The following is a 57,671-nucleotide window of genomic DNA, read 5'->3' as shown; positions in this document are numbered from 1 at the left end:
ACGCGCCAATGTCGCGTTGCTGTGAGCCTACATGGAACGAAATACCATGAGGTTGTAACCCAAGCTCTTTTGCCAATACCAGTAAGTCGTAAGCCATTTCATTTTGGCAACCAAACTTACGTGATAACGGCCAATCGGCCGTGTGTGTGCCTTCAGTTAAAATACGCACATACACTTTTGCACCAGGTGCTTCTTCGGCAATCATACGTAAATCGGCTTCTGAGTCAGAGGCAAACATACGCACGCCTTGCTCGTAAAAAGAACGCACATCTGCGCGCTTTTTAATGGTATTACCGTAACTGACGCGATCGGTCGATACGCCAATAGAAGTCACCATTTCAAGCTCATATATTGACGCGATATCAAAGTTCGAACCTTTGTCACGCAGCAATGTTAAAATTTCTTTGGCTGGATTTGCCTTAACCGCATAGTAAACATTTGCGAAAGGAAAATTATTAACCATGTCATCGTATTGTTTCGCAATGATTTGGGTGTCAATGACTACAAACGGCGTTGGCTTATCTTTAGCAAATGCCTCAATGCGGTCAAACGTGTCCTTGTCATAATAGTCTGCAACATCAATCGATTGAAATTGGCTCATTAGGCCAGTGCCTCCTGTTAGTTGGGCAATAAAGGGCATTTATAGGTTTGTAAAAACATGCGCAGTAAACGATATTTTTAACCTATACGCAACGAATTTATATGCAAAATCTCTACTTTTTTATTCCTGCACAAATATCATCAAAACTCAATAACCTATAATCTTGGTCAACAAAGTGGACTGTGAGTTCAATGACACATAAAAGTATAGACACTGTTTAAAAAAATGGTTTTTAAGCCAAGAAATATTTTCTCAACCCCATATTTTTACTGTGTTGTTATTACATTAACACAATCATGACATTTTCTGAGAATTCAATACAAAAATTGTCTGGTTAAATACAGAAAGTGCAACATAAAAAAGATTAAAGCATTGAATTGTAATAGTTAAATACTCGCCACTAGGTAGCAACATATTGACATAAGGTGAGTTAGCCATGGCAACAATGCCACAGCGACGAGCGAACTTGCTAAGGTAAAGCTTGTGACAATGGCTTCATTCTGAGCCTCTAATACCATTAATTTTTTTGTAGCATAACGATAGAAAATTAATATATACAGCTAATATTCAATCACTTACGAAAGTATCAATCGTTACAATCCCCGCTGCCATTCTTGTCGTAGTGGGACCATGCCTTGTAATGCATGTTCGATTTGCGCCATTAATGCGGGCTTATCTTTACCGAGAACCCCTTTTAACACTAAATAATTTGACGCATGATCAGAACGAAATATCGTGCTGTTTAAGCTTAAATGACTCAATAAAGTGTGCATCTCTGTCAATAAACCGCGTTGATCTGGCAGCACAAACTGGCCACCAAACGCCCTGTCCATGCGTTGGGTTCCTAACGGCAATGTCACCACTAATGTTGATAAATAGTCAGGTTGAGCGGCATTCATCAATTTTGCCGAGGCGATGGCGTGCTGCTCAGACAAGTTAACGCCTCCCAGCCCCATTAAAATCATCACCGACGATTTAATCCCGGCTTGCGATATTTTTTGTAATGCCGCTAATGAAGAAGAAAATGTCTCGCCCTTTTGAATTGTTTGTAGCACTTCATCATCACCGCTTTCGCAGCCAACATACACAATAGCTAACCCTAATTGCCTTAGCTCAGCTAATTGCGCAACGGTTTTATTTGTTAAATTACGCGGCAAACAATAACTGCTAATCCGGGTGACTTGAGGTAAATGGGTATTGATGAGTTCGCAAATAGCTTTTAGTCGATTAAACGGCAAACTCATCGCATCGCCATCGGCCAAAAAGACACGTTTAAATGGGTAGCCAGAAGCTGCAGCGGCTAAGATATCCTGCTCAATTTTATCTAATTTCTGGGCTCTAAATTGCTTTTGCGGCTGAGTGTACATATCGCAAAAACTACACTGATTCCAACTACAGCCGTTTGTCACTTGTAAAATAAGTGACTGCCATTCTGAAGGCGGACGAAACACCGGTTCAATATAATCAAGCATGTCAGCATCCATTATTCTAACGATCGTTTAATTTGTTAACTCGTCTACAAAAATGCAGTTTTTTTATACTAAAAACGCATAAAAAACTTTCATTCGAAAGTTTTATTGCTATAGTCATTCTATCTAAAAAAGCAATACGTTATACACGAATACTCCAACCCAGTATTTAGGTAAACTGATTAAAGACTTTAGGTGTAAGAATAATGACTCAAGTTGCATATCAAATAAATGAACGTCGTAATAAAGGCACATTAAGCCACGATGAACATTGGGATTTGACCACCGCAGACCAAAAACTCGCACTCTATGACTTACACCGCTTTGGCTATCGCTTATTGTTTGTACGTCATTTACTGACAGGGCCTGTTGCAATTATTTGCCAACAAGATGATATCGCGGCCATTTATGCAGACGGTGAGGTTGACCTTCGCCCCAAAATCCATTTACGCGACATGCATTAATAAAAACCTACACCAAGGTAGGTTTTCTGACTTGTTCTAAACAACGCTCACTTACGTGTTAGCTTATATACGGCCTCGTTCAGCCAGGGCACTTGTTTATTCACGAAACGAGGATTGTCTGCCAGCACATCGACACATTCTAATAATTCCACATAAAAATACGGTGCTAAATGGGCTTGTATCCAATCAGGGCTAACCGCAAATGGCGGCCCTTGTAGGCTATCTTGTGGGTAGTCAAGGGTAATTAATAAGCCAGTCACATTTGCAGGGATTAATTGAGCAAGTGCAACTGCATATTGTTGGCGCATGGCTTCTGGCCACGCAATTAACGCTGCACGATCATAAAACCCGCCTATGGTCTTGGTTAAATCTTGGGGTAAGGTAAAAATATCGCCCTGATAAATATGCACCTCACCTGCGCGATACAGGCAATGCTCGCCACACTGTTCAACTTGATATGCTAAATCGTTGTCGATAAAAAAGTGCTCAACAGCCAGTGGATTTAATTCGCAACCTAACACTCGGTGACGCTGCTCAGCGAGATAGCACATATCAAGTGATTTACCGCATAAAGGCACAAACACATCGCTTTGTTCAGCTAAATCTAACTGCGACCAATATTTTACTAAAAATGGGTTAACTTGCTGTTGGTGAAATCCAATTTGTTGTAGTTGCCATTTTTCATGCCAAAAGCTAGGTTCCATACAGATCTCTTTTGTCTATTTACCAATATTGCAGGCTACTTTAAAGACTAAAAAAAACAGATGCAACTCATTGGCTCAACTTAGGCTTTTCCGTCTAGAGTTAATTGCACCTGCCTTAACCAGCGGCAATTTTCACACTGACACTTACGTCGCGACATATGGTGTGGACTTAAGTTTGAGTCAATAAAATCGACAGCAATAAGTAACTGCTGCTTAAGCTCATCAACTGATTTCATTTCTAGAGCAACCATTTCATCATTATGGTTTATCCACAGGCACTCTTCTCCCTGATGACACGTAATACATTCTACGTCGCTATGATTAAAAAAGACCGCATGGGGGCAATGAGTCACCTCCATCGATTGCAAAATACGGGCTCGAGGGAAAGTAAACAATTGAATAAGTTGTGCTTTATCAATATTAGGCATGGCAACCTCTGCTAAAAGCGTTATCTGAACTTAGGCTTAATACTACCTAGAGTTGATTGATTTTGATTTGATGTAGGTCAAGGTTTACATATCGTGATTTTTTAGCTAGGAAGCGCTTGCCGCACACAGGTAAATCAAGGTTTAATGGAGTGGTACATAACGAGGGATAACTTTGCAAACACCACAGCTACAGCATTTTTATATCAATGAAGAGCAATCCATTTACTTACTCAGTGCCAATGATGCGCGTAAGCACAAAGCATGGGTTCGTTTATGTAAACAACAGCTCAGTAAATTGGGATACCAACAAATAGAATTTATTGGTAAAGGTGCCTATGGCTTTGTGTTTGCTGGAGTAAACGAATATGGCCAGTCGCATGTGTTTAAGTTTTCACGCGTAAACTTACCCCAAAGCGTACAAGATAGGCTCGAAGAAGAAGCCTATATGTTGAGTCAGGTTAAACACCCTAATGTGCCCAGCGCGATAAAATTTGAACGTGTTGGCAAACAAGGCATTCTGGTCATGGAACGCGCAAAGGGAGAAGACCTTGATAAAATTTGCCAGCGCTTGGGTGCACTCCCGCCTGTAATGGTAGTGAGTATTGCTAGGCAATTAGCCAACATATTGTATTACCTGCGAAAGGGTAAACCTTTAGTGCACGGAGATATCAAGCCCTCTAACCTGGTATACGACATCGAAACAGACAAGCTGTCGTTAATTGATTGGGGCTCTGCGGTATTTGCCCAACGTGATGAGCATAATCGTGCTGTCGATGACAATGTCATGTCGTTATTATCAAGCGATCAACAACACACCAATGCCCGTATGGGCGATGTCTACTTTATTGGTGAAGAGCAACTGAGTGGCGCTTTATCAACCCCAAGGTTTGACGAACAAGGCGCTGCTGCCACGTTATATGCCTTAGCATCAGGACAAATTAGTCGTTTTGGCACTAAAGTCATCCCAGCTACCAGTATTGGCTTGCCTATAGAGCTCGCTAAAACATTAGACGCTATGCTGGGTGATGATGTAAAGCGGCGCAATTTGGCTGGCGATTATTTTTTAAAAAGCTGCCGTCACAGCCACAGGATGCACTTACCCATATTGCCAGAGCCGCCGTTAGTGCCTGATATTCCGGTATGGGCTCAACCAAGGTCAAAAACAGTAGAGACAGTAAGTTACAGCTCGCGTAAATCATTTTTAAAAGAGCACAATACTCAAGACCCCATCGCCAAAATGGATGATGTGCAGCTAGAAAAATACTATCGCAACTTTATGGCGGGTATGGCCGATACTGAAAAAGGATTTATTGCTGCGGTGGGGCGCTTAGCTCAATACCCTATTGTGGGTGGTTTGGTGATCCATTGGCAGGAGTCAGGGGTGTTTATTGACTCAAACTTGGCCATTTACGACCCAGACTGTAAAGCACCACTGACTTTAGCGGTGAACAATATGGTGACTATGGCGCGCGGCATTAAGCGTATTGGGGTATTTAAGGCCTGTTTCTTTAATGCCAAAGACACATTGCATTTAGAGCGTAAAAGCACCGAACATGAATACACGATTACGGGCGAGTTACAACTGCCGTTTGAAGTGGGTGATGTGCCCACATTAGAAGACAAATCGAGACTGCACTCATATTTTGAAGACGGCAAAGATCCTGAAGAAAACCTCGAATTACCAGCAGAAATCATGACCGAACTTGGCTGGTTAAACCAAATACACCACACTGGGTGCATTATTTTTGAAGCTTTACCTAACCATTTAAAAATTCACAGTTATTTGCGCTTACTCAATCCACGTAAACAAGCAGCATTTAGGGCTTGCCTTGACCGTATTATTTCTCATGCCAACAAAATTCAAGGCCATGGTATTTCGGGCTTTATGAAGCTACCTTACCGAAATACCCGTCAGTTTAGTCATCTCGATCGCAGGGCAGATCGTTTTTACCCTAAAAACCCTAAAGCGTTTGGCCAACCGGAACAATAACGGCCTAAATCGGTGAACCCGGTGGTATTGGGGCCGGTGTATTGATAAGCCTGAACTTAGGATGCATAACACCATGAACAATTCCCTTATGCAACCAATCGTAATGCGCCGATTGGTAATCGCTGCCACGATTACTACGTCGTTTTAGCTGTTTTACTATAAAGTCAAAACGCGCTACTAATTGAGCTTTTACCTCTGGCGCAGTGTTTGGTGCATGGTAAGCGGCTAACAGCGCATCGATAACCACGGCATTAACACGCATTTGTATCGCTAACTCTCGGCCGTTGGGCAAATCCTGATACACACTTTTACCCACCAGTTTGTCAATCAATGTGACTACAGACAACTGCGCACTGTCTTCCATATAAGCTTGGTTAACTCGATTTAATCGCTCAGGTGTGAGTATCAAAGTGGCAATGTGGCGACTCATCATTTCGGCCATAGTGACAGGATCAATCACAACACCTAGGTTCGATGTAAAACTTTCTCGGCTTTTACGATAATTGCCCGCTTTAGGGACTAATGACTCAATAACCTTAGGAGGGATTGCCAAACTACGACTTTGTAAACTCCCCAACAGGGCATCTAATGCGGCAACTTGCATGTTGGGCGGCACGTAACTCCACCTCACACCAGCCCCCACTTGCTGATAACTATATTCCGTACCACCAATCCATTTAGCGGCGGCTTCTAATTGATAGCGAGTGAGCAAATAAATAGGCACAAAAACATCTGCAAGCTCACCGTTTGGCTCACCAGGCAATAACGCATCTGAATTAAATTCGTTAATGGCCTTGAGGCGAACACTTTCTAAACGCAATAATTCCGCTACGGCATCGTTACCACGATCCCATAAACTGGCATAAACATGACTTGCACTGCCGCGACGAGAATCGGCTTCACCAATGTAGCGAAATCCCTGTGCCAATGCCGATGCCAATAACGACTCAGCTTGTGATGCCGAGCCATAACCATAAGCAATGGTGTATTTATCCCACTCCCCAATCCCTTCACGGTAGGGCTGGCTAATATCAATCCGCTGTCCTTCAATGCTGGCATAAGGATGAGGGTAATCCATCACTGAGGCATTATTATTGGTCGATGCGGCAAAATTGTGGTCTAAGCCTAGAGTATGACCTATCTCATGGGCAGATAATTGGCGAATACGTGCAAGCGACAAGGCCATCGAGGCCTCATTTGCGGCGGTGCGATCTGGCCAGCCAGCAGTTAATCCTCTTGCTATTAAGTGGTCTTGGCGCACTCTCAAACTACCCAGAGTCACGTTTCCCTTAATAATTTCTCCAGTGCGGGGATCGGTTAACGCTGCGCCATAAGACCACCCTCGTGTAGCGCGATGTACCCATTGAATCATGTTATAGCGCACATCTTGCGGATCGGCACCCTCTGGTAATAACGCCACTTTAAAGCCATCAATAAAACCGGCCGCAGTAAAGGCATCTTCCCACCAACGGGCACCGGCTAGTAATGCGCCTCTAATGGGTTCAGGCACGCCAGGGTCAAGATAATAAACAATGGGTTTAACGACTTTACTAGGGGCATCCCCTGGGACAATTTTTTGTAATCGATGCTTTAATAAGTGGCGTTGAACTAATGGCTGATCAACAGCCGTTGAATAGTCAATATAGTGATCAGATAAGTAACCACTCATTGGATGATAATTACGCGGCTCAAACCCCTCGTCAGGTAACTGAACAAAAGAGTAACGTACTCGCACAGATAAAAACTTTCCATCTGGGGTGACCTCGGCAACCTGGTCACCGGCTTTACTGGCAACAAATGTCAAATTAACATCGACATCTGCATTGCGCTCAAACGACTTAATCCCTTGAGGTAAAATAACAGATCGACTTGCATCCACATTATATTGCCCTTGTTTTGTCGCCAATAATACGTCTGATACACCGTGCATGTCGTTAATGACTAAATCATTTATCGCGACTATCGTTTGCTTACCTTCAATAACTTTACCGCGCCATAAAATCGACTCGGCAAACGCTTGGGTAACGGCTTGTTGCTCAGCGATATTTTTGCTTGAAGCTCGATAATCAGTATTAAGTTGTTTGAGAATGACATAAGGCCCATGTTGCTCAAACTGCACCATGCGTGTTCGTCCTAGTTGACCACGGTCTAAGCCGATATCATTAGACCCCACACCATGAGGTAAACTGGTAAACATTAAAAAAGGCTGATTGAGTTTATTGGCCTCAAGATACAACTGACCCGTTTTGGCATCATAATACAGGTTAACAAAACCTTCTGTGGCTTGTGCCTGTTTGATAATTTGCTGTGCCGGATCGCTGGCAGCAATCGCTGCGTCTAAATGGAAAATTGCCGGCACAATTGCCAACAAAAATGCCAGTAACATACTGCGACTGCTCATAAATCTCTCCCTGTCGTGAATATCCTAATAACTCAAATAATGCGACTAAAAGCGCACAATCAATCTACTGTTTATGGCTATTTTTATAAGCAATCCAATGCGATAACGTTTCAAATAACTCAGCTAACACTATCGGTTTAGTAATGTGCGCGTTCATTCCTGCCGCTAAACTTTTTTCACGATCGCCAGACATTGCATGCGCGGTCATGGCAATGATTGGCATTTGCTCTTTTGTGTAACGCTTACGCAGTGCTAATGAGGCCGTTAATCCATCCATCACTGGCATTTGAATATCCATTAACACGGCATCAAACGGCTTAGAATCAATAATATCGAGTGCAATTTGGCCATTATCGGCAATCACAACATCATAACCTGCACTTTTTAGCAGCTCTGAGGCCACTTGCTGATTAATAAAATTATCCTCAACTAACAATACCAAACCCGCCCCTTGATTCGGCTCATTATCTTCAATTGCTGGCATCACATTTAATTTAGGCTCAGTGGCAAACGCATTAATAATTTCATCAAATAAATCAGATGCTTTAAATGGTTTTTGCAATACAGCATACACACTATCTTTAGCGAGCTCAGCATCGAGAGGCTCCGCAGAATAAGCGGTCATCAGGATAATAATAGGTCGTTTAGCAATGACGCCATCACGCACCATTTCATCTAATCCTTTAATCACATCACTGCCACTGATCTCAGGCATCATCCAGTCAAGTAACAGTAAGTCGATTGGTTTCTTGCGCAAAATGGCTAATGCCTTTTCACCACTGTCGGCGGTGTCGACCCCAAAACTAAAGTCTTTCATTAGGGTTGAATACATCTGCAACGCGCTAGGGTTATCATCAACAACCAAGGTGCTTAGGTTGTTGAGTTGCTCTGGTACCACTAACGGCTCAATCACCTGCTCTTCTGCAATTTCAAAACTGATGGTAAAGCTAAAGGTACTGCCCACACCCACTTGAGATTCAACCTGCATAGTGCCGCCCATCATAGATACTAAATGTTTACTGATTGATAGCCCTAATCCGGTACCGCCATACTTACGCGTTGTGGAACCATCGGCTTGAGAAAATGCATCAAATAACATGGCTTGCTGATCTTTATCGATGCCAATTCCAGTATCACGCACCCAAAACTTCATGGTGATCCTGTCATCGCGCTCACCTACATCTTCGCACCCTAGCTCTACTTCACCTACCTGGGTAAATTTAACCGCATTAGACAGCAAGTTAACTAACACCTGGCCCAAACGCAGCGGGTCACCATTCAAAATCAATCCCGCGGTTACAGGTGCATACAGTAGCAGTTCAACGCCCTTTTCTTGAGCTTTAATCGCATTAATATCAATAACATGATCAAGCACTTTATCTAGCGGAAACGCGACACGCTCTAACTCTAACTTACCAGCTTCAATCTTCGAAAAGTCCAAAATATCGTTAATAATCCGCAATAATGACTGCGCCGAAAAACTCGCTTTATTAAGATAATCTTGCTGCTGCACCGTTAATGTTGTGCGCTGTGCAAGCTGGACCATACCAATAATGGCATTCATTGGTGTGCGAATTTCATGGCTCATGTTAGCCAAAAATTCACTTTTATACATATTGGCTAACTCAGCATCTTGCTTAGCTTCTAACAGGGCCACTTCGTTTTTCTTTTGTCGAGTAATATCTTTATGTGTACCCAAAATACGCTTACTGCGCCCGTGTTCACTAAACTCAACCGCACGCCCACGCGACAACACCCAAGAATATTTGCCATCTTTACCCAGCATTCTAAATTCAATTTCATAAGTGCCTTTGGGGTTATCCACATACTGACTGCGATAAACCTGCACACGTTCTCGATCATCTGGATGGAACAATTCATCAATCGACGCCAATAATGGTGGAAACTCATGTGCCTGATAGCCAAGCATCGAATAAAAAGCAGGATTACAAATGATTTGTTCTGAATCGATATACCAATCCCATAAACCATCTTCCACCGCATCCATTGCAAGGTGGTAACGCTGCTCAGACATACGTAATTGTTCAGCGGCATCATGTTCTTTGGTGATATCACGCCATACAGAAATTAACCCTAATAACTCACCTCGACGGTTATAAAAGGGTAATTTAAACGTGTCTAGCAAGACGGGCTTACCCTCAACATTGACTCGTTCTTGGTAACGTAATGAATGTTGCAGAGTCAATACTTCCCGGTCTTCTTCGCGAATACGCTCGCCCTGTTCAGGGCTAACCACCTCGGCGGAGGTTAAGCCAATAATTTCATTTTCGCTGTAGCCAAGCATGCGTTCAGCTGACTTATTGCACCCTAAGTATTTGCCTTCTTTATCTTTAAACACAATGGCTTCAGGGATTGAGTCAATAAGCGATCGAAGCAAGGCATATTCGCGCTCGCGTCGTTCTGTGGTTTCTCGTAAGCGTTGTGTTCGCCTTGCAACCAAATTATCCAAGCGCTTATTTTGCTCAGCGAGATGATGTGTATATTGGCGGTTTTCTTCAAAAATACGGCTCACCAAGGCAAACCAGGGCTCCCAGCCATGAGTTATTTTTTCAGGTGGTCTAATGGGCTCTTGTGAACAGGCTTCGAGATGAGTTAACAACCTTGATGCAGGGCTCACAAAAGCACGCCTTGTTTGCCAATGCACAATAGTGACCAGTAGGGATAATGCCAACACCACTAATAAAAAACTCAGCTGTAATTTGTCCCAGGAATCTTTGAACAATTCATCTTCATCTTGTAAATACAGCAACCGCCATGGCGCGTTATGTAAGGCAACAGAATGAATATAATAACCGTTACGTAATATGCCTTCGTGAGCATCAAATAATTCAGATTCAGACAACGAATGCAGCGCTGCAGGTATACGCTGACTAATGTGGTAAACCTTATTCATCTCGTTGGAGTCAAAATCACTGTGCGACAAAATATTGTTTTGCTGGTCGAGCAAAATCACTGTACCAGGCATTTTAAAATAGGTGCGAATTTGCTTGTCTAGTGACGACAATGTCATATCAAGGTTAATTGCCCCAATAAACTGATCTTGCAAATACACAGGCAGGCCAAGAGTGGTGATTAAACCTTGATGAGCAGAATCGATATAGGCTTCGCTCCAAAACACACTGCGCTGTGGGTTCATTGTTGGAGTTGATAACTGAAACTGTTTTTTATTCAGTAATTCATCCCTAAAACGCAGGTCATTATTTTCCCATGGGTAAAACGACATCATCCTGCGTTTAGAAATGTAATAAATAGATGAGGCTTTAGGGGCAGCTTCTTTTGCTACCGGAAACGATAACGACAATTCAAAGAGCATTTCGAGCTCTTGGTAAAAACTGTCAGACCGCTCGCTAAGCGAACCGGCACCGGTTATGCGCCCCATGTTAGTAAAAGGCTCATTGCTGTTCGCATAACGAGGTTCTAGGGTGAAATACTGGCCATCTTCGTTAAATCTTTCGTACTGCGGCAGTCTGTCTTTACGCACAAACTCCCCAAGGCGCAAATGATCAACCGCGACATCTCGTAAACTTTTAACCGCACGAATACTCGACTCCAACAGTAAATCGATTTGCAATACATGCCGGGCAACTTGCTCTTCTCGCTGCTGGATTTGTTGATCTTTTTGGCGTTCAAACATCATCCCAGCCGATAATAGGGCCATCACAATCACGCCAATATAGGTGTAAAACACCGCTTGGTTATAATTGCGTTGAATGGGAGATTTTAGTTGTAAATCTGGCTCAGTCGGTTTCATTAACAACCCTTGATACAGCGGAAAATGGTGCGCTGCCGAACGAATAACACCAAAAATAGGCAATAAAAAAATGAATCGTCATGATATCAGGAAGATAAGCTCAAGCACATGGATTAATGGCCTATTTACGACTTGTCCAACCTCAATAACGTTTATGTCATCATAGTGTAAAATACAAATAAAAATAAATAAGGTCACCAAAGTAACCTTATTTGAACAAGACTTAGGGGTCTGTTACTCCTAAGTGATGGGCTATAAATGCTCTTCAGCAAACTCTGCTAAACGTGAACGCACCACCCCATTTAAGTAAATGTTTGCACTTCCTTCAAAATCTTTAAAACGTTCCACTATGTAGGTTAAACCTGATGTTACGGCAGTAAGATAAGTTGAATCAATTTGCGCTAAGTTACCACTGCAAATCAGTTTGGTGCCCTCACCCATACGGGTGATCATGGTTTTAATTTGCGAGGCAGTTAAATTTTGGCATTCATCTAAAAGTACAACAGAATTTTGAATCGAACGCCCACGCATAAAGTTAATCGACTTAAATTGAATGTTGGCTTTTTCCATAATGTAATTCACACTGCCACTAGGGTTGACATCATTTTTATGCAAGACCTCAAGCGTGTCAGTAATTGCCGCTAACCATGGCGCCATTTTCTCTTCTTCGGTGCCGGGCAAAAAACCTATTGATTCTGCTATTTCTGGCGTGTTACGAGTCACGATCACCTTGTCATACAAGTTACGTTCTACCACTAGTTCAAGGGCTGCCGCCATGGCCAGTAAGGTTTTACCGCATCCAGCAGGGCCGGTTAAAATAACCAATTCGATGTCAGGGTCAAGCAAAGCATCGAGCGCCATACCTTGATAAATATTTTTAGGCTTAACCCCCCATGCTTCATGGTGCAGTAAACGATCGCGGCCGCGATCTATAATCTCTAGATGTTTATCTGTTTTACTGGCGACACGACCACAAAAGTCAGACCCTTCATCAATAAGATATTGGTTAAGGTAATAGTTTTCATGACCTAAGTGATCCAGTGGCACCTGATGCACAGTGTGTCGGCCTTTACGCTCTGTCGAGACTTTATCCACGTTTTGCCAAAAATCCCCCGAAAACTGATAAAAGCCTTTGGCCAAAAAGCGGATGTCATCAATCAGTTGGTCTGTTCGGTAGTCTTCAACACGCTCAATACCGGCACCTTTTGCCTTTAAGCGCATATTGATGTCTTTCGTCACCAGTACGACGGTTCGCGGAAAATGAATCTTTTGTAAATGCAGCGCGGTATTGATAATGCGGTTATCGTTATTATCGCCCGGTAAAGAGCCAATGATAAATTCGACTTGGTGATCAGGAAATATAGACAAATGACCAGAGACTTCAGTGTGTTCTTCGCGGGTGGGTAAGGCAACGCCTTTTAAAATTTGTTCCGGAGTGGTGGGGCCACCGAGTATATCTTCTAACGCCCTAATGGCGACCCGTGCATCGCGACTCACATCGCGTTTTCTATCTTTAATACTGTCGAGCTCTTCTAACACAGTCATCGGAATAATTACGTCATGTTCTTTAAACGAATATATCGCTAAAGGTTCATGCAGTAACACGTTGGTATCCAGTACAAACAACTTTTTGTCGTTTTGTTCCATGGCGCCTCCAGTGTGCTCTCAATTAATTGACATCAACTTATCTACCTAAACGCATAACATAAAAGGGATAATTTATTTCATTATTGAAAACAGGCCTTATGCATAGTCATGAACAATTCACATAACTCATAACGTGCCTAAAATGACTATGGCACCAGCTCAGTCATAACTCAATAAAATAATTATCAACTCCACACTATGACGTCAATGTGACACACAAATGTCAGTCTGTTGCAAAAACACCCAACTAATAGATAAATCGATGCTAGAATTTCAATCTGCATGGGTTTGGTTTAACATACGCCCCCTTTTTGTTTCCCCTGCTTCAAATAGAGAATAAAAGATGCCTTTTGCTTTAGGTCAACGCTGGATTAGTGATACCGAGTCGGAGCTCGGATTAGGAACCGTCGTTCAAATTGAAGGCCGCATGGTTACGCTGCTGTTCCCTGCCACTGGAGAAAACCGGATGTTTTCTCGCAGTGAAGCCCCCTTAACTCGGGTTATCTTTAACCCCGGTGACACTGTTGAAAGCGGTGAAGGCTGGAGTATCACCATTAACGAGGTTGAAGAAAAAAACCAACTGGTGATTTATCATGGTATTCACAGCGATACCCAAGAAAACGTTAGCCTACGCGAAACAATGCTCAGCCATAACATTCGTTTTAACAAACCACAAGATCGCTTGTTTGCTGGGCAAATTGATCGCTTAGAGCGTTTTGGTGTGCGTTACCAATGCCAGTTATTACGCCATAAATTAGCCACATCAGATTTATTAGGCCAACAAGGCCCGCGCGTGGGTTTGATTGCTCATCAGCAGTGGATTGCTCACGAAGTTGGCCGCCGTTATGCGCCGCGTGTATTGCTGGCCGATGAAGTGGGGTTAGGGAAAACCATTGAAGCAGGCTTAATTATTCATCAGCAACTATTAACCGGTCGCGCTGAGCGTATTTTAATTATTGTGCCAGACACACTGCGCCATCAGTGGTTAGTTGAAATGCTGCGCCGCTTTAACCTGCGTTTTTCAGTTTTTGACGAAGACCGCTGTGTTGAAGCTTATGCCGACAACGACAACCCGTTTTATACCGAGCAATTGATCATTTGCTCACTTGACCTACTGCGCAAGAAAAAGCGCCTAGAACAAGCCTTAGACGCTGACTGGGACTTAATGGTAGTTGACGAAGCCCATCACTTAGAATGGTCTGAAGACGCGCCAAGCCGTGCCTACCAAATCGTTGAAGCCTTGAGTGAAGTGGTGCCGGGGGTATTGCTACTCACCGCAACCCCCGATCAATTAGGCCATCAAAGTCACTTTGCGCGTTTACGTTTGCTCGATCCGGATCGCTTTTACGATTACGACGCATTTTTAGCAGAAGAGTCGAGCTACAAAGACGTTGCCGATGCCGCCGAAGCACTGAGCAAAAACGCTAAGCTGCCAGACAGTGCCATAAACAGCTTAACTGAATTACTCAGTGAGAAAGACATTGAGCCAAGCATTCGCTTAATTCAGGCCAAAGACGTTGATAGCGAGCTACAACAAGCGGCGCGCCAAGAGCTATTACAAGAATTGTTAGACCGTCACGGTACAGGCCGCGTGCTTTACCGTAACAGCCGTGCCTCGGTAAAGGGTTTCCCTAAGCGTTTATTTAACGCCTATCCACAAGACATGCCCGAGCAATACATTACCGCCGAGCGGGTTAATGCCATGATGGGCAGCGCAAAAACAGCTCAAGCAAAGGCTGTGCAAGCGTTAAGTCCAGAGAAGCTTTACCAGGCCTTTGAAAACGACAATGCCAGTTGGTGGAAGTTTGACCCAAGGGTCGATTGGCTAATCGATTTCTTAAAGTCGCATCGCAGTAAAAAAGTACTGATTATCGCCAGCCAAGCCGAAACGGCATTAAGCCTTGAGGAAGCCCTACGAACTCGCGAGGGGATTCAAGCCACCGTATTCCACGAAGGCATGTCCATTATTGAGCGTGATAAAGCCGGCGCTTATTTTGCCCAAGAAGAAGGCGGCGCACAGGCACTTATTTGCTCTGAAATCGGTTCTGAAGGGCGTAACTTCCAGTTTGCCAGCCATCTAGTGTTGTTTGATTTGCCGCTCAACCCAGACTTACTTGAGCAGCGTATCGGTCGTTTAGACCGGATTGGCCAGCAAAACGATATTCAAATCCATTTGCCTTACTTACGCGACACAGCGCAAGAACGTTTAATGCGTTGGTACCATGAAGGCCTTAATTCATTTGAATTAACCTGCCCCAGTGGCCATGTGTTATTTGGTGAATTTGCAGATGAACTCATCAACGTGCTCAGCAACGATGACGAAGACGCCATGGTGCAATTACTTAACCATACGCAACATCGTTATAAAGAGCTCAAACATGCCATGGAACAAGGCCGCGATAAACTGCTCGAAATCAACTCTCATGGTGGTGAGCGTGCCAATAGATTAGTTCAGCGCTTGTCAGACAGCGACAACGACACCCAATTAATTGGTTCGGTGATCCGTTTATGGGACATTATTGGTGTAGACCAAGAAGATCGCGGTGAAAACTCAATCATTTTGCGCCCTAGCGAGCACATGATGTTTCCAACCTATCCTGGCCTACATGAAGATGGCGTGACGGTCACCTTTGATCGAAATACCGCATTGTCGCGTGACGATATAGCCTTTATCTCGCAAGAACATCCTTTGGTGCAAACGGGCCTAGACTTAATTACAGGTTCAGAAACCGGCACGACAAGTGTGGCCATCCTTAAAAATAAAGCGCTGCCAGCAGGCACATTATTTTTAGAGTTGATCTACATGGCTGATGCATCGGCCCCTAAATCAACACAGCTGTACCGTTATTTGCCACCGACGCCTATCCGAGTATTGCTCGATAAAAACGGCCTCAACATGGCCGATAAAGTGGATTACGCCAGCTTTGACAAGCAACTTAGCGCAGTTAATCGACACATTGCCAGTAAGCTCGTCAATGCGTCACAACCAATACTGCATCCACTATTTGCTAAAGGTGAAGAACATGCCAAACAAGCACTTGGTGAATTAGTCACAGATGCGCGCGCTAAAATGACCCAACAATTAACTGGTGAGCTTGAACGACTTGAAGCCCTCAAAGCGGTTAACCCGAACATTCGCGAAGATGAGCTAGACTACATTCGCAACCAAATGGTCGAGCTAACCGAGTACATGGACAACAGCCAGTTACAACTTGATGCTATCCGCATGGTATTAGTGAGCCACGTTTAACCCCTAAAAACCAAGGGATAACATTTAGTACTTTGATAATGCCCTGTTTTCAGGGCATTATTGTTTTAAAATTTGCTATTTATACCATTGCACGTTAATAAGTGATGGTATTAGATTATTGGTTGCAGAGGTTTTTGTGCAAGTGAAACAGATTTGCCATATCGTCATTGTCATCTTAGGACTTTGGGCACAGGTTCCCACGGCGAGTGCACAAACCAAATACACTCACGTAAACAGCAATGAAATTAAGTTTATTACTGTTGATGGCAAGCAATCTGAAGTGCTGGTTCGTTCATGGCAGAGTAAAAAACAATTTGGCTCTGTGACAATTATTGGCCCATCGGACACGAGTGCTGATGCCAATGGCTTAGCCAGTTACCTGCGCACTCACATCAATCCTCGCGGCTGGGCCAGCATCAGTTTAACCCCAGCCAAAGGGCTGTATCGGCCAAACTATGCCACCCAACCTGAAGATATTAGCAAAGCAGGTAGCGAACAAATAACGCTAAGTACCAACAAAAGTACCCCTAAGTACACCTCAGAACAACTACTCGAATTACGTAACTTTCAACAAGCTGCGCTAAGCGAAGCAATCAATCAGCTCGGTTCAACAGTCGGCTTATTCCCAGGATCAAACATTCTCGTCGCCATAGATGACAGCGCAGGGATGGTGACCAACTTACTTTATGATAAGAAAATCCCCATGCCAGATGTATTTGTGGTGGTTAACCCGTACCGCGAATTTGAGTATTTAATTGATCCGCAAAGTCAGCGTAAGTCCATAGCAGAACAACTGGTCACTATGTCATTGCCCATTTTGGATATTCAATCACAAGACGCCCATCCAATTGCGATAGCAGAGGCTCCTACCCGGCTCAATTACAACCAAGTGAAGCCTCCACGCTATTATCGTCAATATCAAATGAGTTTAGATTTTAGCAACCCAAGTGGCTGGGAGGAGGCCCTCAATCAAATTGAAGGCTTTGCAAGAACGGTTATCGGAAGATAGTACGCCGTAATAAACCACGCGCCGCAATTACCACCAAGATTGTCTCGAACGGTACGGCTTGTCTGGCTGTTTGGTTTGCCGAATAGCCGCAATCACTCGATTTTTCCCAAGGAGTAAACGGATTTGGCTTAATGACTCACGTGCTAACAAGCTGCGGACCGACCCAGTCCAGCTTTGATTGATACTACGTTTAATCGCGGCATTAGCATCGGGAGAAGTCCGCATAATGTGATTGGCTAGCTCAAGGGCGGCGTCATAAGGTGTGTTGCTTATCTGGCTAATCAAACCCAACTCAAGCGCTTGTGTGGCATTTAAAATATCAGCCGTGTAGGTCAACATTAACGCTTTATCTTTTGGCATAATCTGCCGCAATGCAACTAACCCTGCCATGTCGGGAACAAGCCCCCACTTCGCTTCCATAATCGATAATTTACACTCAGGTGAAGCAATACGAATATCAGCACCCAGGGCGATTTGAGTGCCGCCGCCATAACAACAGCCCTCTAATACAGCAATCACTGGAATGGGCAAACGCTGCCAGCCTAAAGACACTCGTTGAGCCAAATTTGCATTACCCGGTAGCCACTTAAACAGTAGTTTTATCGCTTTACTGGGCGAATTAGCCACGCTTTTAACATCTAAACCAGAACAGAAATTCCCTTCAGCGCCAGATAAAATCACCGCATTAACACTTTTATCATTGCCCAGCCGTTTAATCACCTTGTCAATTGAGGTAAACATCTCATAACTGAGTGCATTTATTTTGCTCGGTCGGTTTAAACAAACATGCGCAATGCCATGTTCAATACTAAGCTTAACTAAGTCCTTTTCCATAAATGGTTTCCGCGTAGCTGGTCAGTCCAGTTTTAAGGTTAACATAAATGGACTATCTGTCGAATAGTAATAAGATTCATAGAGTATTATCACAATCGTTATGATTAACTGACGTAAACAGAGCAACTTGCATCAATCGCTCATTCAACTCCGATGAGTAACAAGTTAGCAACTGAGAACGACACCACACTTATGTTATAAAAATGTTTTTTTGATCATGGTTGTGTGTCCATTCTGTTAACAATTACGTATAATAAAAATTCAAAGACGTGATACTGTAAACGTCTTAATAATAACGATAACGCCTCGCACCGCTTGCGATAACTTTTAAGAGTGCTTTTTTGAAAGGCGAATTAAGGAATACATGCCACAATGACCATACCAATATTGATATGCGATGACTCTGCTTTAGCCAGAAAACAAATGGCACGAACCCTTCCCAAAGACTGGGACGTTGAAATTAGCTATGCCACAAACGGCGCAGAAGGCCTTGAGGTCATACGTGCAGGTAAAGGCGAAATTGTATTTCTTGACCTTAACATGCCAGTCATGGACGGATACGAAGTGCTTCAAGCCGTTCAAAAACAAGATCTCCCAGCTCTGATTATTGTGGTTTCAGGCGATATTCAAATTAAAGCTCACGAACGCGTTAAAGCGCTAGGTGCGCTCGACTTTATTCAAAAGCCAGTTAGTGCTGACGCCATCAGTAACATTTTACAAGAATACGGCATTCTCACCCTCACCCAAGGCAATAAAGCAGACGAAACTCCAATGGTTAAAGTTGATATGCGCGACGCATGTCAAGAAATCGCCAACGTGGCGATGGGCCGGGCTGCTGATTTATTAGCCAAATTACTTGATGTATTCGTATTGTTACCTATTCCTAATGTTAATGTTTTGGAAGTGAGTGAGCTGACAATGGCACTCAAAGCAACAGAGCAAAGTTCAACGGTATCTGGGCTTTGCCAGGGTTTTATTGGCGCTGGTATTGCGGGAGAAGCCCTGTTGCTATTTCATGATTCAAGCTTTGAAGACATGGCAAAATTAATGGGCTTAGAAAACCCAAATGATATGAATACCGAAATTGAAGTGATGATGGACACAGGTAATGTGCTCATTGGTGCCTTTTTAAATGGAGTCTCAGAGCAACTCGACATGAAATTTAGCCAGGCGCATCCAGTGGTTCTTGGCAGACACTGCAGTGTTAATGAGCTCATTCATGATAACTCCGAAAAATGGCAACGCACTTTAGCGATGGAAATCAATTACCGCATTGAAGATTATAATATTCAATGCGACTTACTCCTGTTATTTACAGAAGACTCAATCCCTACGCTTAACTACAAGCTCGGCTACTTACTCGACTAACGCTGGATAATCTTATTATGTCTAATGACCAAAGTGCGATGAATGAACTCCACTGGCTAATCGATATGGTGCAAACAATCGAGGTCGGTTTAGTTGTGCTCGATCGCGACTATAATATTCAGCTGTGGAATGGGTTTATGGAGAACCACAGTGGTGTGTCGCCCAACTCAATTAAAGGCGACAATCTGTTTGAAAAATTTCCAGAACTACCTGCTGACTGGCTAAAACAAAAAATGGAGTCGGTTTTTGTATTAAAAAATCGCACCTTTATCAGCTGGGAACAACGAGAGTATGTATTTAAGTTTAAAAATTATCGGCCGGTAACTGGGCGAGCTGATTTTATGTATCAAAACATCACTCTACTGCCATTGGCATCGCTCACAGGGCAAATCACTCATATCAGTATTATTGTTTATGATGTTACCGATATTGCAGTCAACAAATTGCAATTAAAGGCCGCCAACGAGCAATTAAAAGAACTCAGCCAAACCGATGGGTTAACTCAACTCCATAACCGCCGCCACTGGCAACTTTGTATGGAAAAAGAATTTGAGCGCCATTCGCGTTATGGCGACACATCATCACTTGTAATGATTGATATTGATAACTTTAAACAAGTTAACGACAAATATGGCCACCCTGCGGGTGATAAAGTCATTCAACATATCGCCTATCTTTTAAAACAATCCCTACGAGAAACAGATTGTGCAGGTCGATATGGTGGTGAAGAGTTTGCTGTCGTCTTATCACAGACAACCGCAGAAGAAGCACTACACTTTACCGAACGCTTAAGAAAACGCATTGAAGAGTCTGAAGTCACATTTGAAAACCGACTCATTAAAGTTACGGTGAGTTTGGGGATAAACGATCTGAGCTCAACATTCGAAAATAGCTCTGGCTGGCTATCAGGTGCAGATCAAGCCTTATATACTGCAAAGCAAGAGGGACGAAACAAAAGCGTGGTGTTTAAATAAATTCAGCTAAACTCAAGTTAAAAAATGGTAAAAAACACTTAATATCAAAGTATTAGCGTAAACTCTTTTCAAACTTGAATTTGTTTTGCTCAATAAGGTAAACAAGTAAGTAGTTGAACACTTTTATTATACCCTTACCCTAATTTCAGGCTAGTTAACCTCAACTCTGGATAAGAGATGTATTGATAACGATATAAATCAATAGATTGACTAAAATCCACTGTCAAGCTTGTGATTTGTTTTGCTAACAAGGCGAATTAACGCGTCAATAGCTAGCCTATTGCAAGTTAATTCAACGCAGTGAGGAAGGCAAAGGACTGCTTGAAAGGCGTTTGTTATCCAGAGCTGAGGTTAGTTAGCGCGCTTTTATCAAAAAAAATGCCCATCACCGATGGGCATTTTTTATCGCAATGGTAGAGATAGAGTCGAAAACGTTAACCTATCGTGTCATTAATGAAATGAATCATGACTGTCTTCATCATCTTCGTCGTCTTCATCTTCAATCTCGTCACCTACAAAATAAGTGCCCCAGCCGTCATAATCGACCTTTTGCTTTGCCGCAAGTTGAATTAATTGCTCACATGCTTTATCAAGTAACGATGCATCGAGTTTGTGGTAAGCGATGGCATCAAAACAAAAAATCACCGACCCATCATCAAGTTCCATCTCTTCGGCATCATTCACTTCAAAGCCGAGCTTGAACGCATCCACAGCGGCCTTTTCTAAACGATCAAAATTTGTCGCCGAAAAGTGATGTTCAATTGTATATTCCGCATCAGGCTCTGAACCATCAGCAAGTAAGGCATCAACAATTTCGCGGTTTTCAGCAAATTGCTCTTTTAACTGACGCTCAACAGACATGGATTACTCCGTTAATAAACACATATAAATTTTAGCCAATTATACCCAAACTCACCTAAGTTGCGAACTTATCAACGCAGTTTAGTGTTTCACAGTTTGATTCAAAGCCAATGCTTCTTTGTTTAACTCAACTAGCCTTGCTGACATAGTCTCATGCACTTTAGCACTAAACGCTTTAACATCATTTTTGGTTAATCCTTCTGTCGGCATGGGTGCCAGCATTTCAACAATGACCACGCCATTATCCCACCGATTTAACTTAATGTGGTTCTGACAAGACGCTAACACTGGCACTACCGGCACCTGAGCTGCAATAGCCGTATGAAATGCTCCCACTTTAAATGGCAACAATCCACGACCACGTGACCGTGTACCCTCAGGAAAAATCCACACAGACAGTAAACGGGTTTTCATTTTCTCAATGGTTTTTGCCATGGTATCAAATGCACTGTGACGATTTTTTCGGTCAATTAAAATATTGCCAGATAACCAGTAAATCTGTCCAAATAACGGCATCCACACCAAGCTTTTCTTACCTAAACTCACCGTCGCCTTAGGCACTGCAGAGGTATGAGTAAATAAATCAAAGTTGTTTTGATGGTTTGCTAAATAAATACACGGTTGTGGAGTGTCACTGATTGCGTTGACCCGAGTGATGACCTTAATACCCAACACAGGAGCAACAGAGGAGAAAATTTTAGCGATTACGTGTACGTTATCACGATGCATTGGTCGTATAAGGCAAAAAACAATTGCAAATACAAAGGCTAAAAATAATAGCACGGCGAGAATAATTGAACGAGCGATTAGCAGCACAGCATACTCCTGCAAAATAATTGGCGACAGTATAACGATGCAGGACTGGGGACTCAATTCTTTTGTTTACATATGTACGCTGAAATATTCTGCCCTGCTATACAGGGCAGAATAACACGCGTTATGTGACAGCCATGCGACATCCTTTGCCAAGTGCAATATCGCAATGACTAATACCTAATACCCGTGCAGTAAGCTTAAGCGGTTTTGGGGCCCAATTTAAGCAATTGCCTAAACACTAATGCACTGATCGCCAACGTGGCAACAATCGCGGCGCCGCTAGGCAAATCATAGTTAGCAGACAATAATAAGCCTGTAACATAGCCGACAATACCAACAACATAAGCCCAAACGAGTTTATTTCGACCTACATATTTGTTTAAAGCCAACGCCGGTAAAATAAGGGTGCTGAATACTAAATACACCCCTACAAGCTCTACCGATAAGGTAATGACTAACGCAAATAAAAAGTAAAAACCCGCACCGTCGAGTATGTTCGGTTTAAGCGCGATTAACGCCAAAATCACCACAGATACGAGCGCCGGTATCATCAACTGCGACCAACTTACCCACAAAATCTGCCCAGACATAAGCTGTTTTAACAACTCAGCGCCGTGAGGATCATTTGCCAGCAACAGCATTGCAGCCACTGCACTCAAGACATAAAAGCAGCCAATCATTGCTTCAAGCTCACCAGTCAACCGCTTAGCCATCCAAGCAATCACGCCCGCCCCCGCAAGTGCAAACAGGGCCGGCATCCACATGTGAACAAAGGGCAAGTCTTCAACATCATGATCAATGTGAGACACGATAGCCCCTAATGCCGCTATTTGCGCGATGGCCAAGTCGATAAAAATAATACCGCGCTTTAGCACTTGTTGGCCCAATAACACATGGGTTGAAAGTACCAACAAACCGGCTGCTAATGCAGGTAATAGTATCGACAGTAGCTCAACATCAAGCATGACCTTATTTCACCCCATTGAGTAGGGATAACAAGCTGTCATAAAGGCTAAATAAGTCTTGGCTTTGCTCATTTCCACCCACAGACATAGGTAGCATCACAACAGGTAAATTAGCGCGTTCACCCAACCACTTAGCACCTCGTTCATCCTGATAAGATGCCACAATCACCGCCATCACATCACCTTGCTCAGCGCGAGTGAGTAAGCTTGCTAAGTGGCTGCTTGTAGGAGCTAAACCAGGCTTAGGTTCAAGATCGGCCACTTGTTCAATCCCAATCCAGTTAAATAAATAACGAAAACTTGAGTGATAAGCGATGACCTTCTTACCGGCTAACCCTTTAGCCTGTTCTTGCCATTGAGGAATTTTAGCCTGCCAGCGTTGACTAAAATCAGCAAAAGATTGCTGATATTCATTGCTGTTTTGTGGATCTAATTCACTCATCTTAACAGACAATGCCTTAGCAACGGTTAACATACGCTGTGGGTCTAAATGTAAATGTGGATTTCCCTTGGCATGTACGTCCCCCATTGAGCGGTCAACACGAGTCAGTTTATCTAACGTGTCGATTTGATCAGCAGCGTAAAACAAGCCTTTATCGGTTGACGTTACTTGAGGATTAGCCGCTTTCATTTGCAACATAGGAAGCCAGCCAATTTCTAAATCAGCACCGGCGCACACCACTAAATCCGCTTGGCGCATTTTAGCAATTAAGCTTGGACGCGCCTGTACCTGATGCGGATCTTGCATCGCCGTGGTCGCCGAATACACATCTGCCGAAGGGGCGATTGCTTTTGCCAAGGCGCCATATTCGGCTTCACAGGCAAACACATTCAGTTCCGCTTTTGCTGTCGCGGTAAACAGCAATGGCATTACTGCCACTGCTAAAAGCACTTTAGAATTGATGCGCACCGTGAGCTCCTAATGACATGACATATTGTAATGTAACGATATTATCGTCCTCAAAACCATCAAAGTTAGTACCTTCCTGATGAGTATACTGCAAGCGAACAGTCGAAAAATGGCTACTATGCCATGCAACACTAAGCTCGGTTTCTTTCAGCTTTTGTGGATCTAAATGATCTTCATGAATTTCATAGGTATCCACTTGGCCATAACGCACACCAGCAGACCAACTTGGAGAGAACTGATAAACGCTGCTTAGGTACCAACCTTCATGATAATCATCACCGCTGAACTCATGATCATGGTCATCTACGTCACCGGCATCGTCATCGTGTCCTGGTTCTTCACCAAAAATATCTGTCACTCTAAAATACTCACCGCTTACGGTAAGGTTTTGATACTTATAGTTACCGTTAGGCGCCCATTTGTAGACAAAGTCTGCAACATAGGTGTTTTCTCCGGTGTATGATGCGCTATGGCTATGTTCTTCATGCTCATCATCTGTTTCTTCTTCATCTTCATGTTCTTCAGCATACGCTAAGCCATTTTCATTGCGTAAATAGCTTAAGCCTAATTGCCACGAACTTTCGATACCGATATCGCCACCAATTTTGGTTAAGGCAGAAAACACCCCAACATCGTCAAAGTCACGCTCGCCATGCTCATCAGCAGCGCGCATACTGTCGCCTTTAAATGCTTCAACTCCCATGGTCCAATAAACATCGGTAGGCGCAACATAACTTAAGCGCACACCATCATCAAAATAGTGGCCACCTAAAAATGCACGATAGGCTGCTGGGCGCTCGGTGAAGGCATCGGTATGTTTATGCTGATTATTTAAATAACCAACATCAGATAAAAAACGACCCGCACGCACCGACAAACCATTAGGTAAGGCTAACGTTTGGATAAAGGCTTCTTCTAGATTTAATTCTGTTTCACCGTCATGAGATTCAACAACGGCAGTCACTTTACCGTAAAACATTTCGTCGATATTGGCACTTAATGCCAATTCTGTTTCGCCTAAACCAAAACCCTCTGCACGCTCAGCCAGTGGACGATCGCCCGTTTGATAATAACCGTCTAATACAGCGCTAATGTTGGGGTTAGTTAAGCTCGAATCTTCAGCCATTGCAGAATAAGAACTAACAGCACAGGCAAGTGCTAATAAAGAAACGCGAGTGTTTAACGCAGACATGAGATCTCCAAAATACAACAAGTAGCCAGTTTGGGTTGTAATAAACCAGCTGGCAAAAATAAATTATTTAACAAAATCAAATGGAAATATTATTTTCTCAGTATTAACGTGAACAATTACTTGGCTATCGACACAGTGAAATTCAGTTACAAATGCACACTGCATGAGCAACACTGTAAGCCAAATAAATCGACACCTGAGCGTCATTTACCATCCAGATTTAGGGTCATTACTTTGTTGGACTAAAGAGAAACAGGCGGGGCACGACTTTGGTAATAAGCATGAAATACGCTAAGCAAAAATGGCAGCGTATAATGTTGACGTTCAAACGTTTGCTGGCTTGTCGTAAACACAAGCTCGTTGGTGTGAAGGGTTTTATTTAACTGATGTTGATGAAAACATAAGGTACAGTGATTTTGCACCCCATCTTCAAGATGACGAACCGAGTGCGCAGACGCAGCGATAGACAACACAATCAAAATGGCACTTAGCCAGATTGCGATAGTTTGTCTAAGGTGAATGCGTGAGCTCAACGGCACAACTCCATCAGGTTAATGAATATGGGCATTAGTGTAAAAGAGCCGTGCTGAAAAGCAACACATAGATTGTGACAATTCATGACCATGACTTAAAAAACACGCCATTACTGCTGACTTTTTCATCGTATTGGTGGTTTTTAAGATAAGCTTAAGCTGTGACTCATACCATCAAGGTAAAAGGCAATCACCCCCAATAGGATCCACATCATGGCACAATTTTTTCGCGAAAATATCGGTATCATTTTAGTCATGGCCATCGTAGGCATTGTCGTGCTCGGCGGAATTTACTATGTCGAAACGTCTTTAGAAAGCCAAGTCATAGTGGTCGATTAAGCCAAATCACTTATTGATTATTTATACCCGCGTCATCTTCTGGCGCTTCAACCATTTTTAAATGATCCATAATATGGGATAACCCCACCACTATCACGGCAAAGATAATCAATGGCGTAGTAATATGTGTAACGTTATCAACAAAATATGCGAATAACGCCGCAATAACCCCACCATAAAAACCGCTTATTTTAACCAAGGCTAATGTTTTATTATGGCCCAGCCATGCCGCACAATGTGGGCATTGCACCTCAACCGATAATCCCTTCCCCCGGCTTTCAGTGACTTTCGCAATAGAAAAGTGTTTATAGCAATGGGCGCATTGCAGTGCCATGTTGAGTACCTTTAATCAATAATGGCTGTAAGTTTAACAAATATCCTTACCAATAACATTGCTGAACATAGCCCCGTTAACCCTTTTCTACTATCATAATCGCAATTTAGCCTCATAGGACGCGCTTAGATGTTACGGATGTTACCCGCTTTACTTTTATTGATGACCACATTGTTGATGGTCCCATCATTATCTGCTCAAGAAATACCTGCAGCTGTTCCAGAAACAACCAGTGGCAATATTGATACTCCCACACTTGATAAAATAACCTTATTGCAACACACCATTGACCATGACACAAAACGGTTGTCAGCTGCAAAAGGCGAGATGCGAACAATTATCGAGTATCGTATTAAAAATAAGTCATCTCAATTACGTGATGAAATTGACCAGTTAATAACATCTGGTACAACCGAGCCACAATACCTTATTCCATTAGTGCAAAATCAATTGGTGTTTTTAGGTCAGGTGATTAATTATTTAGATGCCGACTTAGCATTATTAAGCAGCAAACTCGGCACTAGCGACGACAGCAAAATAGTTAGCGCCATGTCTAATCGCGAATTTGAGCGTGACCATTACTTAAAGGCCACGTTAGACACGCTACAATGGGCAGAAACCCTAGGTATTGATGTGGCCACGCAAAAGCAAACATTTACCGACTTTATGTTACAGCGGGCAGATCAATTTGACAGTTTGGTGAATTACACCCAAGACGAATTACAAAAAGCGGTTGCTGAAGCGGCCAAAGCGGGTGCCGATATCAGCGCTGAACAAAAAGCAAACGTGCTCGCGTTAAAAGAGCGGTTAGGCCAAAACAGCTCAAGCTTAGCGATTTCAGCCACTATCCTTGAAAGCTTAGGGCAAAATGTATCGCAAATAAAACAAACCTTGTTTAGCGTGTCTGGCGACATTACCCAAGATGTGTTGAATTTTAGCGTCGCGTCTAACCTACTCCAGGGCTGGGCAAAAGTAATTAAAGATCAAACCATCAATAACGGTCCAAACTTAACCTTTAAAATATTGGTGTTTTTATTTATTTTGTTTGTCACCAGCTTAGTTGCCAAAGTGGTGACACAAATTATGGCTAAAACGGTTAGAGCGTCGAAATTGCAATTTAGCCAACTGTTACAAGAGTTTTTTATCTCGTTATCAAGCAAAGTCGTTTATGCCCTAGGGCTATTAATTGCGCTGTCGCAGCTAGGTTTTGAATTGGGCCCATTACTTGCTGGGTTTGGTATTGCTGGTGTGATTATTGGTTTTGCATTACAAGACACCCTGTCAAACTTTGCCTCTGGCATGATGATTTTAATTTATCGCCCATTTGATGTTGGTAACTTAATAAATGCTGCAGGTGTAACCGGGCGAGTTAGCCACATGAGCCTGGTATCGACCACCATTAAAACCTTAGATAACCAGAGATTAATTGTGCCTAACAATAAAATCTGGGGCGATACCATTAACAATATCACCGCCGAACACCAACGCCGAGTAGACATGACTTTTGGGATTAGTTACAGCGACAACATAGAACATGCTGAAACGATTTTAAAAAGCATTGTTGAACAACACCCTAAAGTTCATCCCCAACCAGAACCCATTGTAAAACTGCATACCTTAGGCGAATCATCGGTCGACTTTATTGTACGTCCATGGGTAAAACCAGACGATTACTGGGAAGTGTATTGGGACATTACCCGCGCAGTGAAAATGCGCTTCGACGCAGAAGGAATTAGCATTCCATTTCCGCAGCGCGATGTGCATATTTATCAAAAGTAATCGCATCAACAAAAAAGCTCAAGTCATTGACTTGAGCTTTAACCTTTCGCTTATAAATAGGTCACATTACCCAGCAAATGGGGTCTACGCCCTTTAACATCGCGCATTTCAAAACGTTTACCGTTTTCAATACTTTCAAAGCCAAACGTGACTTCAGATGGCATAAAGACAGGGAGCTTAAACTCAACATCAACTTGAAAAGGCTTATCGCCTATAAAGGGCATTAATTGCGATAATGCTCGGGCTTTAGACCACATACCATGGGCAAGTACGCGCTCAAATCCAAATCGTTTTGACAACAATGGATGCAAGTGGATCAGGTTATAATCACCAGACGCTTTCGCGTAACGCCGGCCTAAATCATCTGTTAAACGCCATTGCTGAACATTTTCCCAAAACATGTCTGACGCTTTAGGTGGGCGCGCTCGGCGACCTGGTGTATCAATACGATACAAATAAGTCGACAAGGCTTGCCATACTAATTCATCGGCCACAAACACCTTAGAAACCAAGTCAAACTCAAGCCCTGAATCAGTATGGCGACTTGCTGAAAGTTCACATTGTACCGTGACGGTTTCATCTACTTTTACAGGTCGAAAAACACTAATGCTATTTTTAAGATGGATCATCCCCAACAACGGAAATGTGACGGCTTTATGCGTAAAAATGGTTGCATGCAACCGAAATGCCCACACATATAAATACGTTGGCGGTAATGTCACCCCGTCAAACTCAAAGCCACACACCTCTGCATATTGGCGAATTTTGTCCTGTGACAACACCACATCGGGTGCTTGCACATAAATCTTTGGTAACGGTTGCTTATCCCAGCCTGGCTTTCGTCCAAACAGAATTTTGCGATACAAAGACAAAAGCGAAGGCATCGCTTTTAATTCGATAGCGTAGTCGTGACTCACAATGTTGTACCCTATACAGGCAGCCCAATACAAAGCTGCAAAACGGTTAATCAGCCATTATACCTTACTGAGTTGTCGATACTAAACGGCTAATTGTTAAATGCGTTTAATGTCAGTATAGGTTTTTAATCATCTTGATATATCTGCTTGACTGGCCGCCTACAATTGATGATTTATCTTTACCTTTTTTAACTCTCAATGAGACAATGACATCACTTAAGTAGACGTCAAACGTGATGAAACCGTGCAAGATAAAAACTTCGATAAACTGAGCCTTAAGTTTGCGCAAAATATTTATGGCACCACCAAAGGTGAAATTAGAGCCGCGGTATTATGGCGCGACCTAACGCCTGAACTTGCTAAGCTTCAAAAGCCAAAACTACGGATTTTAGATGCCGGCGGGGGATTTGGTTTTTTGAGTCAAAAGCTTGCAGCACAAGGTCACGACGTTGTGCTTTGCGATATATCAGAGCAAATGCTCGCTCTGGCACAACAGCAAATTGCCGCTTCCGATATTCCCTTATCCATTGAGTTAGTGCACAGCCCGATTCAGGCCTTAACAGCAGCACAATATGGGCACTTTGATGTCATATTGTGCCACGCGGTAGCTGAATGGCTCATTGACGCTAAAACAACACTGGCTGGGCTCTTAACGTTACTTAAACCCAATGGGTTATTTTCGTTGATGTTTTTTAACAAAGAAGCATTACGATTTCACAGCCTAGTGTCAGGTAACTTTGACTATGTAAAACGTGATTTTGTGGTCAAAAAGAAAGTTGGCCTCACCCCTACACATCCGTTATACATCGAAGATGTGCGCCAGTGGTTTGCACAGTGGCAACTGACCATGCTGACTCAGTCTGGGGTAAGAGTCATTAACGATTACCTCAAAAAACACTTACCCGCAGATTTTGACACTCAGCAATTGATTGAAATGGAGCTGGCTTATTCACAACGCGAGCCTTATTTATCGCTTGGCCGTTATGTTCATTTTTTAGCGCAATCACCAGCACCACAAACGCGGTAACAACTCACCGCCCATCATCAACATTGAAACAAGGTGCATCGAGTTACTGTGGCACCTTGTTGTTTAAGCAAATCAGGAATCGCTTGCTGACCAACAATGTGCCCTGCGCCCACCACAATAAACAACTGTTTTTGAGCTTTATTTTGTAATAACTCAATGATTTTATGCGTCATAGAGTGGTTACGCTGCCACAATAGTTTTTCTAAAAACTCATCTGACTCGCCCGCTTGCGCCTCCATTATCTGCGCTAAAGCCTTAGCGTCACCTTGACGCCAAGCGTGGATCAAATCAAGCATTTCTGCATCACTGGCATTAATGGCATCATCGAGCATCTGTATTTGAGTAGCATCTGAAAACGATGAAATAAGCTCAAATTGAAACTCAATACTTTCAAGCTCAATCAAGGCTTTATCTTTTATATTAGCAGTAAAATAGGCATCAACCCCTTGCTCTGCGCTGTATCCTAACGCCGCAAAACGGTTTACGCTTATTTGTGTTGACTGCAGCCAAGGTGCATAAGGTGCTATCGCTTGACACATGGCTTGATTGCGTTGGCAATATTCTTTACGGGTATGGTCTACATCGGCTGCAATATCGGGTGACAACCCCCCATATTGCTGCAACAACGCCGCCATGTTCCCCTGAGTAATGTCAGCCTCAACCGCCAAGGCATCAGACTGATTAAAGGCAGACTCGATATGTTGAGCTAAAGGGTAAAAATTTGCTTGGCCAATATGGATTGAACCGAGCAAATAAGCCCGCTGCTGCTGATATTCAATTTTATAAAAAATGGGCGAATCCACAGCCACAGCGGGGAGTGCCGATAGGCACAGTAACAGCGTAAAAAGTTGCTTGGTGTTACGGTGTAACTGACGATAAATCAAACTGATATTAAAATTAAACCGACTTTTCCTTGTTGCCTGCATAGCAGCTCCTTATAATTAGTTTTATTGTTTACCCATGCACTATGAGGCAATTATGCCGTATACCAATGTTTTTCTACAGATAAAAGAAAACCTGCAAATAGCCTATAGACAAGCCATTGATTCTGATGAGCGCTTAGACGAATTACGTAAAGCTGGTCACGGTAAATTTGTGGCGATTTTTACTGAAGACCAAGGTTTTACCGAAAGTAGCAACCGCTTTCTGCCTTACGTACAAGAACTTGTGATTGAATTTGATACCATGCAAAACAGCACACATGTGGCGCCAGAAACCTTAGAAAAATTTGTAAAAAAATTAGCCACTCTGTTACAAACGCTGCAAGTGTTTAAACTGTCTAAATAACTCAAAAGCCCCCAATCCCCCGCAATTATCGGGGGCTTCACGTTGGCCTGATCACAATACAATGCGTCGCGGTTGGGTATTTTTATTGCGATATTTTAGGTTCAATGTCCTTTTTTAACCAGTCCGTAAACAAGGTGGTTTCATACTGAAATGGTCGGTCATTTAAACGCTGTGAGTTATACATAAAACTCATGTCAGTAATTTTCTCTTCACCTGACAAAACCACCTTATCGCCTTCATTAATTGTGTAACTAAACGTTGCTCTTGGTGGGTATAAATCCTTCACCACACGTAAATCACCAGGGGTTGCACCAAACGTTGGCCGCATATCGCCGGCCAAATCAAGGTCAGTCACTTGCAAAAACAATGTTTGTCCCGGTTTAAGCGATTTTTCAGCTTGTTTGTTGATATTTTTCGTTAAGGTTTCAAATAGGCGAGCCTCAAAACGAGACTGGCGCTCGGTAGAGGTTTTAATGTCACGATAGTCTTTTGGATTTTGCCATTCAACTTTCACCACGCCCACTTCCGTTAACGGGTTAGGATCAGTGTTATCAGCAGCCATAGCCGATTGAGCAACCAATACCGAGGCTAACAGTACATATTTCACGTTCATCATTCATCTCCAAATAGCGAGTAAGTGATACCCATGATCACAAGATGTTGTGTGCCGTGGGCAAATAGGTCATCACACAGACAACCTTGATGTACACACTGTAGCGCTCACTTGCTGAACCAACGCTTAACAGAACAAATAAAAACGAGGCAATTAAAATGGAAAACGAGCACTTAATAAAGGATAAGTCTGACGCATAACCTTGGGTTTGGTGCTGAATTTTTTACCCACTGGCTGGTGCTGTCCTGAGGGCACGAAAGGTAATTCGTTGCCTGTACGGTCTTCATAAATTTGCCCGGCAATAAGGTCATAATCCTCAATAAAAGGATAAGCATAATCATCTACCAGAGGCCAGTGGGTTAACGCCCCCAAGCAATCAGGATCGGCTACAATCTTGTCATACCATTGTTGTCCTAAAGACAATAAAAAACACCTAAACTCAGCAAAGGCATAATCGCTATCACAGCCAGTAATAATGTAAGCCGCTCCCCAGACTGACCACGAATAACTGCGTCGCAATTGCTGACCAAACATTTTATCGAACGCTTTTAGTGATTCATTATCTAACGCTTGCAATTTATCGCGCAATTGCTTGGCAATATAATCAGAAGATTGTTCAAGTTGTTCACGTGTAACCAGTATCCAAAAATCAGTTTCTGTCATCAAAATATATCCACATCACGCATTTGTGCGATATTCTACCTCAAATTTTACCGCCAGATGATCAATATGAACCAGAGAGTACAATCCACCATGCCGGTACGAGTAAAAATATTGGTGGCGCTGTATGCACTACTTGCACTGTTCGCCCTGTGGCGCATGACCACGTTTTATGCATTTGACTTACTCACCTTAGGTGTTTTACCGCTGTTATTGGGGATATTAACTCAAGCGCAATGGACCAAAGTTGTGCTGCTTTGTTATGTTGCGTTACAAACTCTTGGGTTAACAGCCATGACCACAACCGCCATCATCGCTTATCAAATCACACCTAACGACGTTAAACTCGCGTTTCAAGGATACGACATTCCACTTATTCCACTGTGGCTGTTGCTCGTCTCACTTGTTGGTTTTCAATGGTGGGTGGGGTTATCAAAAGTGACCACCACTTATTTAGGCTCAAAGCATCATGAATCGCTAAAACATAAACAGCTATAATAAGCAAACGGGAATCGATAACCTTTGTGGATCCCCCTACGACATACTAAAAATAAAAACACCAACGTGGAATAGTAATTATGACAAGTTTATCACCCAGCGAGCTGTCCATCTTATTAGTTGAACCATCTGACACGCAGCGAAAAATCATCATCAGTCGGTTGCAACAAGAAGGTGTTAGCAGCATACAAACCGCCGCGACAATTAATCAGGCCAAAGACATTATTCAACGACATAAACCTGATTTAATCGCCAGCGCCCTTCATTTTATTGATGGTGAGTCGACGGAATTATTGCAATATATCAAAAACACCCCTGAGCTGAGCGATATTCAATTTATGTTGGTTTCCAGCGAATGCCGCCGTGAACAATTAGAAATATTTAGGCAGTCAGGTGTGGTGGCTATTCTGCCAAAACCATTTAACGCCGAAAACTTAGCGACAGCATTAAACTCTACCGTTGATTTACTCAGTAATGACGAACTCGATTTGAGCCACTTTGATGTTCACAATATTCGAGTATTAGTTGTCGATGACAGCCGCATGGCGCGTAATGTCATAAAACGTACCATTGGCAATTTAGGCATGCAGCTCATTACCGAAGCAGTGGATGGTGAACAAGCCATAAGCTTGATGAAAGACAATATGTATGACCTAGTCATTACCGACTACAACATGCCGTCTGTAGATGGCTTAGCACTCACGCAATACATTCGTAACGAAAGCCAACAATCTCACATTCCAATTTTAATGGTGTCATCTGAAGCAAACGATACTCACTTAAGTAACGTATTTAGTGCTGGAGTGAACGCATTATGTGACAAACCCTTTGAGCCGCAATTAGTCAAAAAAATCCTATATCAATTACTAGAAGAGTAAATTTGATGTTATTGAGGGCAATAATTTCGACTTATTTTGCGCCAAAACCATTACAGATACTGAATTTATAGGATAAAGTGCTTTTAAACCTGCATGGCTTGTGGCATGTTAATGAGGTTTTAAAAAACACTTCTATGGAAAGCAGAGAATACCAATATGAACAAAAGTGAATTAATTGCAAAAATCGCAGAAAATGCAGAACTAACTAAAGCTGAAGCTGGCCGCGCACTAAAATCTTTCGAAGAAGCGGTAACAGAAGCCATGAAAAATGGTGATAAGATTTCAATCGTTGGTTTTGGTTCATTCGAAACCACTCAACGTGCCGCACGCACTGGCCGTAACCCACAAACTGGCAAAGAAATTCAAATCGCAGCAGCGACAGTACCTAAATTTAAAGCCGGTAAAACATTAAAAGACAGCGTAAACTAATCTTCGCTTATCCTTTTAAAAAAAGCCTCCTAACGGAGGTTTTTTTATGGATAAAATGTAATGAATATCCAAAATCAATTCAGTTTATGACTTAATTCCAAGCCATCACTAAAGATTTACGATTGCACAAAAAAAGTGCAGCAGTGCATCATTAAGCCGCAACACTCATGCAACAAAATGCAGCATAAATCATCAAGCCATTGATTTTAAATAATTAAAAAAAGTGGCATGCGATTCGCTAATCAATCATCAGACAAACCACCATTGAGTACGTTTAAGCATAAATAAATGACTCAGTGACAATAAAACTTTAAGGGATGAAGATGAAAAAATCACTATATCAAGCAATTGCATTATCAACAGGCTTACTATTGAGCGGCAGTGCCCTTGCAGAAGTCACTGGCAATATTGGCGCAACGTCTAATTATTTATGGCGCGGTACCACACAAACCAGCAATGAAGCAGCCATTCAAGGCGGTCTTGACTACGCCCATGACTCAGGCTTTTACGCTGGTACTTGGGCTTCTAACGTCGATTTTGGTGACGAAACCAGCTACGAATTAGATTTTTATGGTGGATATGGCGGTAATTTCACAGAGGACCTCACTTACGATGTAAGTTACCTTTACTACGCTTACCCAGATGCTGGTGCCAGCATTGATTTTGGTGAAATCGCTATTGTATTAGGCTGGAAATGGTTAGATGTTGGTTACTCTCAAGTGGTTAACGCCGATTCTGACGTCTCTGGCTCATCTGACGAAACCGATTGGAGCTACATCCAAGCCAATGCCAGCTTCCCATTAACTGAAAAGCTTAGCCTATCGTTCCACTATGGTTACTCACAAGGCGATGTAGTAGAAGATTTATTTGGTGATACCTACACAGACTACAATGTGACATTAAGCGCAGAAACAGACATTGGTACCGTGTCGTTTATGGCGTCTGACACTGACCTTCCAGACAGCGATGCGAAAATTGTTTTAGGTTATTCATACGGCTTTACGCTTTAAGTTAACTTATTATTGTTAAAGTAAAAAATGCCATTGCAGTTTGCAATGGCATTTTTGTATAGGCGATATCACTCACACATTTTATTCGGCTTGGTAGCAAGAATATAAATTAATGCTAAGCTCAAACAGAAGGGTAAAAATGGCTGTCCATAACAGACAAAAAAATTTACTTTTCTATTGGTGCGTTTTTAGTTAGAAAGTGCTCATTGAATTCGTTTCGTTTTACCATTCAACTTGAGGGTTTCGTTATGGCTAATCTTACAGATCGAGTGCCAGATGACACAGAAATTGACGCGATGACTTCACCTAGAGGTTCAAAGTCAGCGGAGTCATTACAACATAAGCGTCAAATCAAACGCAGGTTAGAGGATTTCCTTGAACAAGCGCAATTACGCAAAGCAATTGGTGATGACGACTTTTTCTAAAAAACGGGGATAAACTTAATGTTTATCCCATTTTATCTTCCCTAAATAGCTTGCTTGCCCACTTTGCTACCGTGTCTGTTGGCTTGTGTCTGGGTTAACAGCAGTTCTGCTTTTGCCCCTAAATAAACATAAACCCCTAAGCCCACTAATAAACCTACTACGGCTAACATCATTAAAATAGCGGGCTCAATATATTGTTTTTCACCTAAAGATGCCTTAAACATTGTGAGTAAGGCTTCTATCGATATGGCAATCAAAATCGTTGATATAAATCGTGTAATCGTTCTTCTCGTTGAGCTGTGCCTAAAAATGTCTTTATGCATCAGCACCTCTTCTTCTAAAATGGTTTTACCCAAGTCAAAAATGGCTAACGCCAAGGTTAAAAAGATAATAATACCAAAGGGCTGTAAAGGATCATGCCGAGCAGATGTTTGGCTAAACAGCTCATAAATATCTAAAGTTACCGTCCACATCAACACTGTCACCAACACAAACAAACACAACACAATTGCCGCATAAATACTCTTAAAAAAGGGCGACATTTTACGCCTAGCGCTGTCTCCCATCATAAACTCAATTAAGCGGGTTAAATTGACATCAATAACGACAATACCTGTGTCACCAGTTGATGATGTCATCATTTGAGAGGCTGACAAACACAAACCACCACCAGCATTAGACAGGTATGGTCGTGTAATATGAACCGTATTCGCCTCAGAAAGCTGAGTAAAATAAGGTCGTTGACTCCTATCAGCTTGCTTACCATTGGTTAACAACCTCACCTGTTGATTAGCAATACTGATATTAGGGCTGACTTGAATACCTTGCCCATCGAGTAAATAAATTAACTCCACAAAAGGGTAACTTACTGCCATATCTTCAAACACTTTTGCCGATACAGGCTTATCGAATAAATTCACATCTCCCACGCCAACTAAAATCGACTCAAGTAGCTCGTGTACCAGGTTTTCATATTCATGATAGCGTTCAATTACGCTTAAATAACTCATTGCAGCCATATGTTTTCCTTTTTTATCAACACGACTGTGTCATACAGCAGTTTTAATGCCAACTAATAAACACTTTATTTTTAGTGGCTTAGCTATTTATTCTTGACTATTATTGCCATATAACCAACAAAGCGCACCATAATAGTGCTTTAAATACCTGCATTTTTTTCACTGCCGTTTTGTGTTCAACATCTGTTAAGATAAGTTGAACAACATCAGGTATATGCCAAAAACATCATGGCTCAGGTTGACTAGATTAGGAAAAGACAATGTCTGACTCTTTATTGCGTTATCAGCAAGATATTCGTCGTTTTTCTGATGAATTAATTCGTATCCAAGCACCGATTAAAATTTTAGATTCGATTAAATGGCCAAAACAAATTGAAGATAATTTTTTGTCAAAGCAGATCAAAGAATTACCCAAAGTCAGTAACGATTTTTATCAATCAATTCCGCTGTCATTTAATGCTGCTCAAACCCAAAATGATTTACAAGGTTTAAAAAGTGCCATTGAACGAGGCTTAGGTAAACGCGATAAATTAGGCAAAATTCTCCTGGCAAATATCGATCAATACCGAATCGTGATCGACATGCTACACAATCGTGGTAATCCTACGTTTGGGAAACTCAGTCAAGAACTCTACGGCAGTGCAAGCCATAAATTACACGGCGACCGCCACACTCTTCGTCAACTTGGCGACCGCTTAAGCCATATTTTCTCCTTGCCTGCAGCGCGTCACATGAGCAATCGTCACCCCAAAAATATCACCGCGCCACAAGCCGTTGATGTACTGAGCGAGCGCTTGGTCAAGTATTTTCATAACGATGAAATCCACGTGAAATTAAGTGATGGTATCGCCTCTGACGCCGCGGTTGGTGGTGATACCGTTAAACTCAATACTAGCGCCATGTTTAGCGAATCTGATCTCAATGTCTATGAAGTGCACGAAGGCTGGGTTCATGTCGGCACCACCTTAAATGGTCGTGCCCAGCCCCATGCAACGTGGCTCAGTGTTGGCTCCCCGCGGGTGACAGCATCGCAAGAAGGCTTAGCTGTGCTAATGGAAATGCTCACCTTAAGCTCAAACCCAGGGCGTGCTCGTCGCATTAGCGACCGCGTATCAGCCGTTGACATGGCCGAGCAAGGTGCTGACTTCATTGAAGTGTACCGCTATTTTAGAAACCTTAATTTAAGTTCAAAAGACAGTTACCGAGTCACTCAGCGTGTTTTTCGTGGTGGCATGGTCGGTGGCGGGAGCTTTTTTACTAAAGATATTTCCTATGTGCGTGGTTATGTTGAAAACATCAACTTTATCCGCAGCGCCATTAGCACAGGTTTACCAGAACTGATCCCGATGTTATTTTTAGGCAAGCTCGCGATTGAAGATATTCCAGTGCTGTATCAAGCATATCAAGACGGTGTGATTGCCAAACCCAAGTATTTACCGCCAATGTTTGACGACATCAGTGGCCTTTATGCTTGGTTTGGTTTTGCTTCAGGGATTGGCAACATTGACCTTAAAGGGGTGCAACGACACTTTGCTCGCCAATTTAAACATGTGGTGCCCACACTTGCTGTCGACTTGTTTGAAGACTCAGAATTTGATAACAACTTCGAGTAACTACCCTGCAATATGCCTCTCATCGTGCGGTCAACAGCACGTGATAAATCACCTCAGTATCGATGTTCATTCGCTAAGTGTGGCGTAAGTCACACTCAGCGCCCCATCAAATGCAATGCTATAGTGTAATCATATTCTTATATAAGACTTACTATGGCGCATTGGCTATTTTCAGCATTCCTATTTTGTCTCGCAGCGCTCAATGGTTGTACGCCTAATTCCCCCAGCACCTTAGAGTGTGATCGCGTGCCACCGCCGCAGAAATCTGGCTCGTTGGATTAACCTTGATAAGGCAAGGGGTGGCAGCAAAACGCTTTAATAAACGTCTAGATTAGTGCCTATTGCTGAGCAGAAATAGGCTCGACCTGTAATGAATTAAAAACCGCTATCAATGGCGTAAGCGTCACCATTACATTCAAAGTAAACCACACAAGATGGATAATTAACAATGCCACATTGCTTCATAACGATGGCATTTCCCCCACGCTCATATACTTGTAATTTGAGCGAGTCAGTCATCGAGGTTAAGCTTGGTAACTCATCAAATTTGGCAGGATTTGATGAGTTTTCGCAGTATGACGTACTAACGTCCCCTAAAAATTGGGCTTTAAATTCTATTATTTCTGCTGATATATAGACTTTTACTTTATCGGCTGCGGCATGAGCTAATGCGATATCATCCGCATTATTTTGAAACCTCGAGCTAGAGCAAGCAGACACAAACGTAACCAGCAACACAAATACACTGGATAGTGTAAAAAACCTTGATTTCATGCCATCCCTTAACAAAAAAGCATGCTCACTACAATAATGAACATGCCTAACTAAATACCAACAACTGATTTGCGTCTCTAACCAAATCTCTCAATCATAAGATTCAGTTATGCCACAAAAGTTCAACAGCAATCAATTACCCCAACACATTAGCTCTGCGCTTTTAATGCACGCTGCTTAATAAAGTATTCACGGGTTAAACCAAATACAATCGGGCTGAGTAACACTAGTGCAATTAAGTTTGGAATCGCCATCATGGCATTTAATGTGTCGGCCAATAACCAGATAAACTCTAACGAACTAACCGCCCCCAATGGTACAACTAGGGTCCAAATTAAACGAAATGGCTTAACCGCTTTCTCGCCTAACAGATACTGTACACACTTTTCGCTATAAAAACTCCAACCTAAGATTGTTGTAAAAGCAAAAATAGCCAATGCAATTGCCACAATATAATTACCCATAGGCAATGCATGCGAAAACGCATAAGAGGTTAACGCAGCGCCATTTTCACCCGAGATCCAAGCACCTGACACAATAATGGCCAAGCCGGTAATAGAACACACAATGATGGTATCAATAAAGGTTCCTAGCATGGCCACTAACCCCTGCTTTACAGGATTATTGGTTTGCGCTGCGGCATGAGCAATTGGCGCACTCCCTAAACCAGCTTCATTTGAAAACACACCACGTGCCACACCAAAACGAATTGCAGCCCACACAGCAGCCCCAGCAAAACCACCTTGAGCAGCCACAGGATTAAAGGCGCTTTCAACAATTAACATAAAAGCGGCAGGTACTTGGTCAGCATATACCACTAACACCGCAAGCCCCGCAGTAATATAAAACACGGTCATTAACGGTACTAATTTACCCGCTACCTCTGCAATACGTTTAATGCCCCCCATGAGCACGGCGCCCACAAGCAGCATCAACACAACACCCGTCACCCAACTTGGTACATTAAAATTACTGCTTAACGCATCGGCAACAGAGTTTGCCTGTACTGTGTTACCAATACCAAAACCGGCTATTGACCCAAAAATAGCAAATGCAGTACCGAGCCAAGCCCACTTACTGCCTAAACCGTTTTTGATATAATACATCGGGCCACCAACATGATTACCGTTTGCATCTGTTTCGCGAAACTTTACCGCAAGCACCGCCTCAGAAAACTTGGTCGCCATACCGACAAGCGCAGTACACCACATCCAAAATAACGCACCAGGGCCACCAATAAAAATTGCCGTAGCCACGCCCGCAATATTACCGGTACCAATTGTTGCAGATAACGAGGTCATTAGCGCATTAAACGGGCTCACATCGCCTTTTTCACTTTCATCAGTGACTTGGCGACCAGACCATAACAATTTAAATCCTCTGCCTAATTTTAAAATTGGCATCAGTTTAAGCCCAATAGACAGGAATAACCCAACCCCTAAAATCATGATCAACATGGGGACACCCCACACAATACCGTTGATCGTACTAACAAAACTTGTGATTGCTTCCATGTAAAACCTCATAATGAGTAATGACTTATGTCGAAAATTATTTTTATTAGATATTGTTATGATGGTTTCAACGGCCCAAACCCGTCACCATAATGCCATTTTTTAGGTTACCCCGATTACACAAACCAAGGCAACCTCAGACAATAAGAGATGAAACATCTTCAACTAAGAAGACGACTGCTCTAACAGCACTTTGAGCGTATCTAAACCTTGCTGTAAATCTTCACCAATCATGGTTTCAAAATCGACAAATAAAAACATTAAGTTCATTGGGTAATTCATGTGGCCACTAAACCCCCAGTCGACTTTAGTTTGCTGGGCACTAACCGCTTCTGTTGTCATATAAGCTGGCTCTGTTGCTTCAAAAGGTGAAATAAAGCGTAATTCAAAGTCGATACGCTTTCCTTCATCAATGGCAATAATCTCTTGCTCCCCAACCCCAACGTCGGGGTTTTCACTGGCCCAAGCAGACACAAAACCGACAGTGGCATCGATACCACGATAGGTTTTGACCATTTCAGGGTCCATTTGAGCCCATTTACTGAAGTTATCTTGGTTTTTGAGGTGTTTCACATAGTCAAACACCTCTGATACAGGCTTGTCTATGGTTACAGTTCGCATGACGGAGTAATCGGTTTTTATAAACAACGCGACGATAAAAGGAATAGCAATGACGACAGCAAGCCCTAGGAGAATTTTTTTTAACATTATTATTATCCTCAAATTATTGAGGTTTTAGTATACCTACCAAGCGCTTGTAAACAACAAATAATTAACAATTGAAATGGCTATTGCGGGTAATGATAAAACAGTGTTTCAAGGAGTGTAAAATTGTACGGCACAAGGCTCAATCTGCGTGTTGTTAGCAATGTGGGCTAAGCATGACACACAAACGCATTGATCAGAGCCAATAATCTTATCTGGATGAGTGAGTTGGTATTGTTTAAGCAATTTAACGGCATCATACGAAGAGTCAACGCACCAACAAGCTGAAATCGCTAGCCCTCGCACCATAGCGCAAGCGTTTTGTTGCTGACAAATCGGGCATAGACTCGCTAATGCAGACACTCTACCTCCTCGCCTAAAATGGCTCACTTGCAAAACGAAAATAACAAAGCCTTCTGTCATCATGCAACAGAAGGCCTTAAAGTGTTAGTGTTATCTGAAATGACAACTACTTTGGACGAACACCAAGCGTGTGGCAAATTGCATAGGTTAATTCTGCTCGGTTAAGGGTGTAAAAATGAAAATCTTTAACCCCTTCACGCGCCAACACCTTAACCATATCAATCGCCACGTTAGCGCCGACCAGTTGACGAGTTGCAGGGTCATCATCTAGGCCGTCAAACTGACGATGTAACCATTGAGGAATGGCAACATTGGTCATATCCGCAAAACGCTTGGTTTGTTTAAAGTTAGTAACAGGCAAAATACCCGGAATAATTTCAACATCAATACCCGCGGTAACACAACGATCGCGAAAACGTAAGTAAGATTCAACATCATAGAAAAACTGCGTAATGGCGCGGTTAGCACCTGCATCGATTTTCTTTTTAAGGTTAATCAAATCGGCTTGAGCATTTCGCGCATCAGGGTGCACTTCAGGATAGGCGGCGACTGAAATATCAAAGTCAGCAACAGAACGTAATAATCGTACTAAGTCATTGGCAAAACGCGTTGGCTTAGGGCTACCCTCAGGTAAATCACCGCGCAAAGCGACAATGTCTCTAATGCCTGAACTCCAATAGTGCTTGGCTAACTCGACCAGTTCTTCGTCACTGGCATCAACGAGGGTTAAATGCGGGGCAGCAAGCAGGTTCGTTTCTTTCTGAATACGTTCGATTACGCTATGAGTGCGGTCGCGTACGCCTGAATTAGCACCATATGTAACAGAGACAAACTTTGGATTTAATGGCTCTAAACGACGAATCGAATTCCATAAAATCTCTTCCATCTCAGGGGTTGAAGGAGGGAAAAACTCAAACGACACATTAATATCATTCAGCTCAGACAAGCTCTGATTTAACGACTGGGCATGTTGCGCGTGATGAAAAGCCATAATGTATTCCTTCAACTTCTATAAAACTTAGTGGTCTATACCAATCAACTAACCTGATGCACTCAACCTATGCCATCTAGCCGTTTGGACGTCTATACATCCATATACTAATTTAACTGCATACTAAGTCAAGCTAAAAAAACACCAATCAGCCAATTTAATACTACAAATACACAGTAAAAATGACCACTTGATTAAACCAACATAAACAAACAACATGCTATTGGCCTAAAATGCATTGGTATAGACTTTTTAAGCAAAAAAAACGACCAAAAAAGGTCGTTTTAATCATGAGGCAACAAACAGGAGAGATTATTCGTAATCTGACGCGTATGTCTCTTCATAAGAATGTGAATAAAATTCAAATAGGTTGCCAAATGGATCTTCTAAATAAACCATTTTTGCAGGCTTAGTATCATCTTCTGGGTGGTAGCGCATAATGTCCATGCGCACCTTGCCGCCATACTGTTCGGTACGTGCTATGGCACCTTCGAAGTCATCTGTTTGCAAACAAAAATGGAAAATACCAAGACGAGTAAAATCAACCACGTGACGATCTTGACGATCAACCATCTCAAACAACTCAACACCAATACCATCAGTGGTGACTAAGTGCGCAATATTAAAGCCTTTAAAGCCTTCACCAAACACGGCAATACACATTTTACCAATGGCCGTTTTACGCTCTTCCAGAACTTTTGTGTTCCCCATTACCACTCGTAAACCTAGCGCTTTGGTATAAAACTCAACGGCTTTATCCATATCGCCAACCATTAAACCTACGTGATTCATTTTCATAACTGACTCCTAAAACGCTGTTGATTAATTCATCATTTGTTTCGATGGAGACATGTTACGGCGAACAGGTTATTAATAAAAATTATCATTTTTTATTATTTTGATAAGATAAATTTATTGACGTTGAGCGTTATTCTGTCGTTTACCTGAACATGTAAAGATAAAAAAGTGAATACCAGTTATGTAAGTGGTGAAAAAGCCATCTCGCTTAGTCTTGACTTAGCCTTTGCATTTCAAGCTCGATTAATAATGCACAATGGGCATCATTTGCTGCATACTTTTTCTGGTGTTCATGCAAAGGGTATATTGACCAATTTGATTGCTGCGCACTTTTAGATAAGCGTTGTTTAAATAACATTGCAACCGCAGCGCGAGCGCCCACAGGCTGCTCAACATGGGCAAATCGCATCACTTTTGAAGAAAGCTCTACGGCATTAACTAACTTAATACCCAATTTTCTCCAGAGCATTTTTTTGTCTTCTTTCAACCCAAAGCCGACTTTTTTTATTAAAGGGTCCGACAGCACGTCATTAATGCCAATGAAATGTTCATAAAACTGAGTCGGAAATAAAAACACTTTAAATGGTGTAGCGATTTGAATTAAATGAGGTCCATCACTTACCTCATCTTGTATAAAACAGGGCTTACTCTCGGTATCGAAGCCTAAACAGGCATGTTTTTTTAACTCTGCTATGGCACTCATTGCATTTGCTTGGGTTGTAATAACGATGACATTCTCAAGACCTATACCCTCATAAAGTGGTAATTGTCGAATTTGCGCCTTTGTTGGTCTTTGCATTCAATATCCTGTTAACAATAGCGGCACTAATTAATCGATAATAAATAATCGATAATAAAAAATTGATAACAAAAAAAAAGACCATTTACATGGTCTTTTCAAACATTCTACTCTTGTAGCAAGTCTCTACAAATGTGCACTAAATCCGACTGCACTGCTGCGGCTGTAACCTCGCGCCCTGCACCCGGGCCACGGATAATCAGCGGATTACCTTGATAAAATGCACTACGAATAACAAACACATTATCGCCAGGCGTTAAATTAGCGTAAGGATGATGATTGTCTACCCACTGCAACCCTACTTCAGCATGCAGTTTACCCTCAACTTTGTCTAACGAGGCCACGTATCGCAATACTTTATTTTGTTCTGCAGCGGCTGTAAATTGCTGTAATAAGTCATCATCAAGTTCACTAATACGCAGTAAAAAATCCTCTAACGACAACTCTGCTAATGCCTTGGGCACTAACGAATTAAGCGTAATATCATCAAGCTCAACGGCTAAGCCAATCTCACGGGCTAAAATAAGCAATTTACGCTGCATATCACGGCCAGATAAATCATCACGCGGATCGGGCTCGGTAATCCCTAAGCTGCGAGCTTCTAGCACTAACTCAGAAAAGGGTTTAGTGCCATCGTAGTTTTCAAATAACCAACATAAGGTGCCAGAAAAAATACCACCTACCGCTTCAATGGTATCACCACTGTTACGTAAGTCATTTAATGCATGCTGAATGGGTAAACCAGCACCACAACTGGCGTTATAACGCCAAAATAAACGACGATTACTGAGTTGTTGCTTTAACTCACGGTAAAAAGGCAATGGTCCAGAACCCGCTAATTTATTGGCGCTCACCACATGAATGCCGCGAGCAAATAACTCAGGATACTGCAAGGTTAATGTGGCACTGGCACTAATATCTAAGGCGACAATTTCATCACAAGATAGCTGTGCTAATTGCTCAAACAAGCAGTCATAATCCCAGTCTGTAGCATGTGCTTGATAATCTTGCTGCCAATGATTAAGGCGTATACCGTCGTTTGAAATCAGTGCCTTTTGCGACCCAACCACGCCGATAAGCGCAACCGACGCTTCAAGCTCTCGATCTAATGTGTGGCTGGCACGCTTAAATAAATCGACCCAGGCTTCGCCAATATTGCCAACGCCTAGCAGCAATACGCCGATGCGCATTCTTGGGCCAGCGCAACGACGATGGACTTTTTGAGTTAATAAACTCACCTGCGCCTGTGGCACTAAAGTCACTAAGCTTAACGAGTCTTGATAAATCGGTTTAGCATCGCGGCTTAATAAACGGGCAAAGCTGCGTCTAAAGTGATGCGCATCGGCACTGACCAACGCCACTAAACCTAAATCGGTTTGCATGGTTAACTCATCAAGCGCCCATTGTTCTGCATGTTGAGTTAACAGGCTGTGTACTTGTTTTTGGCTTTCTAAGGTAAACGCCAGTTCAAACTTATGTTGGGCCAATTCCCAATAGGCTAAAGGCGTTAAGCCAGCCTCATCTAAAAGGGTCAACACTGGCGCAATATCTGTGTTCAGTTTAACGCTAAATAACACCACCTCATTGAGGTTGGTCACCACAGGAGCGCTAGCCGATGAGCTCAGCGGAGCGATTAAAGTAAAGTCGGTATGCGATGCATAGCTTGAACGCACAGCAAGGCTAACATCGGTATTAAATAGCGGCTGTAACGTACGAGAGTGCAACACAGGTGAGCCTAAACGCGCTAAACGGTCGGCTTCTGCTAAAGACATGCTTTTGAGTAGTTTGGCATCATTAATTTTGTTAGGGTCAGCGTTAAACACCCCTTCCACATCAGTCCAAATGGTGACTCGCTCAATGTCTGCTAAGCTGGCAATTAACGTTGCACTGAAATCAGAACCATTACGGCCAAGTAATAAAGTGTCACCATGGCGGTTTGCACAAATAAAACCGGTAATAACTAACCGCTCTTGTGGATGTAAAGCTAATAGGGCTTGCACTTTATCCCGCGACTCTTGCACTAAGATATTAGGCACAGCGCCTTCTTCGGCAACTAAGATTGAGCAGGCATCAACATGCGTTGCTGCTACGCCCGTTTCACGCAATAGTGCAGCCATTAATCGAGCTGACCAACGTTCACCAAAACTCACTACTTGGTTTAACTGGTAGTCGTTGCGCTGTTCTAAAGACAGCAAACTCACAAGTTGCGACTTGTCAGTAGACAAACGCTCACGTAAATCTCGGGCTTGTTCGTTTGACAGAAGCTGTTCAATTAAGGTTTGTTGATAACTAATCAAAACTTGCAGTTCTTCCTGCCAAAGTTGACCGCTGTCGCGCAAACTGAGTAATTTATATAAGAAGTTAGTGGTTTTACCGGCGGCAGAAACCACCACAAGATCATCACTGTTACCATGGGTCAGTAAAATATGGGCAACACGGCGATAGCAATCAGCATCGGCTAAACTCGAACCACCAAACTTATGTAAATGACCTCGCGCCATTACGCACTCCTTAAACAACTACGACTTTTGCTGCTGCTATTTTACTTTGTTTCTTTAAAACTACAGCCAATATAAACGTTAATTAAGCTTATTTTACCTGAGTTCAGGTTATTTAATTGCTGCAACAGCGGCTAAACCGGCTGTTATATCAGCAACTAAATCGTCAGCATCTTCAATGCCAACAGATAGTCTCAATAAAGTGTCTTTAATACCAGCCTCTTGGCGTGCTTTGGCATCCATTGCTCTGTGGGTCATGGTAGCTGGAACGGCGACTAAACTTTCCACTCCGCCTAAACTTTCAGCAACACTGAATAAGGTCAACGCATTTAAAAATGCCACAACTTCAGCTTCGCCGCCTTGCAATTCAAAACTTAACATCGCGCCAAAGCCTTGTTGTTGCTTTGCCGCAATGTCGTGACCAGGATGGTCTTTTAAACCGGGATAATACACTTTGGCAACCACGTCACTGGCATTAAGTAATTCAACAATCTTTTGCGCATTACGTTGATGCTCACGAATACGCACAGCAAGAGTACGTAAGCCACGTAGCGTTAAGTAACTGTCAAACGCAGAGCCTGTTAATCCAAGGGTGTTAGACCACCAATGTAATAGCTCGCCTAGCTCAAGATCTTTTGCCACAACCGCCCCACCAACCACATCACTATGGCCGTTAATGTATTTGGTGGTTGAGTGAATCACAATGTCAGCACCTAGCAATAATGGTTGCTGTAAAATAGGCGACAAAAAGGTGTTATCGACTGTCACTAATGCGCCAACATCGCGACAAGCGCGGCTAATCGCTTCAATATCAACGACGCGTAATAACGGATTTGAAGGCGTCTCTAACCACACCATTTTAGGCTTTTGCGCTATGGCTTGCTGCAATGCTTGAGCATCGGTTTGATCAACAACCAACAATTTAAATTGGCCTTTTTTAGCCAAATTGGTAAACAAACGGTAACTGCCACCATAACAATCGTGCGGGACCACTAATAAATCATCAGGGCCAAGTAAACTGGTCACCAAGGTAATCGCCGCCATACCAGTACAGGTCACCACACCCGTAGCACCTTGCTCAAGTTTAGCAATGGCGTCGCCTAATATGCATCGCGTTGGATTGCCTGAGCGGCTGTAGTCAAACTCACGGGGATTTTTGTGGCCATCAAAAGAATAATTGGTCGATAAATAAATAGGCGGGACCACTGCACCATATTGTGTGTCTGATTCAATACCCTGACGAACGGCCAATGTGGCGCTTTGATACTTAGTCATAAAGACTCCTAAAAATTTACAAACACACAAAAGAGATGTCTAGACGTCCAAATCTACCTAAGTGACGTGGGTTCGTCAACCTGTTTCGGACGTTTAGACGTCTAAACATAAAGAAATCTATTTGCAATCGTCACTAAATAGTAGCAATAATTTGACTAGAGACTGTAAGGGGTTAAAATCTGCCCCGTATTTATCGTTAAGGGTAAGTTAATGACTGAGTGGAATGGCGAATATATTAGCCCATATGCCGAACACGGCAAAAAAAATGAACAAGTAAAAAAAATTACGGTTTCTATCCCTTTAAAAGTATTAAAAGTACTGACAGATGAGCGTACCCGTCGCCAGATTAATAATCTGCGTCATGCAACTAACAGTGAACTGCTATGCGAAGCATTTTTGCATGCATACACTGGGCAACCGTTACCTAATGACGGCGACTTATCAAAAGATGAGCCCGATAGCATTCCTAGCGAAGCAAAAAAGCTAATGGATGAAATGGGAATTGAGTGGGAAGAACTCGAATAACCTCGCTTGTTTAATCGACAAACTTTGAAACTGCCCGTATAAGAAGCAGTGATAGTAATGTTTTTACAGAGAACAGATGATGTCATTTATCGAACCATCTACGTTGATACTGGCATCAGTTATCGTTTTTTTTGGCGCGCTAACTCAAAGCTTAATTGGCTTTGGGTTGGCCGTTGTTGCAAGCCCTCTGCTCTATATCGTTAACCCCCAACTTGTACCCGTACCCATCATTGTGATGGGGTTTGCTATTTCAGCAATGACCCTATTCAGAGAGCGCGGTCATCTGCAATTTAATGGATTACAATACGCGTTACTTGGACGAATACCAGGGGGCTTTGCCGGCGCAGGCTTATTGCTGTTTGCTCCACAAGCCATACTTGGGCTCATTATTGCAGCTATTGTGTATATTGCAGTGATTCTTAGCGTGTACAAAGTGACGGCCCCGATTAACCGCATTAGCTTATTTATTGCAGGAATATTCTCTGGGATTTTTGGCAACATAGCTGCTATTGGCGGCCCCCCTATGGCCATTTTACTCGCCGGGCAAGATGCCAACCAATTTAGGGCTGCGCTATCCGCCTTTTTTGTATTTAGCTCACTGATTGCGTTAGGTATTTTAGCCGCTGTTGGTTTAGTGGAAATAAAACATTTGTGGTTGTCACTCATGTTATTACCGTCTGTTATTGGAGGCTATCTGGTATCCGGTTTGTTAATCAATCATGTCGATAAAAACAAAACACGCACTGCAACTTTAATTTTATGTACCATCAGCGCCACGATATTAGTGGCTAAATCAATAATGGCATTAATTAACCTTAATTAGCTAACGCAAAAATCTTCTGTCTTTACTTGTCAAAAATATCCGTTAATCCGCCTATCAAACATCCTGCTTTAAACGCAATAGATCCAGATCACACCTAATCCATTAGATTTTTTTCAATTAACTTTTTTTCAATTAGTTTTTTCTCATGGATATGATCTACCTCAAATTAACACTACCCACTTTTAGGTAACATTATTTACAGCAAATAAATATCTCCACATTGCTAAAGCAGTACCTATAAAAAGCCCATAGAGGACAAAATGATGAACAGTTACATAAAAGTTGGTATCGCAATCGCCATTGGATTATCGCTTAGCAGTCAGGTTTTGGCTGCTGACGGTGGCAACCCTAAAAAAGGTAAACACCTGTACAAAAAAGAATGTAAAGCCTGTCACAGTGCCAACAGTGAAGGTCCAGAACTCACTCCCATGACCAAAACCATGAGCCAATGGGATCGTTTTTTCACTCGTGACAAACACAAAGCAAAACCTGCCGTTTTTGAGGCGCTGTCTGAGCAAGAACTGAAAGATATTCAACAGTTTTTGTATGACCATGCAGCCGACTCAGATCAGCCAGCAACCTGCGGCTAAACCAATCATGCTGGCCGACGTTTCTTTGTAAACGCCAGATCAGCCAATAAGCAGATCTAAAAAATAGTGGGGCTTAGCCTCAGGGGATCTGACAACCAAAATTTGCCAAATCGATTCATTAATGGCAAACACGGGGGAGAAACATCATGAGAACACTTATTTCAATACTCGTTGCTAACGCACTTTTTATGAGTGGTGCAAGTTTAGCAGCTGATAGCGATGTGCAAAAAATTGCCGAGTTAGAAAAGCAGCTTGCCGAAATAACAGATGATTTAGATTACTTAAACTCGCGCGTTGACAAAACTGAACGTCACAGCGCGTTAGACAGGCTCGAAATCACCGGAGACTTTAGAACCAGAGCCCATTCACTGCATTATCAAAACGTCACCTGGAATCCAGCCATTAACGTCAATTTTTCTGACTTTGCCGCTAAAGCAATGGCAGGTACATTTGGCGATCCAAGCAGTGCCAGCTCACCTTTAGGGCAAATGATGATGGCCAACCCAGATTTAGCCACCGCGTTCCAAAGCGGAATGCTTCAAGGTGTCATGCCAATGGCATTAGGTCAGCCAACTCAACAAGACATAAACAATGATATTTTTTATACCACCCGCCTTCGCCTAAACCTTAATGCCAAAGTCTGGGACAATGTCAGCTTCGCAGGGCGTTTAACCATGTTTAAAAGCTGGGGAGACTCTACCGGCGTGAAAGTATTTGACTCATGGAACGCCTTTACAATGGACGGCACCAGCAGTGGCAGCACCAGTGGTGACGAATTAAAAGTCGAGCGAGCCTACTTTAACTGGAAAGACATCAATGGCAGCGGCGCCTATCTGTCTATCGGTCGTCGCCCCTCAACCTACGGCCCACCAAGTCACTACCGTGAAAATGAACTTCGTGGCGGCACGCCGTCAGGCCACCTCGTTAACTTTAACTTTGACGGCGCAACGTTAGGCTATGACTTAACAGACATTACCGGCATTGAAGGCCAAACCGTTCGTTTCTGCTACGGCCAGGGCTTTGAATCTCAATACGGTAATGGTGAGTTATTTGGCGATATTATCACTAAAGACACTCATCTTGGTGGCTTTAATATCGACGTCATCAACGACGGAAACCACTTTTTACAATTCACCTTATTTGGCGCTAAAGACGTAAACGACGGCTTTACTGGCACCATGGCCTTCCCGACACAACTGGCCAGTATTTTTGCTCCCACCATGTACCAAGACATGCAAAAATTTGAAAACTTTAATTTTGTTACACGAGTGCAACCCAGTGACGTGATAGGAGACATGTACCTAGGCGGCTTAGGGTATGCCTATGAAACTGACGAAGACATGAAAATGTTTGCATCGTTCGGTTGGACTCGTGCAGAACCCAGCGGAAATACAGGGATGTTTGGTGGCATGTTAAGTGATGCAATATTTGAAGCTGAGCTTAACAGCACGGGCACAGAAATTATTATGGTGCCAGCTCAAACCGTCGATACCGACACAAAAGATGGGTATGGCGTGTATGTGGGCATGCAAATTCCCGCACCCTACGGCAAGTTTGGCTTGGAATATAACTATGGTTCAAAATACTGGAGCCCATTTACTCAAGCACAAGATGACCCAATGGGCAGCAAATTAGCCACACGCGGCCATGTGGCCGAAGCCTATTACATTTTTGATATCAACCCTAACATGTTTATCAAGTTAGCAGGGCTGTATTACGACTATGAATACACAGGCAGTGGATCACCCGTAGGTGCCCCTCAAAAAGTCGACGATGTCATTGCTGGTAACGCTTATTCAATGTTACCAGTGGTAGACACCGCCTATGACATCAACGCATCACTGACCATTAACTTCTAATTTGAACATCTCATTGGTCCCCCTGAGCACAAGCTCAGGGGTAAGGACACATATCATGAAAACAATCACAGCACTGGCAGTATTCCTGATGTTAAGCAGTAGTGCACAGGCGGCTTTTAATCATAAAGAGGCTCTGCCGGGCCCCTTTGCCAATGGCCCAGAAATCACCAGCCAATGTTTAACCTGTCACCAACAACATGCCGAAGACTTTATGAAATCATCCCACTGGACATGGGAGCTAGAGCAAGAATTACCCGGCAGAACCGTTAAACGTGGCAAAAAGAACAGTATTAATAATTTTTGTGTGTCGATATCGGGTAACGAGCCCCGTTGCACCAGTTGCCATGCTGGCTATGGCTGGAAAGATTCAACATTTGACTTTAACGACATGACCAAAGTGGACTGCTTAGTGTGTCACGACACCACTGGGACTTACATGAAAGACCCAGCGGGTGCTGGCGAGGTATTTGGCAAAGTAGACTTAGCCAGAGTGGCCCAAAATGTGGGTGCGCCCGTACGCGATAACTGCGGCAGTTGCCACTTTTATGGCGGCGGTGGCGATGCGGTAAAACATGGCGATTTAGACTCGTCGATGTCATACCCTGATCGCGCAACCGATGTGCACATGGACACCGACGGCAATGATTTTCAATGCCAAGATTGCCACGTAACCGAAAAACATCAAATCAGTGGTAACGCCATGGGCGTGTCACCTGGTGGCGAAACCAAAATTGGGTGTGTCAATTGTCATGATAGCGCGCCACATCAAAACAAAAAGCTCAACACCCACACCGCCACAGTGGCATGTCAAACCTGTCATATCCCATCATTTGCGAAAGTTGAACCCACCAAAATGCATTGGGACTGGGAGGCTGCAGGTCAAGATCTTGAAGACACTATTGATGAAAATGGCAAGCACACCTTTAATAAAAAGAAAGGTCGTTTTATTTGGCAAAAAGATGTCCCACCACAATATGCTTGGTTTAATGGTAGTGCTGATGCGTACATGGCAGGCGATAAAATTGACCCAACTAAAACGGTAAAATTGGCTTACCCATTAGGCGACATCAATGACCCTAAAGCCAAAATTTATCCTTTTAAAGTGCATACTGGTAAGCAAATTTACGACACTGAACTGAACATTTTACTCACACCAAAAACCTACGGTGAAGGAGGATATTGGGATAAATTTGACTGGGACCTAGCGGCTAAATTGGGGATGGAAGCCAACCCAACTATGATAGAAAAAGGCCTTAAATACAGCGGCAAACATGGCTTTGTTGCAACTGAAATGTGGTGGCGCATCAACCATATGGTCACCCCCAAAGACAAGGCATTACAATGTAATGACTGCCATAACAAAGGGCAGCGTCTAGATTGGAAGGCACTCGGTTACGATGGCGACCCCATGAAAAACCGCAAAGGAGTTAAGCACGCTAAAGCGGAGTAACCAACCTAAACAAAACTTAACTAATTGATTAATACAAACTCAAAAGCAAACCGCCATCATTTTATTGATGGCGGTTTTATCTCATATACCGTATTCAGCTTATTGCCAACAAATCCAATCCCTCGCACTCAACATCTTGTTCAATGCCCGATATGGGATCGCGAAAGCGTAAACGCTTAGCCAATAATTGCAAAGGTTTGTCAAAGTTATCAGGCCCTTTAGGTTGTAACGTAGGGTAAAAGCGGTCATGTAAAATCGGCATACCTAAACTTTGCATATGCACACGCAATTGATGCGTTTTTCCTGTAATAGGGCTTAACTCAAACAAACCAACACCATTATTTACCGCCACTAAACTAATTTCTGAATGGCTATTTGCCTCACCCTCTTCAACCTGCATGGTAAAACTCGGATTAGCCGCCACAATGCGATTTTTAACCGTCCAACTCAAAGGCAACTTGGCAGTATTGTTGGCTAATTGTGCCAATATCTCAGGTGTTACGTTGGCAATAGCTTGGTAATCTTTACGAATATGGTCATCTAAAAAGAGTTGATGATAAGCATGGCGAGTTTGAGGATTGGTGGTCATTAACATCACCCCAGCGGTATCTTTATCAAGCCGATGAGCTGGGGCTATAGTGTCGATTTGAGTGGCAATGCGTAATCGATGCACTAAGCATTCGTTAACGTAATTGCCCCCGGGAGTGACAGGTAAAAAATGCGGCTTATAGACAATAATGGTGTCATTATCTTGGTACAGGATACGCTCATAAAAGGGAACTTTCGTTTCCGCGTTCACTTCACGATAGTAATACACCCTCGCGGTGGCTTGGTAAGCGGTATCTGCATTAATCAGCTCGCCATTTTGCCAATGTACCTTGCCATCGTTAATGCGCTGCAGCCATACTTTGGCATCAATTTGCTTAAAATGGTCCACTAAAAACGCCAGCACCGTCAGGTATGATTTGCCAGCTAACTCGCTGTCACGAGGCAGTACAATATATGAAGGCTGCGCCGCAATGGCTGTGGTGGAATGAGAGGCAGGATCGTTGGGGGCTAAATTGGGCATAAATAGGCTATACATAAAAACATAGGGAAAATTAATCACACTATGTTATCAGTGTATCGCCCATGATGCACCGCTTACACATCGACATGAGATTTAAGCAGTTGCAACACAAAATCCATGGTTTTATGGCAATCGGGTTGCTCAACTAATACCAACTTATCGCGATTGTACATTGGTAACACCTCAAGCCAGCGCTGGCTTACCCAGGTCGCATCTTCTAAATGCACCTGAGAATAAAGCTCGAGTAAATCAGGGTTCACTTGATAAAACTGCTCTAGTGCTGCGCTGATGATTTCGAACTCACCCGCTATTGGCTCTTGCCTCCAGTTTTGACACGGTAATGCGCGGGCTATCCAACTGCCATCTCGCTGCTGAGCGGCCGATAAAATAGTAACCCGTTGCGAGCCTTCAATCACAATACTTAAACTGTTATCTGCTAACTGGTTAAAATCAATAATATTGCAGCGAGTAGCACTGTTGTAACAGGGAAGTTCGCTATTGGCTTTTAGTGCTGCAAAGGCAAGCTGATAATGCCCCTTTAATACTTGGGCAATCATGCGCAGCTCACAAGGTGATGCGATACGAATTTCGAGACGTCCGCCCGGCAATAACACACCATCTTTAATTAACAGTGCCATTTCTTGTGTTTTCATCACAGCCTCCCACACCAAAGGTGAAGTACTGAACCAAAATCTAAGTCAGTATAACAAGTGTAGCAGTGGTCAATATTTCAACAACATAAGCACACTAAATAATGCTTATTAACGACATCGACCACCACTATTTGCTATTAGACCCGATCCAGTATGGCTATATTTCATACAAACAGTAAAAATGAACACATTTTAATCAACGCTATAAACGCTCAATGTGATCCATAATGTTGCCTTTTGCGACAATCTCAGCAAATTCATCAGCTAATTGTTGGCTTTGCTGCACACTTTGTTGCCAGTATGCAATGCGGCTGTCAGAGTCCAGATGTTTAAAATCTTCTCTGTCTGGAATTTTAGCAAAAGGCAAACTGGCAATAAATTGCTTACTCGGCGCCAAAATAAGGCCGTTGTGGTAGTTTGCCTTGGCTTTGCGCCACAATAATGACTTATCAAACCAACCAGGGCTCATATAAGGGTAAAAGTGAGGGTACAAACTCAATCCTGTCGCAGTAGGCAGTGGCATATCAAAATGGTAATCCGTAATCCCGCCATCGTAATAATGACCTTTGGGCGATCCTTGCAGATCTTTTACCGGATCAAGCAACAAAGGAATCGATCCCGTTGCCAATAACCCATGACGAATATTATCTTGAGTCAGCTCAACATGTTTAGTCGGCAAGTCTTTTAAACGTCTAAACGGTGACGCCGCATCTTTGTGGCTTAAAATGACTCGTTCAAAATGCCACCCCAAACTTTTACGATTAACAACATTGCTCACCGCCGCCATCGACAAGCCAACCATTAAGCCAAATTTAGCATGGATACGATTTAAATGGCGCGCACGGCAAGCCACCATATGATGGCGAATCAGGGGATTAGCCAAAATATCTGCACCTTGTTGTTCGCCCAAAATACCGTCAACAATTTGCAATACCTGAGCACTAACTTGCTCGCGCGTTGGCTTCGCCACGTCATAGCGCTGGTTAATATAAAAATGTTCAAAGCGCTCATAAGCGGCCAATGGGTTTTGCTGCGCCATGCAGGCTAACCGCCAGGCACCAGAAGAGGCTCCCATGGTATAAAGTGGGTCTTCACGGCCTTGGAAAAACTCGCTAAATAAGTATTTATCTAATCCGGCAATCGCAAGCCACTTAGGCCCACCAGAAGCAGCAAACAACTGAGTAAATAATGATTGTTGTAAGCCATTCGCTTCTAATTGCTCATAAGCGGTTGGTCCAGCAAGTAAACGTAATGCAGGCAATGTACAATCCTTCTTTAATTTTTAATGCTGATACTTTTGTAACACGGTATGCTTAACAAGCTATCATGTTTTTATGGTTTATATCTTACGGAATTTTTATGATTGTCGATACTCTAGCAAATCGCAACCTTTACACTCAACTCAGCCCTCGACTAGCTCGTGCATTGGCGCATCTTGCTGAAACCGATTTCAGCAAGCTTGAGGTAGGTAATTACCCATTAGACGGTAAAGATATATTTGTGATTGTAAATGACTACCAAACAAAACCGAAACACACACAGGCTTTTGAAGCACATCAAAAATACATTGATGTGCAATATGTGGTCAGTGGCGAAGAAGAATTTGGCTATTTGCCACTCGCCAACCAAACGCCCTCTAAAGCATATTTTGCCGACCACGATTATGCTAATTACGACTATGAATCTAACAAACAAGATGCGGCCTTTATTCCACTAAAAGCCGGCATGTTTGCTTTGTTTTTCCCTGGAGATATTCACATGCCAGGTACCAGCGACACACAGCAACACGTTCGTAAAGTGGTCATTAAGGTTCGTGTAGAGTAAGCCCAACAGTAAGTCGTACATCAATATCTTATTCACTAGGGCCTGTTGACCTTTCAAGGTTGTTTTTGCAGCGAATTGTTGGCCATTACTCATATACAAGTGCGCGGCAGAGACTTTGAGGTGTAGTTATTCTACATAAAAAGTC

General features: G+C 42.8%; 54 protein-coding genes (1 of these 54 running past the window's edge). 22 read left to right on the top strand and 32 right to left on the bottom strand.

Annotated elements, in window-relative coordinates:
• Positions 1 to 601 carry the 5' portion of a type III PLP-dependent enzyme gene (locus tag L2703_RS15145; RefSeq protein ID WP_248971916.1) on the bottom strand. The gene continues 575 nt to the left of window position 1, outside the view, so the window shows 601 of its 1,176 coding nt (coding positions 1-601); its start codon is at positions 599 to 601; the stop codon falls past the left edge of the window.
• Positions 602 to 1,194: 593 nt separating this feature from the next.
• Positions 1,195 to 2,073, bottom strand: a complete 879-nt coding sequence (locus L2703_RS15140; RefSeq protein WP_248971915.1) for a radical SAM protein — start codon at positions 2,071 to 2,073, stop codon at positions 1,195 to 1,197.
• Positions 2,074 to 2,276: 203 nt separating this feature from the next.
• On the opposite strand from L2703_RS15140, the gene L2703_RS15135 reads away from it, so the two are divergent.
• Positions 2,277 to 2,534, top strand: a complete 258-nt coding sequence (locus L2703_RS15135) for a hypothetical protein (RefSeq protein WP_248971914.1) — start codon at positions 2,277 to 2,279, stop codon at positions 2,532 to 2,534.
• A gap of 47 nt (positions 2,535 to 2,581) precedes the next feature.
• Here the strand turns inward: L2703_RS15135 and L2703_RS15130 are convergent, their stop codons facing one another.
• Both L2703_RS15130 and L2703_RS15125 read right to left on the bottom strand, forming a co-directional pair.
• Positions 2,582 to 3,238: a thiopurine S-methyltransferase gene (locus tag L2703_RS15130; protein ID WP_248971913.1), complete on the bottom strand. Its 657-nt coding sequence runs from the start codon at positions 3,236 to 3,238 to the stop codon at positions 2,582 to 2,584.
• An 80-nt stretch (positions 3,239 to 3,318) separates the two neighbouring features.
• A complete protein-coding gene (locus tag L2703_RS15125; RefSeq protein ID WP_248971912.1) occupies positions 3,319 to 3,666 on the bottom strand; it encodes a hypothetical protein in 348 nt (115 codons plus the stop codon).
• A gap of 172 nt (positions 3,667 to 3,838) precedes the next feature.
• Between L2703_RS15125 and L2703_RS15120 the strand changes: the two genes are divergently transcribed.
• On the top strand, positions 3,839 to 5,656 hold the full coding sequence (locus L2703_RS15120; protein WP_248971911.1) for a protein kinase domain-containing protein: 1,818 nt from the start codon (positions 3,839 to 3,841) through the stop codon (positions 5,654 to 5,656).
• A 4-nt stretch (positions 5,657 to 5,660) separates the two neighbouring features.
• On the opposite strand, the gene L2703_RS15115 is transcribed toward L2703_RS15120, so the two are convergent.
• The 3 genes from L2703_RS15115 to L2703_RS15105 form a co-directional block, all read right to left on the bottom strand.
• The gene (locus tag L2703_RS15115; protein WP_248971910.1) at positions 5,661 to 8,057 is read right to left on the bottom strand and encodes a zinc-dependent metalloprotease; all 2,397 of its coding nucleotides are present in this window, start codon (positions 8,055 to 8,057) and stop codon (positions 5,661 to 5,663) included.
• Positions 8,058 to 8,121: 64 nt separating this feature from the next.
• Entirely contained in the window at positions 8,122 to 11,829 is a 3,708-nt protein-coding gene (locus L2703_RS15110) for a response regulator (RefSeq protein WP_248971909.1), read from the bottom strand.
• Positions 11,830 to 12,081: 252 nt separating this feature from the next.
• Entirely contained in the window at positions 12,082 to 13,476 is a 1,395-nt protein-coding gene (locus tag L2703_RS15105) for a PhoH family protein (protein ID WP_248971908.1), read from the bottom strand.
• Between the two features lie 343 nt (positions 13,477 to 13,819).
• Between L2703_RS15105 and rapA the strand changes: the two genes are divergently transcribed.
• Together rapA and L2703_RS15095 are read left to right on the top strand one after the other, a co-directional pair.
• On the top strand, positions 13,820 to 16,726 hold the full coding sequence (gene rapA, locus L2703_RS15100) for an RNA polymerase-associated protein RapA (RefSeq protein WP_248971907.1): 2,907 nt from the start codon (positions 13,820 to 13,822) through the stop codon (positions 16,724 to 16,726).
• A 136-nt stretch (positions 16,727 to 16,862) separates the two neighbouring features.
• Positions 16,863 to 17,735 (top strand): DUF3530 family protein, encoded by an 873-nt coding sequence (locus L2703_RS15095; RefSeq protein ID WP_248971906.1) that lies wholly within the window; start codon positions 16,863 to 16,865, stop codon positions 17,733 to 17,735.
• A gap of 27 nt (positions 17,736 to 17,762) precedes the next feature.
• On the opposite strand, the gene L2703_RS15090 is transcribed toward L2703_RS15095, so the two are convergent.
• Complete coding sequence (locus tag L2703_RS15090) at positions 17,763 to 18,569, bottom strand: crotonase/enoyl-CoA hydratase family protein (RefSeq protein WP_248971905.1); 807 nt, start codon at positions 18,567 to 18,569, stop codon at positions 17,763 to 17,765.
• A gap of 372 nt (positions 18,570 to 18,941) precedes the next feature.
• Between L2703_RS15090 and L2703_RS15085 the strand changes: the two genes are divergently transcribed.
• Both L2703_RS15085 and L2703_RS15080 read left to right on the top strand, forming a co-directional pair.
• Positions 18,942 to 19,937 carry a response regulator gene (locus L2703_RS15085; protein WP_248971904.1) on the top strand — a complete coding sequence of 332 codons (996 nt, stop codon included), beginning with the start codon at positions 18,942 to 18,944 and terminating at the stop codon, positions 19,935 to 19,937.
• A gap of 17 nt (positions 19,938 to 19,954) precedes the next feature.
• Positions 19,955 to 20,911, top strand: coding sequence for a sensor domain-containing diguanylate cyclase (locus L2703_RS15080; RefSeq protein WP_248971903.1), 957 nt, complete (start codon positions 19,955 to 19,957; stop codon positions 20,909 to 20,911).
• Positions 20,912 to 21,361: 450 nt separating this feature from the next.
• On the opposite strand, the gene rraB is transcribed toward L2703_RS15080, so the two are convergent.
• The 6 genes from rraB to L2703_RS15050 form a co-directional block, all read right to left on the bottom strand.
• The gene (gene rraB, locus L2703_RS15075) at positions 21,362 to 21,772 is read right to left on the bottom strand and encodes a ribonuclease E inhibitor RraB (RefSeq protein WP_248971902.1); all 411 of its coding nucleotides are present in this window, start codon (positions 21,770 to 21,772) and stop codon (positions 21,362 to 21,364) included.
• Positions 21,773 to 21,853: 81 nt separating this feature from the next.
• Positions 21,854 to 22,588, bottom strand: a complete 735-nt coding sequence (locus L2703_RS15070) for a 1-acylglycerol-3-phosphate O-acyltransferase (protein ID WP_248971901.1) — start codon at positions 22,586 to 22,588, stop codon at positions 21,854 to 21,856.
• 197 nt (positions 22,589 to 22,785) lie between these two features.
• On the bottom strand, positions 22,786 to 23,553 hold the full coding sequence (locus L2703_RS15065) for a metal ABC transporter permease (protein ID WP_248971900.1): 768 nt from the start codon (positions 23,551 to 23,553) through the stop codon (positions 22,786 to 22,788).
• Between the two features lie 4 nt (positions 23,554 to 23,557).
• The gene (locus L2703_RS15060; RefSeq protein ID WP_248971899.1) at positions 23,558 to 24,463 is read right to left on the bottom strand and encodes a metal ABC transporter solute-binding protein, Zn/Mn family; all 906 of its coding nucleotides are present in this window, start codon (positions 24,461 to 24,463) and stop codon (positions 23,558 to 23,560) included.
• Positions 24,447 to 25,655, bottom strand: coding sequence for a hypothetical protein (locus L2703_RS15055; RefSeq protein WP_248971898.1), 1,209 nt, complete (start codon positions 25,653 to 25,655; stop codon positions 24,447 to 24,449). The genes L2703_RS15060 and L2703_RS15055 overlap by 17 nt, the downstream gene beginning before the upstream one ends.
• 242 nt (positions 25,656 to 25,897) lie before the next feature.
• Positions 25,898 to 26,188: an ABC-type zinc uptake system zinc chaperone gene (locus tag L2703_RS15050; protein WP_248971897.1), complete on the bottom strand. Its 291-nt coding sequence runs from the start codon at positions 26,186 to 26,188 to the stop codon at positions 25,898 to 25,900.
• Between the two features lie 213 nt (positions 26,189 to 26,401).
• On the opposite strand from L2703_RS15050, the gene L2703_RS19025 reads away from it, so the two are divergent.
• On the top strand, positions 26,402 to 26,527 hold the full coding sequence (locus tag L2703_RS19025) for a hypothetical protein (protein ID WP_283107918.1): 126 nt from the start codon (positions 26,402 to 26,404) through the stop codon (positions 26,525 to 26,527).
• A gap of 10 nt (positions 26,528 to 26,537) precedes the next feature.
• Here the strand turns inward: L2703_RS19025 and L2703_RS15045 are convergent, their stop codons facing one another.
• Positions 26,538 to 26,861 (bottom strand): hypothetical protein, encoded by a 324-nt coding sequence (locus tag L2703_RS15045; RefSeq protein WP_248971896.1) that lies wholly within the window; start codon positions 26,859 to 26,861, stop codon positions 26,538 to 26,540.
• A gap of 129 nt (positions 26,862 to 26,990) precedes the next feature.
• Here L2703_RS15045 and L2703_RS15040 point away from each other — a divergent pair, with 129 nt between their 5' ends.
• Positions 26,991 to 28,640 (top strand): mechanosensitive ion channel family protein, encoded by a 1,650-nt coding sequence (locus tag L2703_RS15040; protein ID WP_248971895.1) that lies wholly within the window; start codon positions 26,991 to 26,993, stop codon positions 28,638 to 28,640.
• Positions 28,641 to 28,690: 50 nt separating this feature from the next.
• Here the strand turns inward: L2703_RS15040 and L2703_RS15035 are convergent, their stop codons facing one another.
• Positions 28,691 to 29,524, bottom strand: a complete 834-nt coding sequence (locus L2703_RS15035) for a MaoC/PaaZ C-terminal domain-containing protein (protein WP_248971939.1) — start codon at positions 29,522 to 29,524, stop codon at positions 28,691 to 28,693.
• A 277-nt stretch (positions 29,525 to 29,801) separates the two neighbouring features.
• Between L2703_RS15035 and L2703_RS15030 the strand changes: the two genes are divergently transcribed.
• A complete protein-coding gene (locus L2703_RS15030) occupies positions 29,802 to 30,584 on the top strand; it encodes a methyltransferase domain-containing protein (RefSeq protein ID WP_248971894.1) in 783 nt (260 codons plus the stop codon).
• A gap of 17 nt (positions 30,585 to 30,601) precedes the next feature.
• Here L2703_RS15030 and L2703_RS15025 read toward each other — a convergent pair whose 3' ends face one another.
• On the bottom strand, positions 30,602 to 31,510 hold the full coding sequence (locus L2703_RS15025) for a TraB/GumN family protein (protein ID WP_248971893.1): 909 nt from the start codon (positions 31,508 to 31,510) through the stop codon (positions 30,602 to 30,604).
• Positions 31,511 to 31,562: 52 nt separating this feature from the next.
• Between L2703_RS15025 and L2703_RS15020 the strand changes: the two genes are divergently transcribed.
• Positions 31,563 to 31,871: a prephenate dehydrogenase gene (locus L2703_RS15020; protein WP_248971892.1), complete on the top strand. Its 309-nt coding sequence runs from the start codon at positions 31,563 to 31,565 to the stop codon at positions 31,869 to 31,871.
• 82 nt (positions 31,872 to 31,953) lie between these two features.
• On the opposite strand, the gene L2703_RS15015 is transcribed toward L2703_RS15020, so the two are convergent.
• Together L2703_RS15015 and L2703_RS15010 are read right to left on the bottom strand one after the other, a co-directional pair.
• Positions 31,954 to 32,484, bottom strand: a complete 531-nt coding sequence (locus tag L2703_RS15015) for a DUF3016 domain-containing protein (RefSeq protein ID WP_248971938.1) — start codon at positions 32,482 to 32,484, stop codon at positions 31,954 to 31,956.
• A 153-nt stretch (positions 32,485 to 32,637) separates the two neighbouring features.
• Entirely contained in the window at positions 32,638 to 33,147 is a 510-nt protein-coding gene (locus L2703_RS15010) for a DUF4240 domain-containing protein (protein ID WP_248971891.1), read from the bottom strand.
• A gap of 66 nt (positions 33,148 to 33,213) precedes the next feature.
• On the opposite strand from L2703_RS15010, the gene L2703_RS15005 reads away from it, so the two are divergent.
• The 5 genes from L2703_RS15005 (at position 33,214) to L2703_RS14985 (ending at position 36,384) form a co-directional block, all read left to right on the top strand.
• Entirely contained in the window at positions 33,214 to 33,642 is a 429-nt protein-coding gene (locus tag L2703_RS15005; protein WP_248971890.1) for a hypothetical protein, read from the top strand.
• An 80-nt stretch (positions 33,643 to 33,722) separates the two neighbouring features.
• On the top strand, positions 33,723 to 34,520 hold the full coding sequence (locus L2703_RS15000) for a response regulator (RefSeq protein ID WP_248971889.1): 798 nt from the start codon (positions 33,723 to 33,725) through the stop codon (positions 34,518 to 34,520).
• 156 nt (positions 34,521 to 34,676) lie between these two features.
• Positions 34,677 to 34,949, top strand: coding sequence for an HU family DNA-binding protein (locus L2703_RS14995; protein ID WP_011638950.1), 273 nt, complete (start codon positions 34,677 to 34,679; stop codon positions 34,947 to 34,949).
• A gap of 323 nt (positions 34,950 to 35,272) precedes the next feature.
• Entirely contained in the window at positions 35,273 to 35,959 is a 687-nt protein-coding gene (locus L2703_RS14990) for a TorF family putative porin (RefSeq protein WP_248971888.1), read from the top strand.
• Between the two features lie 248 nt (positions 35,960 to 36,207).
• A complete protein-coding gene (locus L2703_RS14985; protein ID WP_248971887.1) occupies positions 36,208 to 36,384 on the top strand; it encodes a PA3496 family putative envelope integrity protein in 177 nt (58 codons plus the stop codon).
• Between the two features lie 41 nt (positions 36,385 to 36,425).
• Here the strand turns inward: L2703_RS14985 and L2703_RS14980 are convergent, their stop codons facing one another.
• Entirely contained in the window at positions 36,426 to 37,403 is a 978-nt protein-coding gene (locus L2703_RS14980; protein WP_248971886.1) for a PDC sensor domain-containing protein, read from the bottom strand.
• A gap of 260 nt (positions 37,404 to 37,663) precedes the next feature.
• Here L2703_RS14980 and L2703_RS14975 point away from each other — a divergent pair, with 260 nt between their 5' ends.
• Positions 37,664 to 39,016: a flavohemoglobin expression-modulating QEGLA motif protein gene (locus L2703_RS14975; RefSeq protein ID WP_248971885.1), complete on the top strand. Its 1,353-nt coding sequence runs from the start codon at positions 37,664 to 37,666 to the stop codon at positions 39,014 to 39,016.
• Between the two features lie 375 nt (positions 39,017 to 39,391).
• On the opposite strand, the gene L2703_RS14970 is transcribed toward L2703_RS14975, so the two are convergent.
• The 9 genes from L2703_RS14970 to metB all read right to left on the bottom strand — a co-directional run bounded on the left by L2703_RS14970 (position 39,392) and on the right by metB (position 48,733).
• On the bottom strand, positions 39,392 to 39,790 hold the full coding sequence (locus L2703_RS14970) for a hypothetical protein (protein ID WP_248971884.1): 399 nt from the start codon (positions 39,788 to 39,790) through the stop codon (positions 39,392 to 39,394).
• A gap of 149 nt (positions 39,791 to 39,939) precedes the next feature.
• On the bottom strand, positions 39,940 to 41,304 hold the full coding sequence (locus L2703_RS14965; protein WP_248971883.1) for an alanine/glycine:cation symporter family protein: 1,365 nt from the start codon (positions 41,302 to 41,304) through the stop codon (positions 39,940 to 39,942).
• A 165-nt stretch (positions 41,305 to 41,469) separates the two neighbouring features.
• A complete protein-coding gene (locus L2703_RS14960; RefSeq protein WP_248971882.1) occupies positions 41,470 to 42,012 on the bottom strand; it encodes an SRPBCC family protein in 543 nt (180 codons plus the stop codon).
• Positions 42,013 to 42,120: 108 nt separating this feature from the next.
• Entirely contained in the window at positions 42,121 to 42,432 is a 312-nt protein-coding gene (locus L2703_RS19110; RefSeq protein WP_428848665.1) for a cysteine-rich CWC family protein, read from the bottom strand.
• Between the two features lie 46 nt (positions 42,433 to 42,478).
• Positions 42,479 to 43,363, bottom strand: a complete 885-nt coding sequence (gene metF / locus L2703_RS14955) for a methylenetetrahydrofolate reductase (RefSeq protein ID WP_248971881.1) — start codon at positions 43,361 to 43,363, stop codon at positions 42,479 to 42,481.
• A 312-nt stretch (positions 43,364 to 43,675) separates the two neighbouring features.
• Positions 43,676 to 44,161: a VOC family protein gene (locus L2703_RS14950; RefSeq protein WP_248971880.1), complete on the bottom strand. Its 486-nt coding sequence runs from the start codon at positions 44,159 to 44,161 to the stop codon at positions 43,676 to 43,678.
• Between the two features lie 208 nt (positions 44,162 to 44,369).
• A complete protein-coding gene (locus L2703_RS14945; RefSeq protein ID WP_248971879.1) occupies positions 44,370 to 44,960 on the bottom strand; it encodes a 3'-5' exonuclease in 591 nt (196 codons plus the stop codon).
• 107 nt (positions 44,961 to 45,067) lie between these two features.
• Entirely contained in the window at positions 45,068 to 47,461 is a 2,394-nt protein-coding gene (locus L2703_RS14940) for a bifunctional aspartate kinase/homoserine dehydrogenase II (RefSeq protein ID WP_248971878.1), read from the bottom strand.
• Between the two features lie 108 nt (positions 47,462 to 47,569).
• Complete coding sequence (gene metB / locus L2703_RS14935) at positions 47,570 to 48,733, bottom strand: cystathionine gamma-synthase (RefSeq protein WP_248971877.1); 1,164 nt, start codon at positions 48,731 to 48,733, stop codon at positions 47,570 to 47,572.
• A 210-nt stretch (positions 48,734 to 48,943) separates the two neighbouring features.
• Here metB and metJ point away from each other — a divergent pair, with 210 nt between their 5' ends.
• From metJ to L2703_RS14910, 5 genes are all read left to right on the top strand, one after another.
• A complete protein-coding gene (metJ, locus tag L2703_RS14930) occupies positions 48,944 to 49,258 on the top strand; it encodes a met regulon transcriptional regulator MetJ (protein ID WP_188736186.1) in 315 nt (104 codons plus the stop codon).
• A 76-nt stretch (positions 49,259 to 49,334) separates the two neighbouring features.
• On the top strand, positions 49,335 to 50,081 hold the full coding sequence (locus L2703_RS14925; RefSeq protein ID WP_248971876.1) for a sulfite exporter TauE/SafE family protein: 747 nt from the start codon (positions 49,335 to 49,337) through the stop codon (positions 50,079 to 50,081).
• A 260-nt stretch (positions 50,082 to 50,341) separates the two neighbouring features.
• Positions 50,342 to 50,671, top strand: coding sequence for a c-type cytochrome (locus L2703_RS14920; RefSeq protein WP_248971875.1), 330 nt, complete (start codon positions 50,342 to 50,344; stop codon positions 50,669 to 50,671).
• 146 nt (positions 50,672 to 50,817) lie between these two features.
• Complete coding sequence (locus tag L2703_RS14915; protein WP_248971874.1) at positions 50,818 to 52,530, top strand: DUF3373 domain-containing protein; 1,713 nt, start codon at positions 50,818 to 50,820, stop codon at positions 52,528 to 52,530.
• A 55-nt stretch (positions 52,531 to 52,585) separates the two neighbouring features.
• On the top strand, positions 52,586 to 53,980 hold the full coding sequence (locus L2703_RS14910) for a tetrathionate reductase family octaheme c-type cytochrome (RefSeq protein ID WP_248971873.1): 1,395 nt from the start codon (positions 52,586 to 52,588) through the stop codon (positions 53,978 to 53,980).
• Between the two features lie 94 nt (positions 53,981 to 54,074).
• Here L2703_RS14910 and L2703_RS14905 read toward each other — a convergent pair whose 3' ends face one another.
• From L2703_RS14905 to L2703_RS14895, 3 genes are all read right to left on the bottom strand, one after another.
• Positions 54,075 to 55,049 carry a pseudouridine synthase gene (locus tag L2703_RS14905; protein WP_248971872.1) on the bottom strand — a complete coding sequence of 325 codons (975 nt, stop codon included), beginning with the start codon at positions 55,047 to 55,049 and terminating at the stop codon, positions 54,075 to 54,077.
• 74 nt (positions 55,050 to 55,123) lie between these two features.
• A complete protein-coding gene (locus L2703_RS14900) occupies positions 55,124 to 55,702 on the bottom strand; it encodes an LON peptidase substrate-binding domain-containing protein (protein ID WP_248971871.1) in 579 nt (192 codons plus the stop codon).
• Between the two features lie 202 nt (positions 55,703 to 55,904).
• The gene (locus L2703_RS14895) at positions 55,905 to 56,963 is read right to left on the bottom strand and encodes an alpha/beta hydrolase (protein ID WP_248971870.1); all 1,059 of its coding nucleotides are present in this window, start codon (positions 56,961 to 56,963) and stop codon (positions 55,905 to 55,907) included.
• A 98-nt stretch (positions 56,964 to 57,061) separates the two neighbouring features.
• Between L2703_RS14895 and L2703_RS14890 the strand changes: the two genes are divergently transcribed.
• Positions 57,062 to 57,526 (top strand): NanQ anomerase/TabA/YiaL family protein, encoded by a 465-nt coding sequence (locus L2703_RS14890; protein ID WP_248971869.1) that lies wholly within the window; start codon positions 57,062 to 57,064, stop codon positions 57,524 to 57,526.
• Positions 57,527 to 57,671: the final 145 nt, after the last annotated feature.

The organism is Shewanella basaltis, from assembly GCF_023283885.1.
In the GTDB taxonomy this organism is placed as follows: Bacteria; Pseudomonadota; Gammaproteobacteria; order Enterobacterales; family Shewanellaceae; genus Shewanella; species Shewanella basaltis.
This window is presented reverse-complemented; position numbering and strand designations above follow the sequence as displayed.

What these genes read in the sequence shown, in the direction of transcription:
- L2703_RS15135 (WP_248971914.1), top strand. Translation starts at nt 2,277, where the DNA reads ATGACTCAAGTTGCATATCAAATAAATGAACGTCGTAATAAAGGCACA.
- L2703_RS15055 (WP_248971898.1), bottom strand. Translation starts at nt 25,655, where the DNA reads ATGTCTGCGTTAAACACTCGCGTTTCTTTATTAGCACTTGCCTGTGCT.
- L2703_RS15015 (WP_248971938.1), bottom strand. Translation starts at nt 32,484, where the DNA reads ATGAACGTGAAATATGTACTGTTAGCCTCGGTATTGGTTGCTCAATCG.
- metB (WP_248971877.1), bottom strand. Translation starts at nt 48,733, where the DNA reads ATGACTAAGTATCAAAGCGCCACATTGGCCGTTCGTCAGGGTATTGAA.
- rraB (WP_248971902.1), bottom strand. Translation starts at nt 21,772, where the DNA reads ATGTCTGTTGAGCGTCAGTTAAAAGAGCAATTTGCTGAAAACCGCGAA.
- L2703_RS14995 (WP_011638950.1), top strand. Translation starts at nt 34,677, where the DNA reads ATGAACAAAAGTGAATTAATTGCAAAAATCGCAGAAAATGCAGAACTA.
- L2703_RS15040 (WP_248971895.1), top strand. Translation starts at nt 26,991, where the DNA reads ATGTTACGGATGTTACCCGCTTTACTTTTATTGATGACCACATTGTTG.
- L2703_RS14980 (WP_248971886.1), bottom strand. Translation starts at nt 37,403, where the DNA reads ATGGCTGCAATGAGTTATTTAAGCGTAATTGAACGCTATCATGAATAT.
- L2703_RS15010 (WP_248971891.1), bottom strand. Translation starts at nt 33,147, where the DNA reads ATGACAGAAACTGATTTTTGGATACTGGTTACACGTGAACAACTTGAA.
- L2703_RS14940 (WP_248971878.1), bottom strand. Translation starts at nt 47,461, where the DNA reads ATGGCGCGAGGTCATTTACATAAGTTTGGTGGTTCGAGTTTAGCCGAT.
- L2703_RS14970 (WP_248971884.1), bottom strand. Translation starts at nt 39,790, where the DNA reads ATGAAATCAAGGTTTTTTACACTATCCAGTGTATTTGTGTTGCTGGTT.
- L2703_RS15130 (WP_248971913.1), bottom strand. Translation starts at nt 3,238, where the DNA reads ATGGAACCTAGCTTTTGGCATGAAAAATGGCAACTACAACAAATTGGA.
- L2703_RS14965 (WP_248971883.1), bottom strand. Translation starts at nt 41,304, where the DNA reads ATGGAAGCAATCACAAGTTTTGTTAGTACGATCAACGGTATTGTGTGG.
- L2703_RS14960 (WP_248971882.1), bottom strand. Translation starts at nt 42,012, where the DNA reads ATGTTAAAAAAAATTCTCCTAGGGCTTGCTGTCGTCATTGCTATTCCT.
- rapA (WP_248971907.1), top strand. Translation starts at nt 13,820, where the DNA reads ATGCCTTTTGCTTTAGGTCAACGCTGGATTAGTGATACCGAGTCGGAG.
- L2703_RS15080 (WP_248971903.1), top strand. Translation starts at nt 19,955, where the DNA reads ATGTCTAATGACCAAAGTGCGATGAATGAACTCCACTGGCTAATCGAT.
- L2703_RS15025 (WP_248971893.1), bottom strand. Translation starts at nt 31,510, where the DNA reads ATGCAGGCAACAAGGAAAAGTCGGTTTAATTTTAATATCAGTTTGATT.
- L2703_RS14900 (WP_248971871.1), bottom strand. Translation starts at nt 55,702, where the DNA reads ATGAAAACACAAGAAATGGCACTGTTAATTAAAGATGGTGTGTTATTG.
- L2703_RS15065 (WP_248971900.1), bottom strand. Translation starts at nt 23,553, where the DNA reads ATGCTTGATGTTGAGCTACTGTCGATACTATTACCTGCATTAGCAGCC.
- L2703_RS15115 (WP_248971910.1), bottom strand. Translation starts at nt 8,057, where the DNA reads ATGAGCAGTCGCAGTATGTTACTGGCATTTTTGTTGGCAATTGTGCCG.
- L2703_RS15000 (WP_248971889.1), top strand. Translation starts at nt 33,723, where the DNA reads ATGACAAGTTTATCACCCAGCGAGCTGTCCATCTTATTAGTTGAACCA.
- metJ (WP_188736186.1), top strand. Translation starts at nt 48,944, where the DNA reads ATGACTGAGTGGAATGGCGAATATATTAGCCCATATGCCGAACACGGC.
- L2703_RS19025 (WP_283107918.1), top strand. Translation starts at nt 26,402, where the DNA reads ATGGCACAATTTTTTCGCGAAAATATCGGTATCATTTTAGTCATGGCC.
- L2703_RS14915 (WP_248971874.1), top strand. Translation starts at nt 50,818, where the DNA reads ATGAGAACACTTATTTCAATACTCGTTGCTAACGCACTTTTTATGAGT.
- L2703_RS15125 (WP_248971912.1), bottom strand. Translation starts at nt 3,666, where the DNA reads ATGCCTAATATTGATAAAGCACAACTTATTCAATTGTTTACTTTCCCT.
- L2703_RS15105 (WP_248971908.1), bottom strand. Translation starts at nt 13,476, where the DNA reads ATGGAACAAAACGACAAAAAGTTGTTTGTACTGGATACCAACGTGTTA.
- L2703_RS15140 (WP_248971915.1), bottom strand. Translation starts at nt 2,073, where the DNA reads ATGCTTGATTATATTGAACCGGTGTTTCGTCCGCCTTCAGAATGGCAG.
- L2703_RS14985 (WP_248971887.1), top strand. Translation starts at nt 36,208, where the DNA reads ATGGCTAATCTTACAGATCGAGTGCCAGATGACACAGAAATTGACGCG.
- L2703_RS19110 (WP_428848665.1), bottom strand. Translation starts at nt 42,432, where the DNA reads ATGACAGAAGGCTTTGTTATTTTCGTTTTGCAAGTGAGCCATTTTAGG.
- L2703_RS15045 (WP_248971896.1), bottom strand. Translation starts at nt 26,861, where the DNA reads ATGGCACTGCAATGCGCCCATTGCTATAAACACTTTTCTATTGCGAAA.
- L2703_RS14975 (WP_248971885.1), top strand. Translation starts at nt 37,664, where the DNA reads ATGTCTGACTCTTTATTGCGTTATCAGCAAGATATTCGTCGTTTTTCT.
- L2703_RS14905 (WP_248971872.1), bottom strand. Translation starts at nt 55,049, where the DNA reads ATGCCCAATTTAGCCCCCAACGATCCTGCCTCTCATTCCACCACAGCC.
- L2703_RS15020 (WP_248971892.1), top strand. Translation starts at nt 31,563, where the DNA reads ATGCCGTATACCAATGTTTTTCTACAGATAAAAGAAAACCTGCAAATA.
- L2703_RS14925 (WP_248971876.1), top strand. Translation starts at nt 49,335, where the DNA reads ATGATGTCATTTATCGAACCATCTACGTTGATACTGGCATCAGTTATC.
- L2703_RS14920 (WP_248971875.1), top strand. Translation starts at nt 50,342, where the DNA reads ATGATGAACAGTTACATAAAAGTTGGTATCGCAATCGCCATTGGATTA.
- L2703_RS15005 (WP_248971890.1), top strand. Translation starts at nt 33,214, where the DNA reads ATGAACCAGAGAGTACAATCCACCATGCCGGTACGAGTAAAAATATTG.
- L2703_RS14950 (WP_248971880.1), bottom strand. Translation starts at nt 44,161, where the DNA reads ATGAAAATGAATCACGTAGGTTTAATGGTTGGCGATATGGATAAAGCC.
- L2703_RS14945 (WP_248971879.1), bottom strand. Translation starts at nt 44,960, where the DNA reads ATGCAAAGACCAACAAAGGCGCAAATTCGACAATTACCACTTTATGAG.
- L2703_RS15090 (WP_248971905.1), bottom strand. Translation starts at nt 18,569, where the DNA reads ATGGAAAAGGACTTAGTTAAGCTTAGTATTGAACATGGCATTGCGCAT.
- L2703_RS14890 (WP_248971869.1), top strand. Translation starts at nt 57,062, where the DNA reads ATGATTGTCGATACTCTAGCAAATCGCAACCTTTACACTCAACTCAGC.
- L2703_RS14990 (WP_248971888.1), top strand. Translation starts at nt 35,273, where the DNA reads ATGAAAAAATCACTATATCAAGCAATTGCATTATCAACAGGCTTACTA.
- L2703_RS15085 (WP_248971904.1), top strand. Translation starts at nt 18,942, where the DNA reads ATGACCATACCAATATTGATATGCGATGACTCTGCTTTAGCCAGAAAA.
- L2703_RS15110 (WP_248971909.1), bottom strand. Translation starts at nt 11,829, where the DNA reads ATGAAACCGACTGAGCCAGATTTACAACTAAAATCTCCCATTCAACGC.
- L2703_RS14910 (WP_248971873.1), top strand. Translation starts at nt 52,586, where the DNA reads ATGAAAACAATCACAGCACTGGCAGTATTCCTGATGTTAAGCAGTAGT.
- metF (WP_248971881.1), bottom strand. Translation starts at nt 43,363, where the DNA reads ATGGCTTTTCATCACGCGCAACATGCCCAGTCGTTAAATCAGAGCTTG.
- L2703_RS15035 (WP_248971939.1), bottom strand. Translation starts at nt 29,524, where the DNA reads ATGCCTTCGCTTTTGTCTTTGTATCGCAAAATTCTGTTTGGACGAAAG.